This is a genomic window from Rhodococcus sp. Chr-9, assembly GCF_000801125.1.
GTDB classification, from domain to species: Bacteria; Actinomycetota; Actinomycetes; order Mycobacteriales; family Mycobacteriaceae; genus Rhodococcus; species Rhodococcus pyridinivorans.
In genome coordinates this window covers 172,133-222,095 of the sequence record NZ_JTIZ01000073.1, presented here as the reverse complement: position 1 = coordinate 222,095, position 49,963 = coordinate 172,133, and the positions used below count along the sequence as shown (strand labels likewise).

Sequence of the window (49,963 nt, the reverse complement as noted above, 5' to 3'; positions counted from 1 at the left end):
CGACGCGTCCACCGACCACCTGATCGAGGTCTACCGCACCCTGCGCAACGGAGGGAGGTAGGACATGCCCGCGCTGAAGTTGCTCTATCTGCCGCCTCCCGTTACCGAGGAATGGGATTGGCAGATGGACGCGGCTTGTCGCGACGCAGACGGATCGTTGTTCTTCCACCCGGACAACGAGCGGGGCGACGCGAGGGAGAACCGGATAGCTTCGGCCAAGAAGGTCTGCGCTCGTTGTCCGGTGCGGGAGAAGTGCCTGCAGTACGCCCTCGATTCCGGTGAACGCTACGGGATCTGGGGTGGGCTCACAGAGGACGAACGCACCCGGGTGAGGAAGGCCCGCCGGCGCCGCACGAGCCGGTGACGTCCGCTCGCCCTCACCCGCCGGAGACGACTTTCCCGATGACCCGCGCGGCCTCCCGGAAGGCCGCCGGATTCGGTCCTGCGTAGTTGAGCCGGAGGTACTGACCGGTGGGCTCCGCCGGGAACCACTCGTCACCTGCCGCGACGAGCACCCCGGCGGCCTCGCACTCGTGCGCGACGGCCTCGGCGTCGACGTCGTCCGGGAGCCTGCCCCACAGGTTGAGCCCACCGGACGGTAGCCCGTCGACAGCCACATCCGGTGCGAGCTCACGAAGTTCGCTCACGAGAAGGTTGCGGCGCGATTCGAGCTCGCGCCGCACCGCCCGCAGATGGGTCTGCCATGCCGGCTGGGTGACGACGTCGAGCGCGACCGTCTGGAGAACGCCGCTCACATAGACGGATTCGGCCTGCACGTCGGCGAGGATGCGTTCGCGAGCCGGTCCACGCGCGACGATCGCCGCGACCCGCACCGACGGCGCGACACTCTTGGTCAGGGAGCGGACATAGACGACGTGGCCCGAATCGTCGCGGGCGAACAGCGGAACGGACGGGGCCGAGATCGCGAAGTCGTGGGCCCAGTCGTCCTCGATGACGAACGCTCCCGCATCGCGCACGACGTCGAGGACCCGCTCGCCGGTCGACGACGACCATTGCGCCCCGGTGGGATTCGCGAAGTTCGGTTGTGCGTAGAAGGCGCGGGCCCGGGTCCGATCGAAGGCGCGGGCCAATTCGTCGGGATCGGGCCCGTTGGGTCCGCTGGAAACCGGTGCGAGCTGCACGCCGGCCTTCGTGGCCGCGAGGATTGCACCCCAATAGGTCGGTGACTCCACGATGAGGGGATTACCGGCGCCGACGAGTGCGCGGAAGATCGACCCGAGCCCGCTCTGACTGCCGGGGGTGATGATCACGTCGCCCGCGGACGGCGGGGCCGTGCGCGCGTTCGTCGCTTCCGACAGCTCCGCGGCGAACCACTCCTGCAGTTCGGGAAGTCCTGCAGCAGGTGTCCGTCCTACGGCGGCGTCGCTGCGGGCTGCGCGTGAATATGCTCCGCGGACAAGGCGTTCGGGAAGCAGCGTGCGGTCGGGATAGCCGGAGTGGAGTGAGACCACATCGTTGGACACGGTGCGCAGGGCGGCGGAGGCGCGAGGCAACGAGGGAGCCGTTCCGAGCGCTTCCGTCTGCCAGCTGTGATCGATCGTGTTCGACGTGCGGATCCGGCGGACGAAGGTTCCCACACCGGTGCGACTCTCCACGAGACCCCGGGTCTGGAGTGTCTTCAATGCTTTCTGCACCGTGACGGGGCTGACGCCGTACTGCGCGACGAGCGATCTCGTCGACGGCAACCGGGCGCCGGGTGCTGCGGTGGCGATCCACCGGGTCAGTTCCGCGACGAGCTGGGAACTGCTACTGTTCGACATGAGATTGAAGAGTAGCGCTATCGTGTCCGGCAGGCCAGTGCTATCGTCCGATCCTCGCGGGCTCGCCTGGGGTCTGCTCGGCGTCGCAGGCTTCTCCCTGACCGTGCCGCTCACCCGCATCGCCGTCGAGAACGGGGCGATGTCACCGCTGTTCGTCGCCGCCGGCCGCGCGGTCGTCGCGGCGGTTCTCGCCGCTCTGGCGCTCGCGCTCACGGGGCAACGACTCCCGAACACGCATCAGTGGCGCAGGATCGCCGTCGTCACAGGTGGGGTGGTGATCGGATTCCCCATGCTCACCTCGTACGCCCTGACCATGGCACCGGCGAACCACAGCGCGATCGTCATCGCGATCCTTCCGGCTGCGACCGCGGTGGTCGCGGTGTTGCGGGCCCACGAACGGCCGCCCACCCCGTTCTGGGTCGCGGCGGGTGTGGGGACGGTCGCCGTCATGGCCTTCGCGGGCCTGCGTGGCGGAGGTGCCGCGGGATTCGGTCGAGCCGATCTGCTGTTGCTCGGCGCGGTGGTCGCCGCCGCCGTCGGTTACGCAGAAGGCGGGCTGCTGGCGCGGGAGATCGGTGCGTGGCAGACGATCTCGTGGGCACTGGTGCTGGGGTCACCGTTGATGGTGACACTCACCCTGGTCTCGCTCGCCGACGGACCGCCGCAGGGTGGGGTGACGCACTGGGCGTCGTTCGCGTACCTCGGCATCGTCAGCATGTTCCTCGGGTTCTTCGCGTGGTACCGAGGTCTGGCCATCGGGCCGATGGCTCGGGTCGGGCAGGTGCAACTGACCCAGCCGATCATGACGGTCGGCTGGGCCGCCTGGCTGCTGGGAGAACCATTGACATGGGCAGTGTTTGCGGGCGGTGCCGTCGTCGTGCTGTGCGCCGGCACCGCCGTCCGCGTCCGTCGGAATTGAACGTCGGTCCTTGTCGAGGAAGAAGTCCCCAGCGCGGGTTGTCGCCGACGACGGGTTCCGTGTTTTCGCTCGGAGCCACGATCTCCTCCGTAGCCTGGACGTACCACGGGCGCGGTGGGGTGACGATGAAACAGGCAGTCCTTGTGATGGTGTTGCTGCTGGTCGCGGCCTGTTCGAACGCGGGAGAGCAGGAACAGCGGACGAACGTCCCGGCGGTCGAAGCGGACTGCGATGCCGCCGACCACCGCTTCGTCTCGTCCGTCGGCGCCGATGGCCGCCATTTCGAGGATCAATACGGTGATCCCGTCCTCGTCCGCGGCGACTCGCCGTGGTCGGGGATGGTCGACTGGTCGCCCGAGCAGGCCGAGTTGTATTTCACCGACCGCGAGATCAACGGGTTCAATGCCTCGATCATGTCGGCGATCGTCGTGCCGGTGAACGGCGGCCCGAGCTACGAAGGCGCCACCTTCGACGGCATCGAACCGTTCGTCGACGGCGACATCACGCAGTGGAACGAGGTGTACTGGTCGCGTGTCGACGACTACCTCCGGATCGCGTGCCGCCACGGGAACACGGTATTCCTGTATCCGATGGACGGGTGGAACCTCACCCACGTCTTCGCGTCGACCACGCCGGAACAGGCCTTCGAGTACGGACGGCGGTTCGCGCAGCGGTACGCGGAATTCCCGAACATCGTCTGGATGACCGGCGGGGACTACTCACCGGAGGCGGAGGATCTCGCGGCCGGTGCCGAGTCGGATCTCGTGCTGCACGCGATGCTCGACGGGATCCGTGATGCCGGCTCCGACGCACCGTTCACGATCCAACTGGGGTGGGACAAGCTGCTGTCCACGGATCACCCGTTCTGGGAACCGGTCGTGGACTGGAACTTCGTCTACACCTACGCGCCCACCTATCAGGCCGTCCTGCAGGCCTACGAGCGTGCCGACGGAACCCGCGACCCGCGACCCGCACTGTTCTCGGAGGGCAACTACGAAGGTGAGAACAACCAGGAGGACACGGCACCGACCACCGACGAGACACTCCGACGTCAGGCGTTGTGGGCACTGACCTCCGGTTCGCCCGGCGAGTTCCGGGGTTCCGACGACTGGGAGTTCCCGGACGGGTGGGAAACCCGTCTGGATACTCCCGCTGTCGCACAGCTGCGAGCGATACGTGAACTGTGGCAGTCGTGGCCGTGGTGGGAGCTCGTGCCGGATATCGACGAACCGCTCGTCGTCGCAGGTCGCGGCACCCCGTGGACGAGTGACGAGATGATCGACGTTCTCGACGACGAGTACGTCACCGCTGCCCGGACACCCGACGGTTCACTCGCCGTCGTCTACCTTCCGACGCAGCGCACGATCCGGCTCGATCCTGCGTTGGTACCGGAGGAGGCGACCCTCGAGTGGGTCGACCCCGCCGACGCGACCGGGCCTCGGCAGCCGGCGACTTCCGACGAGAACGGCGACATCCCTATACCGGGGCCGAACACGGATGGAGACGGGGATTGGCTTCTCGTGATCACCGAGCGAGAGGGATGAACTTTGCTGTTCGAGAATGCTGCTCTCGTCAGCGGGCGGCGAATCCCTGCGAGCAGAAACTCCATACCTCGTCGGCCGAGATGAGAAGGGTCGTGGTGTCGTCGCCACCGCTCGACTGGGCAATGGACATCACGGTCTGCATTGTCATGGCGGCCATTCGCTTCGCGTTCGTTCCCTCGCGAAGGCTGCCCTCGGCATCGACCTTCTCCATCAGCTCCGTGAACAGCGTGAGCATCGGTGCGTGTGCGACCTTCACCTCGGCAGGATGGGTGAGCACCAGCTGGGGCGCGAGGTCGGTGAATAGGGGTCGCGGGGCCGCCGGATCGGGTCGGGACGACTCGAACAGCAGTTCCACTGCGACGCGCAGCTGATCGAGAGGATCCTTCTCGTCGGCGGCAGCGGCACGGATCTGATCGGCAGAGCGGCTCAGAGCATCCTCGAAAAGTGCCAGCAACAGCTCGTGCTTACCGTCGAATTGTAGGTAGAAGCTGCGAAGCGACTGCTTCGACCGGTCGACAACTTCCTGAACCGTGAAGTCGGTGCTGCCCTTTTCCGCGATGATCGCCTGTGCGGCGTCGAGAAAGCGCTGAACGCGCTGCTCGGCGCGCAGCTTCGCGGTCCGGATGGAACGCTCCACCGCGCGCTGCTTCCAGGCCGGCTCTTCGCTGGCGCCCGTCACTGCCCGGATCGCCCTGTGTCGCGTGGAGTGGACATGGGGACACTGTACCGGAGGGTAGGGAGGCAACGCGGGGCCGTCCTTCCGCTTTCCGTCCGGACTCGAGACTGTTGCTATCAGAAAAAGAAACCTTGTTCTCATCCCGATACGGCTGATTCGGGGCCGGAAAGAGGCAAGTCGGAATGCGCACCCGGGACGGAATCCGCTGCCGTTCTCGCCATCCGCTGCGGCAATTCGCTGGTTGTCAGGATGGCCGTGAGACATCCTGACAACCAACGCGGGGATCGGAGCGCACCCGGCCCCCGTAGACGGGTCATTCCCCGCAAGAGGCTCGGGAGGTGGATTCTCTGCTGGAGAATGGAAGGCCGGACGCCGGACCCGTCGAAGAACGGCGCGCTCTGATCTCAGTCGAGCCGGATCGCCCTTTCGGGGCAACCCCCTGCGGCCTCCCGCACGGAGTCCTGGTGTTCGGCCGGGACCTCGGACATCAGGGTGACGGCGTATCCGCCGTCGCTCAGGTCGAAGACCTCCGGGCAGGCCGCGAGGCAGACGCCGTGTCCGCGGCAGGCGTCGTCGTCGACGACGACCTTCACTTCGACTCACCTTCCGCCGGCGTGTACTCGAGGTGCAGGGCGAGCAGGCCGCGCAGGATGAAGGTCGGCAGGTAACCGAACTTCCGGTCGTCCTCGGGGCCGTGCACTTTCTCGGAGATCCGGATCTCGCTGGTGCGCTCGAGCAGGCGCGCGATGCCCACGCGTCCTTCGGTTCGGGCGAGCGGGGCGCCAGGACACGAGTGCACGCCGCGACCGAACGCGATGTGGGTGCGTGCGTTGCGGCGATCGATGTCGAACTCGTTCGGGTCGGAGAACTGGCGCGGGTCGCGGTTGGCGGCGCCGTTGACCAGCATCATGATCGTGCCGGCCGAGACGTCGACCCCGCCGACGGTGGTGGGGGTCTTCGCGAGCCGGAAGTCGCCCTTGATCGGGCTCTCGAAACGCAGCGTCTCCTCGATGAAGTTCGGGATGCGATCGGGCTCGCTGCGCAGGGTCTTCTGGAGTTCGGGCTGCTCGGCGATGATCCGCAACGCGGAACTCAGCAGACGCACGGTGGTCTCCTGGCCGGCGGAGAACACGTTCGCGGCGATACGCAGGACGTCGTCGACGGGCGGCAGGGTGCCGTCGGGGAAGGTTGCGGTGGCGAGGCCCGTCAGCACGTCGTCGGTGGGGTTCGCGCGGCGGTCCTCGATGTACTGGCCGAACTTCTTGTACAGGAACTCGAGTGGGTTGAGCTTCAGCGTCTCACCCTCGGTGCTGCCGAGCGAGAAGCCTTTCTCCACTTGGATCTTCAGGCCCTCGATGAATTCTTGATGGTCACTCTCCGGCACGCCCAGCAGGTCGGCGATGACGAGCATCGCGAACGGAGCGGCGAAGCCGGTGATGTAGTCGCCCTCGCCTCGGGCGAGCAGATCGTCGAGGAGGCGGTCGGCGATGCGCTCGATGAAGGCCTCGTTCTCCTTGAGCCGCTTGGGCGTGATGAGCCGCATCAGCAGGCCGCGATGGTCGGTGTGCTGCGGGGGATCCATGGTGGGGAGCTGGTCGTTCATCGGCAGCGAGGGGCGGTGCTCCTCGATGAAGTCGGTGATGTCGTCGCTCTCGGGGCAGGCCGGAAGGCCGGAGAACGGACCGGTCACCGAGATACACGACGAGAAGGTCTGCTCGTCGCTCAGGACCTGGATCGCCTCTTCGTAGCCGGTGACCATCATGACGTTGTGGTGGGGTTCGCGCGTGACCGGGCATCCCTCGCGCAGGGCGTCGTAGTAGGGGTACGGGTCCTCGACGAGTTCCGGATCGGTGAAGAAGTTCTTCGTCTCGATGTCGGTCATGGTTCCTCCCGGGGCAGGCGGTGGCTGTGATGGAGTTCGGCTTCGCCACGCGGCGTCGCGCGCTCGAGTCCGTATCTCGACCGCACATCCAACCACGGGTTCGAAAGTTGGGCGCGAGAGGATCTTTCGTGCATTTCGGACTTGTGATGGATAACGTGACGACGATCGATGTGCTGTGTTCGATCTTGAAATGTGTGTAACCGCAGAAGCGACAACATGCCCGTACTCGAGCCTCGGAAAGTTCGGGTACGGGCACGGGATGTGTTCATCGTCGGAATGTCCGATGGGTGACTTCACGCCGACGGTGGGTCGGTGGAGTCGACGGGAGGAAGAGCGACGCGACGACCTTTGCATCACGTTGTATCCGCGGATTAGCACCTCGCTGTCGCCGTCGATGATCACTTCCACACCGTCGCAGGGTTTTCCGACGGTCGTGGCGATCTGTTCGATGCGCACTGGGAAGCGGCCGACAAGGTGCTCTCGCGGCAAGCAGGCGCGCGGAAAATAGGGCGCAGGGGAAATCGGGACGGGTAGTTGTCACTGCAGCGCCGACCGTTTGCGCGCCTTGAAGACAGTTGCATGCCGTCCGAAGGCGTGCTTCTGTCCGCGGACCGTGCAAGCCTGCTCGTTCCGGGGTTGCGGTGATCTCCCTCTGCGGGTCCGGACGGACGTTTGGATGTGCTCCCGACGGGAAGCCTTCACAAGTCCTGCCCCTCCGACGCCGGGAGCACCTGTGCCTGCAACGACCGCGACCGTTTCGCCCACCGACGCCGCTCGGCTCCTCGGGCAGGTGGCCGTGCCGTTCGTGGCGGTGGGACCGATCGCTCGTCGGCGTTGGGCGATGAAGCTGCTCGAGAAGAACCAATCCGATGCCGGCGTCGTCCGCCTGGTCGCCGATCTACGGAAGCGGCACGGTGACGGACCGGTGGTCGTGCCGATCCCCGGCCGCACCCTCGCGATCGTCCTGACGCCCGAGGATGTGGACCGGATCCTGCGCACCGACACGGCATCGTTCACTGCGGCCAACAAGGAGAAGGTGGCCGCACTCAGCCCGTTCCAGCCCAACGGTGTGCTCATCTCCCGAGGGAACATCCGCGCCCAGCGACGCGCGTTCAACGAGTCGGTCCTCGAACCGGAACACGCCCTGCACCGTCTCGCGGCCGAATGGGTTCCCGTGATCGAGCAGGAGGCGCAGGATCTGCTCGAGCATGCGAGGTCGCGCGGTGAACTCGACGCCCCGGATTTCGTGAAGACCTGGTGGCGCCTCGTTCGGCGACTCGCGTTCGGCGACGCCGCCCGCGACGACGAGAGCATCACCGACCAGTTGTGGACGCTGCGCTCGAACGGGAACTGGTCGTTCGCGCATCCGCTCCGGCACCGCCTGCGCGATCGGTTCACCCAGAACCTGCACCGTCATGTCACGGCGGCTCCGTCCCAGAGTCTGGCCGGGGTGGTCCGGGACCTCGCAGCGCCGGCGTCCGTCGACCCGATCGGGCAGATGCCGCACTGGTTGTTCGCGTTCGACGCCGCAGGCATGGTCAGCGCCCGAACCCTGGCGGTGTTGTCGACCCATTCCGAGCAGCGTCTGCGCGTCGAGTCGGAATTGTCGGGAACCGAAGCCGGGACACCGCAGGTCTACGAGTACCTGCGGGCCTCCGTGCTGGACACGACCCGGCTGTGGCCGACCACTCCGGTGATCCTCCGGGACTCCGTGGAAGAGACCACGTGGAGCGACGGTGCGGGTGGTACCTCCACGATTCCCGCCGGTACGGGCTTCGTGATCCTGTCCTCGGCCTTCCACCGCTCCGACGACCTGCCGTTCGCCGACACCTTCGAACCCGAGATCTGGCTCGACGGCCGCGCCGAGCGCTATCCCGCGCTCGTGCCGTTCAGCGCCGGACCGACGGTGTGCCCCGGGCGCAGCATCGTGCTGTTCGCGGCGAGCACCTTCCTTGCGACTCTGCTCCGGTCCGCCGAGTTCACCGTGGTGTCGGATATGAAGCCGGATCCGGCGCGTCCGCTGCCCGCGACGTTCGACAATTTCGGTCTGCGTTTCGCGGTGCGGTAGGGCTCTCTCGGCTGGGGCCGCAATACCGCCTCGATACCCCCTCGGAGATTGTTCCCCGTTATCCGATGGCGTGACGTCACTCACGGTTCACCCCGGTTTTGCGACCAACGCGTGAGGTCGATGGTGTCGATGTGAATCGAGTAGGGCAAATCGGGCGCTTTTTGTCCGATACCGGTCGGTTTGGAGTCAAGGCGACACGCTGAGTTCGTCAAAGGTCGAAGTACTCTGTGATGGAATCGTGACCCTTTCGTTACCGAGGGTCTGTCCCAGAGGAAACTGCTGTGATCCGAAATCCTGAATCCACCCACACCCGAGAAGCCACCGATCTGCGACGGCGCGCAACCCGCGCCGGCAGGTGGATGGCAGTCGCGGTCCTCGCGAGCGCCGTCACCGTCGGCGGAACGACGGTCGCGAACGCCGCAGGCGACCGGGTCCGCGTCGAGTCCGCCACCGCATGGACGGGCGCCGGGGAGAACCTCTCGACCGCACCGCAGGTGCTGAAGGTCACCGGTGTCGACGCATCGCACTACACCGAGAAGCTGAACCGCGCCGCCGAGAGGGAAGCACAGCGTGTCGCCGAGGCGATCGCTGCCCAGGAGGCAGCACAGCGTGCCGAGGCCGAGCGGATCGCCCGCGAGGCCGCCGAGCAGGCCGCTCGTGAGGAGGCCGCGCGTCGCCCCGCGCTCGCCTTCCCCGCTGCAGGAACGCTGACCTCGGGCTACGGTCCGCGCTGGGGGACCAACCACAACGGTATCGACGTCGCCAACTCGATCGGCACGCCCATCGTCTCCGTCACCGACGGCGTCGTGATCGAATCCGGTCCGGCCTCGGGCTTCGGCCTGTGGGTGCGCATCGCGCAGGACGACGGCACGACCGGTGTCTACGGCCACATCGATCAGTCCCTCGTCTCGGTCGGCCAGCACGTCCGCGCCGGTGAGCAGATCGCCACGATGGGCAACCGCGGCCAGTCCACCGGCCCGCACCTGCACTACGAGGTGTGGCAGCCGGGCGGCGCCAAGGTCGACCCCATCCCGTGGTTCCACGCGCGCGGCGTTCCGGTGCCGAGCTCGCACCTCGGCTGATCCGGTAGGCGACAGCCCGAGAACGGCCCCCGAAACGAACGCCCCCGAAACTTCCACTGCCCCGACGCTGTCCGCGTCGGGGCAGTGTCGTGCGTGGAGTTACCAGATGCGCACGCGCTCCGAAGGATCGAGATACAGCCTGTCGCCCTCGTCGACGCCGAACGCGTCGTAGAAAGCGTCGATGTTGCGGATCACGCCGTTGCAGCGGAACTCCGGCGGCGAGTGCGGGTCGACGGCGAGGCGTCGTGACGCCTCTTCGTCGCGAACCTTCGTACGCCACACCTGCGCCCATCCGAAGAACACGCGCTGCAGGCCGGTCAGGCCGTCGATGACCGGCGCGGGCTTGCCGTCGAGCGCGATCTCGTAGGCCTTCAACGCGATCGACAGGCCACCGAGATCACCGATGTTCTCGCCGATCGTGAAGCTGCCGTTGACACGCTGTCCGGGAAGGGCCTTCGGCTCGAACTCGTCGTACTGCGCGATGAGGGCCGCGGTGCGCTTACCGAACTCCTCGCGGTCCGAATCGGTCCACCAGTTCTCCAGATTACCGTCGCCGTCGTACTTCGCGCCCTGATCGTCGAATCCGTGGCCGATCTCGTGCCCGATGACCGCGCCGATACCGCCGTAGTTCGCGGCGTCGTCGGCATGCAGGTCGAAGAACGGGGGCTGGAGAATCGCGGCGGGGAAGACGATCTCGTTCATCCCCGGGTTGTAGTAGGCGTTGACCGTCTGCGGGGTCATGAACCACTCGCCGCGATCGACCGGACCACCGAGCTTGCCGAGATCGCGGTCGTATTCCGCGGCGTACCCGCTGCGGTAGTTGCCCACCACGTCGTCCGGGGTGATCGTCACAGCGGAGTAGTCGCGCCAGGTGTCGGGATAGCCGACCTTGGGGGTGAACTTCTCGAGCTTGCGCAGCGCGGCCTCGCGCGTGGCCGGGCTCATCCATTCGAGGTCGGTGATGGACTGCCGGTACGCCTCGGTGAGATTGTCGACGAGCACCTGCATGCGCGTCTTCGCCTCGGCGGGGAAGTGCCGTTCGACGTAGAGCTTGCCGACGGCCTCGCCGAGCAGGTCCTGCACGAGCGACACGCCGCGCTTCCAGCGGTCGCGGATCTCCTGCGTACCGGTGAGCGTGCGGCCGTAGAACGCGAAGTTCTCGTCGACGAACGCCTCGGACAGGTACGGAGCCCGCGCGCGCAGCACCCGCCACACCGCCCAGGCCTTCCAGTCGTCGAGGTCCTCGTCGGCCCACAACGTCGCGAACGTCTCGAGGAAGCTCGGCTGACGAACGACGATCTCGGCCCACTGTTCGGTGGTCGCGCCGGTCGCGGTGATCCATCCCGTCCAGTCGAACTGCGGAAGATCGGTGCGCAGCGAGTCGAGGGTGAGCAGGTTGTAACTCAGGTCGGCGTCGCGACGCTTGACGACGTCCCAGTGCCCAGCGGCCAGCCTCGTCTCGAGCGCGACCACCTTCGCCGCGTCGTAGGGCAGGTCGGCGAGGGCGAACATCCGGCCGATGTGGGCGGTGTACTGGTCACGGATCTCGGCGTAGCGGTCCTCGCGGTAGTACGACTCGTCGGGCAGCCCGAGCCCGCCCTGCGAAACGTGCATCAGGTACCGCTCGGAGTTCTTCGAATCGGTGTCGACGTAGTGTGCGAGCGCACCCGTCACGCCGGCGCGCTGCAACCCGCCCAGTACTGCCGCGAGCGCGGCGCGGTCGGCAGCGCCGGAGACCGCCCGGAGTTCCCCGCGGATCGGATCGAGACCGGCTGCCTCGATCGTCGCGGTGTCCATGAACGAGGTGTACAGGTCGCCGATCTTCTGGGCGTCGGTGCCCGGCTCGGCGCCGGACGCCGCGGCCTCTTCGATGATGGTCCGCACGTCGACCTCGGCCTTGTCGGCGAGCGTGCGGAAGGCTCCGTCGAGCGCGCGGTCGGCGGGGATCTCGTGTTCGGCGAGCCATCGGCCGTTCACGTGTTCGAAGAGGTCGTCCTGGGGGCGGACCCGTTCGTCGACGTGTCCGAGATCGATGCCGGAGCGAATCTCCGAGTTCTGCGCGAGGGTCATGCTCCCATCCTTACACCGGAAGGACAGGTCGTGCAGTCACCCTGCGGACCGGACCGCCGCGGAAGTGGGAGAACACCCTCGGGAGCGTTTACATACTCCTACCATCGCCCTCATGACCGAAGGTTCCACGACGGAGCCGCCCGTGGCGACCCCGTCCACACAGATGCTGGTCGATCCGCGCTTCATGCCTGTCGCGGATCTCTTCTTCCGGATGTTCTACAAGCCGAGCCAGGGCGGCGGCGCTCTCGCCTGCTATCTCCACGGCGAACCCGTCCTCGACATCTGGGCGGGCTGGGCCGCACGCGACAAGCGGTGGACCCGCGACACCGTGGTGCTGTCGTTCTCCACCGGCAAGGGGGTGGCCAGCACGGTGGTGCACCGCCTCGCCGAGCGTGGCCTGCTCGACTACGACGCAGCCGTGGCCGAGTACTGGCCGGAGTTCGCCGCGGCCGGCAAGGAGACGATCACCCTGCGACAGCTCATGTCGCATCGCGCCGGACTGCACAGGTCCCGCGGTCTCGTGCCCGGCAGGGAAGGACTGCTCGATTCAGAGGCGGTGGCCGCCGCGCTCGCCGCCTCCCCACCCGATCCACGACGTTTCCACGGGCCGGGTTATCACGCCGTCACCTACGGCAACCTCGTCGCCGAGATCGCATCGCGCGTGACCGGGGTGTCCTTCCAGGAACTCGTGCGCACCGAGATCGCCGAGCCGCTCGGCACGGACGAGTTCTGGTACCACGTGCCCGAGGACCAACGGCACCGCATCGCCCGGGTGTTCCCCAAGGTCAACTTCCTGCCGGCACCGTGGACGACGGCGTCGGCGGTGCTGTCGCACGCGCCGGGCGTGCGGGGTCTCGCCGAGGCAGGCATGGCGGAGGGCTTCGACGAGTTGATGCGCAGTCCGTCCGCGCACGACGCCGTCATGCCGGGATGGAACGGTGTGTTCACCGCCCGGGCCCTGGCCCGCATGTACGCGGCGATCGCGAACGGCGGAGCGATCGACGGTGCCCGCCTGTTGAAGGAGGACACCGTCGGCCAGTTGCTCGAAGTGCAGACCCGGCGACGCGACTACGTCCTCGGCATCCGGCCCAACTGGCGGCTGGGTTACCACCCCGGATGGGTCGCCCTGAGGCAGCAGCCGCTGCGGTCGGTCGGCCACTACGGCTTCGGCGGCTCGGGAGCGTTCGCCGACCCGGAGACCGGACTGTCGGTCGCGTTCGTCACCAACCGCATGGGCAACACCTTCACCACGATCTCCGACGGCCGGTTCCCGAGGCTCGGCGCCGCGGCGGTGACGGCCGCGCGCAGAGCAGCGTGATCAGACGTCGACACCCACGTTGACCGCGGCGAGGACCCGGTCACCCTCACGTGCGGTCCTCGTTCATGATCTCTCCTCCGTGCGTCCTCGTTCCGACCATCGTGCGTCCGGACGCTCGAGGCACGGTGCGAGAGAGCTGGGAGATTCCCGCGAATCCGTTACGCGCGGGGGAACAGCTGGACGTTGGCGTGTGCGCGCACGTAGACGGTGCCGTCGGCGGCGCACAGCGTCGTCTCGAAGGACGCGAGTCGCCGTCCGGCCCGCACCGCTTCGGATCGCAGTTCGATGACCGGCCCGGGGACGGCGGGCGAGCGGAGGTAGTCGAGGCCGATCTCCAGCACGCGATAGTCCTGATCGATGCCGGTCAGCGTCTGTGCGGCCAGGCCGGTGACGGCCTCCGCCATCGACACGAGCACACCGCCCTGCACCGAACCGATCACGTTGGCCATCCACTCGCGCGGCGACAGCCGGGCCTGCACGACGCCGCGCTCGGCGGCTGTCACCTCGAGTCCGAGCAGCCCGGCGAGCGGTCCGCGCGGAAGAGTCCCGGTGGAGATGCCCGTGACGATGTCGAGGCCGGGCAGTTCGGCCAGGATCGCCACATCGGACCACGGTTCCGGCTCGTCCCGCTCCGGCACGGCCTCCGACGCCTCGGCGCCGAGTTCCATCGGCGTGCGCCCGACGACGATGGAGCGGCCGACCAGGTGCGCGACGAGAGCACCCTGCTCGTCGCGCACGTCGGTGCCCGACACGGCGGTGGACTCGTCGAAGAACAGGCTGCTGCCGTGACCGACGAGGGCCCCCGAGGCGGGGAAGGGGTGGGCGAGCGTCGCCGTCACGTGCGACAGCACGCTCTGCGGTCGCTCACCGGTCTCCGCGAATCGCGCGATACCGGCGGGTGCGCCCGCGGCGACGTCGGTGAAGACGCCGATGGAGGCGAGCGTGGTCTGCCCGCGGTGGTCGAACAGGTGCGATCCGACGGACTGGGTGACCGAGACCGACGCGTCGTCGGCGACCTCGATGCCGACGCCCATGAAACGACCCGGACGATCGACGGTGAACTGTGCGGTCTCGATTGCCATTCCTTGCTTCTACCAGGAACAGCGCAATAAAGAGCAATCGGGGAGTGGTTCGTCCCGGTCCGCGATCACCGGTCGACCCCGCTCTGCGGTCACCCCTCGGCTCAGCTCCGTGACTGTCGGTCGCTTCAGCTCCGTGACTGTCGGTCGCTTCAGCTCCGTGGCGTCTCCGGACCGCGACGACCCTCGAGTTCCCGGATCCGCTTCGACGCCTCCTCGAGCCGCTTCTTCCGTTCGGCGGCCTCCGACTTCTTGAGCTCTTCGTAGACCTTCTCGTCGTCGTCGCTGTACTTCAGGATCAACCGCGGAACGCTGAGCGTGACGATCAGCGACGGCCACACGATCCACGCGTAGCTCCAGTCGAGAGCGATCTGCAGGACGAGGAAGGTCACGAGCGTGACGCCGATGATGATCCAGTCCAGCGTCTCGACCATGCTGCCCCGTTCGCGGAGCGAGGCCAGTTCGTCCTCCGGGGACTGGGGTGCCGTCGCAGAGGAGCTGTCGTGGCTGACCGCCGGCGCGGAGGAGTCGTGGGTCATCCGGATGTGACCGTCGACCTGTTCGAGGGGAACACCGCCGGGTAGCCCCCGGAAGGAGGGGAGCAACGCCGAAAACGTTCGCGCCGAAGATATCTCTCCGGATCGTTCGTAGAACTCGGCGCTGTCGAGCCGGCCCGCGGCGTAGTGTTCGCCGAGTGCGTTCAACGCGTGCATGCGTTCGGCGTCGCTGAGCAGCAGGTCGTCGTGATCGGAAGTGCCGGTCATTGTTTTTCCCGCGCTTTCGGAGTCGGTTGTCGAATCCTGGTGCATCCCCGATCCTAGAGCTGATGGTCGGGCATGTCCCGGGCGAGGATGGCCGCCTGGATCCGCGATTGCAGCCCGAGTTTGTGGAGCACCCGGGCGACGTGTGTCTTCGCCGTGTTCTCACCGATGCCGAGGCGGGTGGCGATCTGGCGGTTGGACAATCCCTCGCCCAGGCACGCGAAGACCTCCTGTTCGCGTGCGGTGAGGGCGTCGATATCCGGACCGTCCGGAACATCCTCCCGCCGAGTCGATTTCGAGACGAACGCGTCGATGACGGTTCGCGTGATCTGCGGTGAGAGCACGGACTCCCCGGAGTGCACCGCCCGGATCGCGTCGAGCATGGCATCCGCGGAGGCGGTCTTGAGGAGGTATCCGGCCGCTCCGGCCCGAAGACTCTCGAAGACGTACTCGTCGATCTCGAAACTCGTCAGCACCAGCACCCGGGCACTCGTCTCCTCGGTGATGGTGCGGGTCGCGGCGATCCCGTCGACGTGCGGCATGCGGATGTCCATGAGGACGACATCCGGGGCGAGGGCGCGCGTCTGCGACACCGCGACGGCACCGTCGGCGGCTTCGCCCACCACCTCGATGTCCTCGCTCGTGTGGAGCAGGAGCCGCAGGCCCGCGCGGATGGCGCTGTGGTCGTCGGCGAGCAACACCCTGATCGTCACGTCGTACTCCTGTTCGCGATCGGCAGTTGCACGTATGTCCTCCATTCGTTCCCGTCGCGACCGGAGCGGGCGTGCCCGCCCACCGCGGCGGCGCGTTCGGCGATGTTGCGCAGGCCGTGCCCGGCGCCGCGGGCCGGTGACGGGTCCGGGGTGTCCGGGTCGCCGATCGGGTTCACCACCTCGATCCCGAGGCGGCCGTCGGCGTCGTCGAAACGAAGGGTCACCGGCCGTCCGGGTGCATGCTTGACCGCGTTCGTCAGGGTCTCCTGGACGATGCGGTAGGCCGTGAGATCGACCTCCGCGTCGAGGTCTGCGGGTGGACGACCGTCGATCCGGACGGAGGTGCCGGCGGCGCGTGCGGAGGCGGTGAGCGGTTCGAGGTCGGCGAGGCGACCCGCGGTGGTGATCTCGTCGGTGTCGTCGCTGCGCAGCAGACGCACCATCGACTGCATCTCCTGCAGGGCGGCCACGCTGCCGGAGCGCACGGACTCGAGCACGGTCAGCGCTCGGTCGGGATCGGAATCGCGGAGGCGGAGCGCGGCCTCGCTCTGGATCGCGATCGACGACAGGTGCCCAGCCACGACATCGTGCAGGTCGCGGGCCAGACGCTGCCGCTCGGTGGTGATGGCGGCGCGACGGTCCAGTTCCGCGACCCGCGAGAGAGCCTCGGCGCGTGCCCGTTCGATCTCGGCGGCGTCCCGATGTGTGCGGACGGATCGGGCCCACCAGATCGGGACGACGATCACGAGCGCGGCGATCGACACGGCCCATACGGCGATGCGCAGTTCTCCGAAGTACACACCGAGCGCGACGGCGCCGACGACGATCGGGACCAACGGGGCGCGTTCGAGGAAGCGGCTGGTGCGCGCCGAGCCGAAGAGCGTTGCGGTGTACAGCAGGTCGCCGTATGCGATCCAGACCGGCAGCGAAGGGCCGACGACGAGGTCGACCAGTACTGGAACCGTGCCCAGCAGGAGTGCGAGAAGCGGTCGCGTGCGGCGCATCGTCATCGGTGCACACACGCACGCGAGCAGAACCAGCCACACCCACAGCGGCTGCGGCGGCCGATCCTCGACGAGCACACCGAGATCCAGGGCGTACAACAGCGAGCCACCCGCGAAGTACGCGAGGGCGACGAGCAGGGAGTTGTAGCGCGGGTTCACGAATCCCACTCGAATCTCGGATTCACGGTTGTCCACGGCAACGATTCGACCACAACCGGGGGAGGATCAGGGTCGGCGTCACCCGAAGTGATGAGGCATTTGCCGCCCATCGGGCGACGCGCGCGGGGGGATGTGCGCGCGATTCTGAGGTCATGTTCAGCCACATCGCCGCTTTCATCGTCGGGTGCGAGATCGCGTTCTGGGTCGTGCTCGCGGCCGGCCTCGTGTGCCGGTATCTGCTCCGGCTCCGGAGGACGGGCACGGTGCTGCTCGCCCTGATCCCGCTGATCGACGTCGTTCTGCTCGCGGCCGTCGCGGTGGATCTGCACAACGGGGCGGAGGTCGGCTGGGTCCACCGCGCCGCGGGTATCTATCTCGGTGCGAGTGTCGCCTTCGGGCCGAGCGTCGTCCGGTGGGCCGACCGGCGGTTCGCCTATCACCTCGCGGGTGGTCCGAAACCGGAACGCGCTCCGAAGGAGGGCCCGGAGGCCTTCCGCAAGGAATGTGTGGACTTCGGGCGATGGCTGCTCGCGGCCGGGATCAGTGCGGCAGCCGTGCTCGGGCTCGGATCGACCGTCGCGAACGGCGAACAGGCCTCGGCGCTGTACGGAATCTTCCCCACCCTCGCCACGATCACGGTGATCTGGCTGATCACGGGCCCGGTCTGGGTGCTCGGTAAACAGTGACGACCACACCGCGCCGAGAAATCTCGGGGTGCGCGATGAGTTCTCACGGGGCGGCCGGTCTGTATCGGTGACACCCGCACCGCGTCCCGCACAGGACGGGCCGACCACAGGAGAAACCATGTCGCGCATGCTGTTCGTCAATCTCGCCGTCGAGAACATCACCGCCACCCGCGCATTCTTCGACACGCTCGGATTCACGTTCGACGAGTCGTTCTGCGACGAGAACGCCGCCTGCCTGAAGATCAACGATCAGACCTACGTGATGCTGCTCGAGAAGCAGATGTTCCGGATGTTCACCAACGACGACATCTGCGACACCACGAAGGCCCGTGAGGTGCTGATGTGCGTGTCGGCCGACAGTCGCGAAGGTGTCGACGCGCTCGTCGACGGCGCGATCGCGGCCGGTGGCAGCGAATGGGTGACGACCGGCGCGCAGAAGGCGCAGGAGGAGATGGGGGACTACGCGTACCAGCGGGCGTTCCGCGACCTCGACAACCACGTCTGGGAGGTCATGTGGATGGACATGGCCGCCGCTCAGCAGGCCGATGCTACGGAAGCTGCGCCTGCCGAGGNTGCCGGGTCCTCCGGCAGCCCGAACCTGGCGAACAACCCGGCGGTGTCGTCGGAGAAGAAGACGGTGGCGTGCGCGACCCTACCGTCGACGATGTCGAGCACCTGCAGTTGGAAAGGGTGGTGGCGGTCGTCCTCCCCTCGCATGTACAGCCCGAATGCCGGCTGGCCGTTGGCCACGGTGGGAAGCAGCACCTGGTCGCCGGGGCCCTTCGCGGGGCACTGGTGCTTGATGAGGGTGACGATCGCGTCGGGGCCCTGGTACCAGCCCTCGAAGGGCGGCATCTCCCAGACGGCGTCCTGGGTGAGCATCTCGACGAGCGAATCGATGTCGTACTTCTCGAAGCCGTCGACCCAGCGCTGCAGCAACGCCTTGGTCTCGGTGCTGTCGGGTTCGGCGAGGTCGTCGTCGCGGACCTGGGCGTCTTTCAGCTGCGCACGTGCCCGTTGCAGAAGGCTGTTGACCGCCGCCGTCGACGTGTCGAGCGCGGCTGCGACCTCGGTGGCGCGCCACTGCAGGACCTCGCGGAGCAGCAGGACCGCGCGCTGACGAGCGGAGAGATGCTGCAGGGCCGCGACGAAGGCGAGGCGGACGGAATCGCGGGAGGCAGCGATGGTGGCGGGATCCGACGGATCGTCGGTGNCCCCACGGGGAACGGCTCGAGCCACGGCACCTCGGGGCGGGTGACCAGATCGTCGGTGGGATCGGAGCTGGGCGCGCCGAGCCCGGTGGGCAACGGCCGGCGACTGCGGCCTTCGAGCGCCGTCAGGCACACGTTGGTGGCGATCCGGTGCAGCCACGTGCGCAGTGAGGAGCGGCCGCCGAAGTTCTCGTAACCGCGCCAGGCGCGCAGGTAAGTCTCCTGGACCAGGTCTTCCGCATCGTGCAGCGACCCGCTCATGCGATAACAGTGGGCGAGCAATTCGCGACGGAACGGCTCGGCGAGTTCCATGAAATCGGTCGACGTCGATGTCGAACCGGCAGATTCTTCGAGCAGTTGTTCGGTCATGAGCGCGATACCCCCGGCTGGTCGGACCCGAATCCGCTACCCGTCAGAGAGTAGTCGGGGGCACCGACAGAAGACAGATGATCGCCGGGTCTCGATCGGGGGGCCGGATACAGGTACCGTGCACGAAGTCGCGCCGAGGTGAGCGCGTGGTGGACGGAGTGGGGACAGGTCGTGCACGAGTACACGCTGCGCGAAGGCGTATCCGGAGCGCGGGGTCACAGCAGGCCCGAGCGCAACGGGCCCGTCGGCCCCTTCGCCGACGTCCTTCCACCCGGGGCACTGGACGTCGAGCGGCCTCCGCTCGACCGGTTCGGGCCGGCCGAGCTCGGACGGGCCGTGGTCGTCGCCGCCGTCCTGATCGCCTTCGTGGTGTGGGCGGTGTTGCGGTGGACCGTCCGGCCCCGGCAGCACAGCGTCGTCGAAGCGGCCGCGCACGGCACCGTCGACGCCTTCGAACATCTCGGGCCGACCTTCGTGAAGCTGGGCCAGCTCATCGCGTCGTCACCCGGACTGTTCCCCGCGGCCCTCGCCGACGCGTGCCTGCGCATGCTCGACGACGTGCCGACCTTCCCTTCCGAGCAGGCCCGCGCGGTGATCGAGGAGGATCTCGGACACCGCATCGACGAGATGTTCGAGTCGTTCGACGATGTGCCGCTCGCCGCGGCGTCTGTGGCCCAGGTGCACGGGTGCGTGCTGCGCGACGGCCGACGGGCCGTGGTGAAGGTGCAGCGACCGGGGATCGCGCACCGCATGCTCGTCGATCTGCGCGCCGCCTACATGGGCGCGAAGCTGCTGCAGCTCTTCGAGTTCTTCCGTATCGCGAACACTCCGGGGATCATCCGCGATCTCTACAACGCGACGATGACCGAGCTCAACGCGGCGGTCGAAGCGGATCGTCAGGATCGTTTCCGTCGCAACATCTCCGCGTTCGGCGACAACGTCTACGTCACGGTGCCCGAGGTGTACTGGCAGTGGTGCGGTCCGCGGGTGATCTGCATGGAGCGCCTGCAGGGCAAGCCCGTCGACCGGGTGGTGCCGGGCCAGGACGATCTCGACACCTCCCTGCTCGTGCGCCGCGGAGTGAAGGTGTGGATGGAGGCGGTGCTCTGTCACGGCCCGTTCCACGGCGACGTGCACGCGGGCAATCTCTGGCTGCTCGACGACGGACGTGTCGCGCTGCTCGACTTCGGCATCGTCGGCGAACTGCCCGAGAAGTGGCGCGCGCTGCTGCGGGCGTTGTTCCGCGCGGCCCTGCTCGACGGGGACTTCACGGCGGTCGCGCAGAGTGTGCGGGCGCTCGGTGTCGCCGCCGATCTCGACGTCGACGACGCGGCGGTCGGCCGGCAGGTTGCCGAGATCTTCGGTCCGCTGCTCGGTCAGGACGTGGGGGAGTTGCGGCTCAGCGAACTGATCGGTGCGCTCGTCTCGCTCGGCCGCAAGTGGAACACGTCGACGCCCGAGGAACTCGTGTTGTTCGGGAAGCAGCTCGGATATTTCGAGCGCTACGCGACCGCGCTGGCGCCGGGCTGGGTGCTCGGCCGCGATCCCTTCGTCTTCCGGAACATCTTCCCGGACGAGGTAGCCATAAGAATCGCCGAATCGAACGTGAGCCTGCCCGACTGAGCCACGAGCCCGTTCGGTCTTTACAGGATCCGACCGGCCCCGTAATTTGAACGATCGTTCGACCAAATTATGGTGCGAGCCACACACTGGCTACCGGAAGGACCGCGACCGCAATGGCAACTTCGCAGGACGTCGTACTGAGCATGCGCGACGGAAACGTCGTGACCTGGACGATCAACCTTCCGGAGGCGCGCAACCCGATCTCGGGTGACGACGTCGTCGACCGTCTCGTCGAGCTCGTCGAGGAGGCAAACCGCGACATCGACACCCGCGTCGTCATTCTCACCGGCGCCGGATCGGCCTTCTCCGCCGGCGGCAACGTCAAGGACATGGACGAACGTCGCGGCATGTTCGGCGGCAGCCCCCACGCCCTGCGCGAGGGCTACCGTTACGGCATCCAGCGCCTGCCCCGCGCCATCTACCACTGCGAGGTCCCGATCATCGCCGCGGTCAACGGACCGGCCGTAGGCGCCGGCTGCGACCTCGCGATGATGTGCGACATGCGGATCGCCTCGTCGAAGGCGTTTTTCGCGGAGAGCTTCGTCAAGCTCGGCATCATCCCCGGCGACGGCGGCGCCTGGCTGCTTCCGCGCGCGGTCGGTGCGGCGCGCGCCGCCGAGATGGCCTTCACCGGCGACCGCGTCGACGCCGCGACGGCATTCGACTGGGGCATGGTCTCGCAGGTCGTCGAACCCGAGCAGCTCCTCGACGCCGCGAATGCGCTCGCCGCCCGCGTCGCCGTCAACCCCCCGAGCGCACTGCGCATGACGAAGAAGTTGCTGCGCGAAGGTCAGCGCGTCGATCTCGACACGCTGCTCGAACTGTCGGCCTCCTTCCAGGCGCTCTCGCACCACACCGAGGACCACCGCGAAGCCCTCTCGGCGTTCCTCGAACGACGCACCGGCGACTTCACCGGCAACTGACCTTCCCCTCTCCTTGCCCCCACACCCCGGAGGACAAGCCATGCAGCGGACGATCTTCACCGAAGAACACGAGCAGTTCCGGAAGATGGTGCGCGACTTCATCGAACGTGAGGTCGCGCCGCATCGCGAGGAATGGGACGAGATGGGTCGCCCGCCCCGCGAATTCTTCCGCCGGCTGGGCGAACTCGGCATCCTGGGGATCCAGGTCCCCGAGGAGTTCGGCGGAGGGGGCGAGTCCGGCTTCAAGTTCAACACGATCGTCTTCGAAGAGGTTGCGCGCGCCGGAGTCTCGTTCGGCTCCTACACCGTGCACGCCTGCCTGATCCTGCCCTACCTGCTCGAGTACGCGACCGAGGAGCAGAAGCAGCGCTGGCTGCCCGGCTTCGCCGACGGCTCGATCATGACCGCGATCGCGATGACCGAGCCCGGCACCGGCTCCGACCTCGCCAACATCGCGACCTCGGCGAAGCTGTCCGAGGACGGCAAGCACTACATCATCAACGGCGCGAAGACCTTCATCACCGGCGGCGTCACCGCCGACCTCATCCTCACGGTCTGCCGTACGAGTCCGTTCGATCCTGAGAACCGCCGCGGCGGCCTGTCGATCATCGCGGTGCCCACCGACACCGAGGGCTTCGCGGTAGGCCGCAAGCTCGACAAGATCGGCCTGCACCAGCAGGACACCGCCGAGCTCTCGTACACCGACGTGAAGGTGCCGGTCGAGAACCTCCTCGGTGAGGAAGGCGCGGGGTTCGGCTACCTCACCCACAACCTGCCGCAGGAGCGTCTGAGCATCGCTCTGAACCAGGTCGGCTTCGCCGAGGCCGCCATCGCCCACGCGATCGCATACACCAAGGAACGCAAGGTCTTCGGCAAGCCCGTCGCCTCGTTCCAGAACACCAAGTTCGTGCTCGCCGAGTGCTCGGCCGAGACCCAGGCCGCGCGTGTCTACGTCGACCACTGCCTCGAACTGCTCGACCGCAAGGAACTGACGGTCGCCGATGCGGCCCGCGCGAAGCTGTTCTGCACCGAGGTCTCCGGTCGCGTCATCGACAAGTGCCTGCAACTGCACGGCGGCTACGGCTACATCACCGAGTATCCGATCGCCCGGCTGTACGCCGACACCCGCGTGACCCGGATCTACGGTGGCACCAGCGAGGTCATGAAGACGATCATCTCCAAGGATCTGGGGCTGTAGGCATGTACCCGGGCCGTTACGCCGCCGTCGCCCCGGATCGGCCCGCCGTGCACGAGGCCGCGACCGGCCGGACGCTCACCTATCGGGAGCTCGAGGGCGCGTCCGTCCGGTTCGCGCACTGGCTGCGCGCACACGACGTCGGGAAGGGCGACCACATCGCGGTCGTCACCGTCAACGACGTCACTGCGTTCGAACTATACTGGGGGGCAGTTCGTTCGGGCGTCTACGTCACCTTCGTCAACACGCATCTCGCTCCCGTCGAGGCGGCCTACCTCGTCGACGACTGCGACGCGAAGGTGCTCGTCGTCTCGGCGCCGCTCGCCGATCTCGCCGAGGCGATCGTGCCGCTCACCCCGAAGGTGACGCACCGTGTCGCCTTCGACGAGAACACCGTCTACCTGTCGCCGGCACCGATCTACCACGCCGCGCTCTTGCGGTACGGCGTGTCGACGCAGGCGCTCGGTGGCCCGGGCACACTCGGCCTGGCGCGCATCTGCGACGAGAACGGCAATCGGCTACCCACCGGCGAGATCGGCACCGTCTACTTCGAGCGGGACGACTTCTCGTTCGAGTACCACAAGGATCCGGACAAGACGGCGTCCACCAGGCACCCTTTCGAGAAGAACTGGTTCACCACAGGCGACGTCGGATATCTCGACGAGGACGACTATCTGTTCCTCACCGGAAGGGACAAGTTCACGATCATCTCGGGCGGGGTGAACATCTACCCGCAGGAGATCGAGAACGTCCTCGCGCTGCACCCGTCGATCGCGGATGTCGCGGTGGTCGGCGTGCCGGATGCGGACCGCGGTGAACGTGTCGAAGCGTTCGTGCAGCTCGTCCCCGAGGCAGAGGGATCCGACGACGCCGAGGACGACATCATCGGGTTCTGCCGGGAGCGCCTCTCGCGTTTCAAGTGCCCCCGGCACGTGCGGTTCGTCGACGAACTGCCGCGCACGCCGACGGGCAAGATGGTCAGGGGCAGGCTCGGCGAGCTGATCGCGCAGTACGCCGATACCGGAGCGTTGTCGTGAGAGTGCTGTCGCCGAAGCAGCGCGTCTTCATCGAGGCGGGCCGGAAAGAGTTCGTGCGCAACGGATACGGCTCGTCGTCGATCCGGACCATCGCGCAGGAGGCAGGCGTGAGCCTGTCCGCCCTGTACTACCACTACAAGAACAAACAGGATCTGCTGCTGGCGATCCTGCTCGACGGCGTCGACACCTACGACGCGGTCTGTGACGCCGAACTCGCCCGCGTCGGCGACGATCCGGTCGAGCAGATCCGCGCGTTCGTCAAGGGGAACGTCATCTTCCGCACGCAGTTCCCCGAGCAGGGACGCATGATCGCGACGGAGGTGCGCAATCTCGAACCCGAGGGTGCGCTGCTGTACGAGGAAGGCCGGCGTGCCGGCCGAAGGCGGATCCGCGACATCATCGATCGCGGTGTCGCACAAGGTGTCTTCACCACGAAGTATCCCGACGACTGCCGCCGATCGATTTTGGCGATGGTCTCGGCGATCGCCAACTGGTACGACCCCGAGGGCCCGGACGGTCCGGACGAGATCGCGGAACGCTACGCGGACCTGTCGCTGGCGCTGTTGTGTCCCACCATCACCGGTGGAGAAGGAGATCAACGATGAGTGCACGACTCGTGCCGAGGGCGGGTACCCCCGACCCGGCACTGACGGAACTCCGTGCCGAGGTACGGGCGTTCCTGAAGGAACAGATCGACGCGGGCGTGTTCACCCCAGGCATCGACACCTGGCTGACGCGATGGAACCCCGAGTTCACGCGCGCACTCGCCGCTCGCGGTTGGGTCGGCATGACGATCCCCGTCGAGTACGGCGGACACGGACGAACCTTCATGGAGCGCTTCGTCGTCACCGAGGAGCTGCTCGCGGTGGGCGCGCCGGTCGCCGCCCAGTGGGTCGCCGACCGCCAGGCCGCACCGTCGCTGCTGAAGTACGGCACCGAAGAGCAGAAGCAGCGGTTCCTGCCGGGCATCGCGGCCGGTGAGATCTGCTGGGCCATCGGAATGTCCGAGCCCGACTCCGGATCCGACCTCGCGAGCGTCAAGACGAAGGCCACGCAGGTGGACGGTGGGTGGCGGATCTCCGGCACCAAGTTGTGGACGTCCGGGGCGCACCACGCCGACGCCTTCTTCGGCCTCGCGCGGTCCGCCCCGCTCGATCCCGCGCACCGCCACGACGGGCTGAGCCAGTTCATCGTGCTGCTCGACTCCCCGGGCGTGACCATCCGCCCGATCCTGTCGATGTCCGGCGACCACCACTTCAACGAGGTGCTGCTCGACGACGTCTTCGTCCCGGACGACCTGGTGCTCGGACAGATCGGCGCCGGCTGGGAACAGGTGACGAGCGAGCTCGGTTACGAGCGCAGCGGTCCCGAACGTTTCCTGTCGACCTTCGGGGTGCTCGAATCCCTCGTACACGGTGTGGCCGACGGCAGCGTCGAAGCGGACACCCGCATCGGAGCGACCATCGGGCGCATCGCGGGTCTGCACCGCATGTCCACCGCGGTCTCCGAGTCCCTCGAACGTGGCGAGAACGCCGAACTCGCGGCGTCGGTAGTGAAGGTGCTCGGCACGAAGACCGAAGGGGACCTGGCGGATCTCGCCGACGAGGTCGCGGGATACACCGCGGCCGACGCACATCTGGCCGAGCTCGTCCGGGCAGGAGTCATGCAACGACCGGGCTTCACACTGCGCGGCGGCACGAGCGAGATCCTCCGCGGGGTCATCGCACGAGGATTGGGGATGAGATGAGCGGGCAGGACGCACTGCAGTCGACGGAACTGCGCGACTTCGCACAGATGTTGTCCGAGGTGTTCACCTCGGGCGACGACCACCGCATCGGTGACGTCGTCGAACTCGATCGTGCCCTGTGGAGCACCCTCACCGAGCTCGGCCTCGATCGGCTCACCGGTTCGGAGGACAGTGGTGGAAGCGGCGCGGGATGGCTCGAAGCCGCCCTGCTGCTCGAAGCTGCCGGCAGTGCTGCTGCTGCCGTGCCGGTGGCCGAGAACGATCTGCTCGCGGGTTGGCTCCTCGAGCAGGCAGGCCTCGAGGCGGTGCCGGCCGTGCGTACCGCCGCGGTGCTCGACGCCGACGGCCGCGCACGCCACGTGCCGTGGGCCCGGTTCGCGGACTCGATCGTCGTGTTGTGGGAGTCACCGCAGGGATGGCAGGTCGCCGAGGTCGCTCGCGGCGATGTCGAGATCGTCGAGGCCGTGAACCTGGCGGCGGAGCCCCGCGACCACGTGTGCGTCGACCTGTCGGCACTGTCGGGACGTGACGTTCCGGCGGGCACCGCCGACGAGTTCCGTTACCGGGGCGCGCTCGTCCGTGCGCTGGCCACCGCGGGTGCGATGGATCGGGTTCTCGAGCTCGTCGTCGATCACACCACTGCCCGCGTGCAGTTCGGTCGTCCGCTGGCCAAGTTCCAGGCGGTGCAGGCGCTCGTCGCCGACATCGCCACCGAGGCCTCGCTCGTGCACGCCGCCGCGGATGGTGCGGTCGATGCCGTTCTCGCCGGTGGTTTCGATGACGCGTCGACCCGCTTCGCGATCGCGGCGGCCGCGTCGTGTGCCGGACATGCGGCGTCGGTCGTCGCCCGCAACGCGCATCAGGCGCTCGGTGCGATCGGCTTCACGATGGAACACGAGCTGCATCGGCACGCCAACCGGATCCTGTCGTGGCGCAGCGAATTCGGCACGGTCGCGTCGTGGGATTCCGAACTGCTCGCCGCGGCCGGTGAAGCCGGGGACGTGTGGGCGTTGATCACGGGTGGCCCGGCACGCTGACGAGCACGAGACATGTCGGTGCATGCTTCAACGCGGTCTTATCGATGTCGTTCACAGGGGCGAGGACTGCACACCACGCGTCCCGGGATCTTCGAACCAGTAGCAGTGACAGTTCACGCCACCGGGGATCTCCCCGGCATCTCCGCAGCGTGGGACGGGGGCGAACCACTGCTGGTACCGGCCGGATTCGGATCGGATTTCGCCCGCGCAGCACCGACCCGTCGACGCAGAGCAAGGGTGACCGTCACGGCTTGCCAGAAGAGAATGCCGACCAGAATCGACAGGGCGAACGCCAACCAGGGATGGTCCTCTCGCAGCGGCAGATACACCTGGAAGTGCGTCAGGTAGATGTAGAGCGACGCGCTCGCCAGCACCCCTGCGATCCGGCTCAGCACAGGTGGGCAGGGAACGGACTCGAGCCACACCAGCAGGCCCAGCCCACCGATGACGAGAAGTTCTCGCTGGAGATCGCCCGAGAAGTATCCGGGCACCGTGGCTGCGATCACCGCCGTGACGATCATTCGGTGCCACACGGTCGTCGACGTAGCGGCAGCCCAGCCCAGGGCGAACAACCAGAAGACCATCGACGCGCTCAGAATCAGATTGTTGCCGTCCCCGAGCTCGATCACGCGGTAGCGGGGGAGCAGACCCACACCCACCAAGGCCATCGCGAACCAGAACGAGTGCCTGCGCTCAACACGGTCGATGAGCGGGATGGACAACACCGCGATGACTACGAGCAGGATGTACACGATCGCTTCGATGAACCAGTACCGCCATTCGGGCGTCCACCCGTCGGGGCCGAGAATGCCGTTGAGCAACAACGCACTGGTCACGAGATAGTCCCCGGTCAGTGCGATCACGACGCCGAGCCACACCATGCTGGGTACGGCAATTCGGGCGACGCTGCCCAGGACATGTCGCACCCGTTCGGTACGGGGAGTGGCGAGATGAAAGCGTGCGAAGTTGTATCCGGCGACCCCCAGCAGCACATGCGCGCCGCCGAGAACCCCGAACAACCGGATGTGCGAACCGACGATCAGCACGATCGCAACAGCGCGGAGCAGCACGTTGGTCTCGACCGCCCGCCACCATCGTCGCCGGGGCGTAGGCACGAAATCCTTGATCGCGGTGGTGTGCCAGTTCTGGGGTAGATAGCCGAGCATGCGCTCGAGCCGCAGAGACATCTGCACATAGGACAGCGAGTCGCCGCCCAGGCTCACGAACGAGCTGTCGTCGGTGACCTGTCCACTGTGCAGCACCTCGGCATACAGGGTCCGCAGGGCGGCCGTGTCCACGACGGTGCTCTCTGCCTCGGGTGAATCGGGCGTCGCGTGGTGCACGAGCTCGGCCACTGCCCGAAGGTCGGGTTTGCCCGTGCCGGTCCGCGGAAGCTCGTCGACGAGACACACACGCACGGCCGCGACGGGAAGACCACAGGCCCGTGCGCTCGCGGACCGGATCGCCTCGAGATCGCTCGCACCCTCGACCGCCACGATCATGTCGTCCGTCCCGCCGACACAGCATGCCGTCAGTCCCTGTTCGGCGAGGGTCGACTCGACCTGCTGCAGGTCGATCCGTAGCCCGAAGATCTTGACGAAACGGCTGCGTCGGCCCACCACCTCGTACACGCCGCCGTCGATCTGCCGCGCGAGGTCGCCGGTCCGCAGTTCACCCTCGAGGACGTCCCCGAGACCCAGATCCTCGGGCGTGTGCGCGTAGCCGAGCATCACGTTCGGCCCCGTGTAGATCAGTTCACCGGTGCCGTCCGGAGCGTCCGGTATCGGCTCGAGCCGGAAGGATCCACCGGGAACAGCTCGTCCGATCGACTGCGGATAGTCGGAGGCGAGTTCCGGAGGCAGGTACGCCATCCGTGCGGTCGCCTCCGTCTGCCCGTACATGACGAAGAAATCCCAGCCCCGCTCACGGCCCGACTGCGTATAGGCGCGGACCCGATCCGGTGAGAGTCGACCGCCGGCCTGGGTGATGTAGCGCAGGTCGGGTAGGTCCAGTTCGTCGAATCCGAACCGATCGAGCAGATCGAACGTGTAGGGCACGCCGGCGAAGCTGGTGCCGCGGTGGTCTCGGAACAGCTCCCAGAACGCCGGGTCGGTCACCGAGCGGCTCGTGAGGATCACTGCGGCTCCGCGCAGTAGGTGGCTGTGGATGACAGAGAGCCCGTAACAGTAATGCATCGGCAGCGTCGTCACTGCCCGGTCGGTACTACGGATGTCGAGGTACTCCGCGATCGACTCTGCATTGGACTGCACGTTGCGATGGGACAGGCGGACGAGTTTCGGGGAGCCCGTCGAGCCGGAGGTGCTCAGCAGCAGCGCCAGGTCGGGGTGCAGTACATGCGCAGAACCGTCACCCCGTTCCTCGATCGTCACGGTCCCGTCGATACTGCGCACCACCACGTCGGGTCGGTATGCGGCGATCAGGCCTTCGAAGGCTGCGGGGTGGTCGCCCGGCGCCAGCAGAACCGGATGTCCGGCGAGTAGGGCTGCAAGGTAGACGACAAGAACATCGATCTCGTTGGCACCTGCGATCAACACCAGTCGGCGGGTGTTGCCCAGCCGGGCAGTTGCCCGATGGACTCGGTCGGCCAGGTCGCTGTAGGTGACGGTTTCCTGCTGGGTGATCAAGGCTGGGGCGTCACCGAAGTCTTCCAGATGGAGGACGAAACGCACGCGACGATGTTCCTTGCGGAAGAACGGGCTGAGCACCGATAGAGTGTAAGGGCTGCCAAACCTGACAACCGAGGGCTTGAATTGGCCTTTACCACCACCTTATGGGGTTCGCCCCCCCACACACACATGTCGCCGCGGTCGTGGGTGGATCCGATGCTGCAGTCGTGTCCGAGGTGTTGCGACGCGCGCACGTGGCGGGCGCACTGCTACAGCAGTCGGTTGCACGCCGGCCGGACGCCGTCACGCGCCCCTTGCTGTGATCAGGCAGCGGGTGCTGTGCCCGCGTCGCAGGGTGCGGCATCGGCTGTGACGTCGAGGTCGGGAGCGAGGATGTCGAGCAGCATGCGCACCTGGCGTGTGGGTGCGACGACGTGGAAACGGCCGGGCCGGATGTGAACGGCATCGGCGAGCATCGAGGCGACCTCGGAGTACATGAAGGTCACCTCGGACAGGTCGACGACGACGTGGTCGCCCGAGAGTGCGAGGTCGCCGAGAGTGGAGGCGAACTCCGCTCGGGCGGTCATGTCGAGATCTCCCTTCGCCCGCAGGACGCTGCAGCGACGGGAGGGCGAGTGGACGTCGAGACGGTAGCGCGGTGCTCGGGCGACCGTCTCTGCACCGACTCGTGAGAGTGCGCCGCTGTGGGTGACGATCCTGCGGGTGGTGCTCGTACGTGTGCTCATTGCGGTCTCCTGTCGGCGTGGATTTCGTGCCGTCCGGTGCGGGCTGGATCATGAGCAGACGGTCGGCCTGCTGGGGTCGTGGTGAGAACGTCGGGGTCCGGTGAGAACTCGCCTCGGGCTTGCACAGAGCCTGTCCGACGGATGTCGCTTCGCCACCACCCGTTCCATAACGGAACGATAACGAAACATCACGGTTCTGTAACGTAGGCGTTCGGAGCTGCGAAAATATCCTATGTTCCTGGCTCCGTCGGCCCGAGCGGACGATCGGTGGCCGGAGATGGGATGCTGGATCCATGAGCGCTGTTCCTGCCGACGCTGCCGCCGACGCGGAGGCCGCGTTCGGCGGCCTCGTCGTGGAGACGGAGCTCGCCCCCATCCATCGGCTCGGCAGCGGTGCGCTGTCCGCCGTCGAACTGCAACTGCGTGGTCCGGGAGGATCATCGTTGCACGATGCGACCGCTCTGAGCGAGGCCGCCCGGGCGATGCATCAGAAGTCGGAACTGGACCGGATCAAGTGGCGCAGGGCCGGACGGCAAGCCGAGTCGGCGGTTCCGCATCTGGTGACCGTCGATCTCGATTCGCTCGACGAACTCGGCGCGCTCGGGGATCGAGGGGGCCCGACCACGGTCGCTCTCATCACCGAGCAGGCGCTGATCGCCGCCCCTGCCAGGACGCTGCGCACCATTGCGGCGGCGCGCACCGCCGGCATGCTCGTCGCGGTGGACGGTGTGGGAGCGCGTGCTCAGGCCCTCGCGCTGCTGCCGCTCGTCGAACCGGATGTGATCATCACGTCGCCGGCCCTGATCGCGCGTGCGGCCGACGCCTCGACGGCGAGGATTGCCCACGCCGTCGCCGCGTACATCGAATCCAGCAGCGCGGTCGTCATCGCGCAGGGCGTCGATTCGGAACTGCATCGCCGCCGCGCTCTGGGATTGGCCGCCGAATACGGAATGGGCGCGCTGTATCCGACAGTCGGATCGACCGGGGATGCCGCGCAAGCGGATTCGGATGTCGAACCGATATCGCTGCGTCCGCGACGGGCCGTTCCCGGCGGCCCCGAACTCACTCCCTTCGCTCTGGCGTCCGAAGGACGCAGACGCACAAGTAGTTTCAAGCGACTTCTGGTGTCGATGAGCAAGCTGCTCGAGACCAACGCGGTGGGAGCCGGACCGGAGACGATCGTGCTCGGCACCTTCCAGCGCGCCGAGCACTTCACCCCGACCTCCCGGGTTCGATGGGCGCAGCTCGCCGAGCAGGTCGCCTACACCGGGGTCTACGGCGTCGGAATCGATCCCTACGTCGACTCCGCGGTACACCACGCGCCGTTGGACCCGAACGATCCGATCGTCGACGAATGGAACGTCGTCGTCCTCGGTCCGCACTTCGCGTGCGTACTCGCCGCGCTCGACATGCACACCGACGCAGCGGATCTCGACCGAGAGTTCCGCTACGTGCTGTCCTACGACCGCGGCACCGTGATCCGGTGCGCCCACAGCATCCTGGCGCGTTTCGAGGGGTGACCCGAGGGAGAGCGGCTCAGGACGAGGGTGGGACCTCCAAGGGGACCGGTCGGGGACGGGACAGGGTCGCGCGCGCCGCGCGGGCGACGGCCTCCCGGTCGTAGGAGACGACGTACTCGAACTCCCGCTCGCCGCCGGCCGTTCGACGGTGCAGGTCGAGGGCAGAGAGCGCGCACGCGAACGACTCTCCCAGGAGGATGACGTTCCACTCGTCGACGAGGGGATCGTGCGGCTCGATCGGGACGAGGTCCGGGCCCGAGGTGCTCGTGCCGAACCCGACCGCGAAGACCGCGACGTGCGCGAGGGTGTCGGCCATCGACAGCCATCGTCTGCGTGCGGCCCCGGTGAAGTGGTCGTGGTGCTGGAAGGTGCCGAGGGCGATCGTGTCGGGTCCGGCCTCCCCGGCTCGCGCCTCGAGGTCGGCGCTCATGGACACGAGCAGACCCTTGCCGCTCCGCACGCGTTCCCGACCGGCAGACAGGATGCGGAAGGGCGCGGCGGTCGCGTCGTCGAGCGGCGCACTCCAGGTGGGTTCACGGAACAACCCGCCGCGCGGCGACGAAGGGCCGGCTTCACCCTCCGCAACGTGTAGTGCTGTACCGCAACCGAAATCGATACCGTGGGCGAGGGCCGCCTCGCGATGAAGGTCGGAGTCGACGCCCTCGGCGAGAACGACGGAGTTCGTGCGCTCGCAGTGGGCCCGCAACGACAGCAGGGTAGTGGCGGCCCGCAGGTCGGATGCGACGAGCGCCTCGGCCGGTACGACGACCACCTCCGGCTCGACCAGAGCCAGGACGACCGTGGCGCGGGACGCCGATTCCGCGATGCGTACCGCCACGGCGAATCCGCGCTCGCGCACAGCGGCGATCCGGTGCAGGACCGTCGGGGGATCGGCGAACACCTCGTGCTCGTCGACCAGTGCGACGGCATCGCGTCCGGCCACCGGCCTGTGCGCGAGGTCGGTCAACGGCATCACAGCCGCGACGACCGTGCCGTCCACAAGGTCGTGGATCGTGCTCGCGTGCATGACGTGCCGCCTTCCCGCATCACGCGGCGGTCCGTCCGCCGAGCATCACGCCGGACGCGCGCAGGCTCGCAGGATCCGGGGCGTCGTCCGTTGCGGACATCCTGCCAGCCGACACGTCGGTCACGTCGACGGGATCACCGCAGATACAGGCGGACCTTGTCGATCTCGTTGCGCAGCAGGTCGATCTCCTCGGCGGTGGGATCCTCGGTCAGCGTCAGCTCGTCGGAGACCTTCAGATCCCAGCCGGTGGCGGCGCGGACCTGGTCGACGGTGACACCGCGGTGGATGCTGGTCAGTTCGAGTTCGTCGAAGGAATCTTGCCGCGACAGCACGCCCAGACTGGTGAACACCTTCGTCACCCCGCGGCCGCGGGGCATGATGCCGACGCCCGCCTCACGGGCGCGCACCGGGCTCGGGGTCGTGCAGAAGTCCAGTTCGGCGGGGAAGGCACTCGGATCGTGGCGTCGCATGATCACGAACACCTCGCCGGCGTTGGGCATGATCTCAACGGCTCCGCCGCCGCCGGGCAGGCGCACGGTGGGCTTGTCCCAGTCGCCGATGATGCTGGTGTTGAGGCTGCCGTCGCGGTCGATCTGCGCCGCCCCGAGGAACCCGACGTCGACGTTGCCGCCTTGGAGCACGTACCCGAACAGCGACGCCATGGACACCACGGATTCGGCGCCGGAGACCACGACGGAGTCGGCGATGCCCTCGGCCATCGCCTCGGGGTGCGCACCGCAGACCCCGGATTCGTAGATCAGCTCGACGTCGGGGTTCGACGTGCGGGCGGCGAGGTCGACGGCGAGGGTGGGCAGACCCACCCCGGCGAAGACCCGGGCCTTGCCGGCCAGGGCCCGCGCGGCGACGGAGACGATCAGTTCGGTGGTGGAGAAGGTTTCGGTGGTGGTCACTTTCGGCTCCCGTAGTCGACGGTCCCGGAGGGGCGCGGCGCGACCTCGAGGTCGGCCCAGTACTCTTCGCCCAGTTTCTCGAGGTATTCGGCGTGATCGGCGGTGGTGAGGACCCATTCCTTCAACCAGGTGCGCAGTTGCTGGGGGTCCTTGCTGATCGCGGTCCATCGGCGGTAGAACGCGCAGTCGCGGTCGTAGTAACCCTGCGCGTAGGAGGGGTGCGCTCCGCGCGGGCTCAGCACCACCGCGTCCACCGCGTGCGAAGGGACGAGGGTGCGGCTGGGATCGGAGCGGATCACGTCGTCGTCGACGATCTCTTCGACCACCACGATGGCCTTCTTCGCAGCGTAGACCGCTTCCTGCTGCACACCGGCGATGCCCCAGATCTGGACGTTGCCGGAGCGGTCGGCGCGCTGCGCGTGGATGATCGTCACGTCCGGGTTCAGCGGAGGCACAACGTAGACGCTGCCGCCGCTGAAGGGATCCTCGACGAGCCGGATGTTCGGGTTGATCCTCGGCAGGTCGCTGCCGGCATACGAGCGCAGCGGGAAGAAGGGCAGCCCGGCCGCGCCGGCCTGATAGCGGCAGACCATGCCGTAGTGGCTGTACTCCTCGACCTCGAGTGCGACGGGGTCGTGGCTCTCGATGCGCCGGCGGATCTCGTACAGCGACCCGGCCGAGCCGCTGGCGAAAAACGAGGCGACGAGCTTCGACACGCAGTCGGCGGCGATGAGCTGATCGGAGATGATGTCGGGGGTCATGCGGCACAACGTCAGGTCGCGCCTGCCCTGCCGGATGATCTCGTGCGCCGCGGCGAACGGGATGAGGTGCGAGAAACCCTCGAGGGCAACGGTCATGCCGTCCTCGACATAGGTGGCGATCGCCTCGCGCAGGGTCATGAGTTTGTCCGGCATACCCGGTCGTCCTCCGTGTGGTCGGTAATTCGGTGTCGGATATCAGGCGCCCGCAGGCGCAATAATCGACGGGTGGAGATCCAGCAGGTGAAGGCGTTCCTGGCGGTGGCGGAGGAACTGCATTTCGGTCGCGCGGCGCAACGGCTGCACATGGCCCAGCCGCCGCTCAGCCGCACGATCCGCAGGCTCGAGAAAGAACTCGGAGCCGAACTCTTCGAACGCAACACCCGCAGCGTGCGGTTGACGGAGAGCGGTCGCGCGCTCGTGGAGCCGGCCCGGAACATCCTCGACGCCTGCCGGCTCGCCGAGATGGCGGTGACCGCCGCGGGGTCGGGTCAGACCGGCAGGGTCCGTATCGGTTTCGCCGGTTCGTCCTCGCACTATCTCGTGGGCCGGTGGGCGAAGCTCGTGCGGCGCACTCATCCCGGTATCGAATTCGTGCTCGACAGTTCGGCGTACGCGAGCGAGGCGCTCAACAAGCTGGCCGCGGGCAAGCTCGACATCGGCATCGTGCGCCTGTTGTTCTTCCCACCGGGGATCGCGTCGCGCGTCGTGGCCCGAGAGAACCTCGTCGTGGCGCTGCCCAAGGAGCACCCGCTCGCCGACCGTGAGCAGGTCCGGCTCGAGGACCTCGCGCACGAGGCGTGGGTGATGCTGCCCGCCGAACCCGGATCGATGCTGCGCGAGCTGTTGCTCCGTATCGCCCACGATGTCGGATTCACGCCCAGAATCGTTCAGAGCGCCCCGGATTCGCTGTCGCTGATCGCCCTGGTCTCGGCCGGGGTGGGATGTTCGATGACGGTCTCGTCGGTCGCGGCGAACGTCATCAACCCCGAGGTCGTGTTCGTTCCTCTCGCAGATCATCCCGAGCCGCTCGACGTGCGGCTCGTGTGGCGGGAGGACGACGACAGTGCCGCGCTGCGGGAGGTTCTCCGCCTCTCCGAGGAAGCGCTGCCGACTCCGGATTGACCGGGGCCGGCCGGCGACTGCGCCGGCCGGCCCCGAGTGCGAGCGATCCGTCCTAGGCATGGACGCGATCTCGTGGGGTGTCGTCGGTTCCCGGAGTACGGCGGTCGTGCTCGGCCGCCTCCGACTGCTCGAGGGCGAGTTCGTCGGCGTCGGACTTCTCGGCGACCGAGGGTGCCTTCGGGTCGTATCCGGTGCGCTCGAGCAGTGCCAGGGTGCACACGAGGGAAACCGCTGCGTAGCAGGCCGCCGCGATGGCCACGCCGGTGACGTCACCGGACGAGTTGAGCAGGTACTGGGCGAGAACCGGGGTGCCACCACCGACGATCAGCGAGCACAGCTGGTAGGCGAGCGACAGGCCCGAGTACCGGATGTTTGCAGGGAAGGCGCGGGCCAGGATGCCGGCGATCGCGCCGTAGAACATCGAGTGCGGAATTGTCGCGAGGCACATACCGATCACGGCGACCGCGAAGGTCTCGGTGCGGATCGCGAAGAACATCGCCGGCATGAGGAACAGCTCCGGGACGATCATCAGGAGCATGGCCCTGCGCATGTCGATTTTCGACACCAGCACGGCACCGAACGGCTGCACGATGAACTGCACGACGAGGGCGATGGCGATGATCGCGAGGAAGGTGCCGCGCTCGTAACCGAGTTCGCTCGTCGCCCACGACAGCGCGAAGGTGTTCTTGAAATAGGTCACCTGGGCGAGGGGCAGTGCACCGGCGCCGAGCAGGACCAGGACCCAGTGCTTGCGCAGCACTTCCTTGATCGGGAGCTTGACGGTCTTCTTGCGTGCCAGAACGGCTTTCATCGCGTCCGATTCCTCGAGCTCGAGGCGGATCACCATGCCTATGACGACCAGCACGCCCGACAGCAGGAACGGGATGCGCCAGCCCCACATCATGAACTGCGGGGTGGGCAGCGCTGCGAGGAAGAAGAAGGCCATCGTCGACAGCAGGTTGCCGGCGGGCGAACCCTGCTGCGCGAACGCCGAATACAGGATTCCCTTGCCCTTCGGGGCGTTCTCGCTGGCGATGAGGACGGCGCCGCCCCATTCGCCGCCGACCGCGACGCCCTGCACGATGCGCAGGAAGACCAGCAGGACCGGCGCCCACATTCCGATCTGCGCGTAGGTGGGGAGCAAACCGATGCCCACCGTCGCGATGCCCATCATGACGAGCGTGATGACGAGGGTGTTCTTGCGTCCGAGGCGGTCTCCGAGATGGCCGAAGATGACGCCACCGAGTGGGCGGGCAAGGAAGCCGGCCCAGAGGGTGACGAACGCGAGGAGGGTCGCGACACCGCTCGAGAGTTCGTCCGAGAAGAAGACCTGGCCGAACACCAGCGCGGCGGCCGTGCCGTAGATGTAGAAGTCGTACCACTCGATGGTGGTGCCGATGAAGGAGGCGATACCGGCCTTGCGGGCCTTCCTCGCGATCTCCTGATCGGTGGGTGTGGACGAACTCATGCGCCCTCCGTCTGCTACGCCCCCGGACGAAGCGGGTGGAATGTGGTCTGCGTCTCAACAGAGAGTGGCAGGGCTCGGATTTCCAGTCCAATACCCAATAGGACTCGAATCGATACCGCAGAGGTATTACTGAGGAGTCCGTGTTCGTCCTGGTAGACATGCAGCGACGCCGGATGGGGGAACCGCGAACGCGAAAGGACATCAGGTGACGAGCGACCGAACCGATCGGACCGAGGTGGAGGTTTCCGCCGGCCTGCCGCTGGAGGGCATCACTGTGGTGAGCCTCGAACAGGCGGTCGCCGCGCCCCTCGCGACGCGCCATCTCGCAGACCTCGGAGCCCGTGTCGTCAAGGTCGAACGCGTCGGCGACGGCGACTTCGCGCGCGCCTACGACGGTGCCGTGCACGGCCTGGCCGCACACTTCGTCTGGCTCAACCGCGGCAAGGAATCGTTCGCGGTGGATCTCAAGGCTCCCGAGGGCATCGATGCGGTGAAGGCGCTGATCCGCGGTGCGGACGTCTTCTTGCAGAATCTCGCTCCCGGCGCGGTGGAGCGTCTCGGACTCGGTGCCGACGACCTGCGTGCCGACCACCCGGAACTGGTGGTGGTCAACATGTCCGGTTACGGCACCGACGGACCGATGCGCGACCGCAAGGCCTACGACATGCTCGTGCAGTCCGAGACCGGCCTGTGCTCGATCACCGGCACGCCCGAGACTGCGGTGAAGACGGGCATCCCCACCTCGGACATCGCCGCGGGCATGTATGCGCTCACCTCCATCCAGGCGGCGCTGTTGCGCCGGCACCGCACGGGCGTCGGCGCGACGATCGACGTGTCGATGTTCGACGCGACCGCCGAATGGCTCGGTTATCCGATGTACCTGCAGATGTATCAGGGGCGGCAGGTGCCGCGGATGGGTTTGTCGCACACGTCGATCGCGCCGTACGACAAATACCCCACCTCGGACGGCGAGATCCTCATCGGCGTGCAGAACGACCGGGGCTGGCGCACGCTCACCGATGTGCTCGGCATGCCCGAACTGGGCGATGATCCGCGCTACGCCACCAATCTCGAGCGGGTGCGTCGCCGCGAGGACGTCGATGCGCTGGTCGGGCAGGCCACCAAGCAATTCACCAGTGCGGAGCTCGACGGCAAGCTCGCCGACGCCGGTGTGCCGGCGGCGCAGCTGCGGGATCTGCGCGGGCTCATCGAGCACCCCCAGCTCTCGACGCGCGATCGCTGGCGTGAGGTGCAGACCGAGGCGGGGACGGTGCGTGGCATCCTGCCGCCGATGAACTTCCGCGACGTCGAACTGCCGATGGGCGCGGTGCCGGGGCTCGGTCAGCACACCGACACGGTGCTCGCCGCTCTCGGGCTCACCGACGAGCAGATCGCGGGCCTGAAGAAGGCCGGCATCGTCGGCTGATCCGCCCTGTCTCGTCCGCTCATCAAATGTGCGGCCATAGCGTCCGGTGCTTATAGGTATCCGAAGCGACTGGCATCGTCGATTCTGATGGATCCGCGCTGCTCAAGGATTGACGATCCCCGCCGGGTACCGAAAAATGGCCGTACAAACACTCGTTCGACGAGTGCGGGTCCGCGATGACCCGATGGGCAAGGAGGCGGCGATGTACGGATCCGGCGACCGTGACTGGGTGGTCGCGGCGCGGTGCCGCGGGGTGGACACGTCGATGTTCTTCCCTCAGCCCGAGGACGGCCGTGGTGCGGTGCTCCGGGCCGAGCGGCAGGCGAAGGAGGTCTGTCGCTCCTGTCCGGTGATCGACGCGTGCCGAGTGCACGCCGTGCGCACCGGAGAGACGCACGGCGTGTGGGGCGGCATGAACTACGCCGAACGGCGAGCGTTCGAACGTGCGATGAAACTCGGTCGCCTCCAGTCGGTCTGACGCTGTCAGCCGACATTGGTGACGGGGATCAGACCACCGGTGACGGAGGCGCCCGCATCGGAGATCAGGAACTCGATGACCTTCGCGATGTCGGCCGGCTTCGACCAGCGGCTCGTGTCGGCGTCGGGCATCGCGGCGCGGTTGGCCGGGGTGTCGATGACGACGGGCAGCAGCGCGTTGACGCGGATGTGGTCGTCGCGGTACTCGAGCGCCATCGTCTCGACCAGCGCCGACACCGCAGCCTTGGAAGCGATGTAGGGGGCGCCGCCCGGGAAGGGGTTGAGCGTCGCGGCGGTGGAGATGCAGACGATCGATCCACCGCCGCGGCGGATCAGGTGGGGCAGCGCCGCCTGGCTGACGGAATAGGCGGTGCGCAGGTTGAGATCGAGCTGGGAGTCGAGGACCTCGATCGGAGTCTCGTGCACCCGAGGTCCGGAGGTGAAGCCGCCGACAAGATTGACGACGCCGAAGAGGGGAGCGTCGGGGTCGTCGCACGCCAGGTTCAGGGCGTCCTCGAGCTGTTGCTCGTCGGAGACGTCGGCCTGGACGAGTTGGAGGTTCGGATGCGTGCCCACGCGCTCGAGCTCGTCACGGACCAGCCACGGCACCACGACCCGCCATCCGGTGTCGAGGAGATGTTTCGTCACGGCGCTGCCGAGGCCGCCGGTGCCACCACTGACCAATACGGTGCGAGCCATCTGCCGGTATCCCTTTCGAGCGAGCCGTCTGCCGTGCTCCAACCGTACGTCGGTGCGCGAGAGGAACGATACCGCAGATCGGAAATGATGTTCTTTTCTGGTGGGTGGGACGGACGGCCCCTGAGCTGCAGTGACGGGTGGATGTGCTGCCCGCTGAACGACTTCGTACGAAGATCATGACGAACAAACGACGCAAAGTGGAAGGACGGTCGATGACCGACATCGAGGCAGAATTCGTTCACATCGGAGGTCTGCGCGCCTATCTGGCCAGGCCGCTCGGCGGTGCCACCGGAGGAATGCTGCTGCTGCTGCCCATGATCACCGGCATCGACGCCCAGGTCCGCGAGTACGCGCACGACATCGCCGGAACCGGTGTGACCGCGCTCGTCTGGGATCCCTGGCACGGACCGAGCGCCGACGACACCTCGCGCGAGGAACTCGTGGAGTTGATGCGGGGCCTCGACGACGAGAAGTGCCTCGCGGAGATGGCGACCCTGCTCGACCATGCCTTCGGTGAGCTGCGCCTGGAGAAGGTCGGCGTGATCGGATGGTGCCTCGGCGGACGCCTCGCCCTGATCCTCGGCGCCCGCGACACGCGGGTCGCGAACGTCGTGGCCTACCACCCGTCGATCGCGGTGCCGCCCGCCCCGAACCACACGATCGACGCCGTCGAACAGGCAGGTCGCGTCGCTGCACCCGTCATGGTGCTGCACGCCGGCGCCGACACGATCATGAGCGCCGAGACCTTCGCGAACCTGCAGGCGACGCTGCAACAGCGCGAGACCGGCGCGACCATCACCCACGTCTACCCGGGCGCCGAACACGGTTTCTCCTCCCGCGACCGGCACGGCAATCCCGTCAACGCCGACGCCTACGCTGTGTCGTGGCCCCAGGCGTTGAGCTTCATCGGCGACACCGTCCGCTCCTGACGCGTTCGCTAGAAAGTTGGCTTTCCGCTGCGGTGATTGCCGGCAATTGCTGTAGCAGAAAGCCGGTCTTGTAGCGGATGAGCAGAATTTTTCGGGAGAAACGGTTGCACATGCGCACGTGAGGGCCACGATGGAGCGCATGGCGTCGAGCGCGAAACTCGAACAGGTCGTCATCCGCATCGCCGGCGACTCCGGCGACGGCATGCAACTCGCCGGTGACAGGTTCACCGCCGAGGCGGCGGCCTTCGGCAACGACCTTGCCACACAACCCAACTTCCCCGCCGAGATCCGCGCACCTCAGGGCACTCTTCCCGGGGTCTCGAGCTTCCAGATCCAGATCGCCGACCACGACATCCTCACCGCCGGCGACCGGCCCGACGTGCTGGTCGCGATGAACCCGGCGGCCTTCAAGGCCAACGTCGGCGACCTGCCCCGAGGCGGCACCGTCATCGTGAACAGCGACGAGTTCACCAAACGGAACCTGAGCAAAGCGGGCTACGACGCCGATCCGCTCGGTACCGACGCCGTGCAGCATCTGACCGTCCACGCCCTGCCGATGAGCACCCTCACCGCCGGAGCCGTCGAACCCGCCGGTGTGGGCAAGAAGGACGCGCAGCGCTCGAAGAACATGTTCGCGCTCGGTCTCCTGTCGTGGATGTACGGGCGGCCGATCGCGCCGGTCGAGACGTTCCTCGAGCGCAAGTTCACGTCAAAACCCGACATCGCGCACGCGAACGTCCTCGCCCTGCGCGCCGGCTGGAACTACGGGGAGACCACCGAGACGTTCGCCACGACCTACGAGGTGGCCCGCGCGTCGCTGCCACCCGGCACGTACCGGCAGATCACCGGCAACACCGCCCTCGCCTACGGTCTCCTCGCGGCGGGTCGCGCGGCGGGGATGGACGTCTTCCTCGGCACCTACCCGATCACGCCGGCCTCCGACATCCTCCACGAACTGAGCAGACTCGGACGCTTCGGAGTGCACACCTTCCAAGCCGAGGACGAGATCGCGGGTATCGGCGCCGCGATCGGCGCGTCCTACGGTGGCGCGCTCGGGGTCACGAGCACGTCGGGTCCGGGAATCGCCCTGCAATCCGAGGCCATCGGTCTGGCGGTGATGACCGAACTGCCGCTGATCGTCGTCGACGTCCAGCGTGGTGGACCGTCCACGGGCCTTCCGACGAAGACCGAACAGGCCGACCTGATGCAGGCGATGTTCGGCCGCAACGGCGAATCGCCCGTCGCGATCGTCGCTCCGCAGTCACCCGCCGACTGCTTCGACGCCGCACTCGAAGCCGCGCGCATCGCCATCACCTACCGCACCCCGGTCATGCTGTTGTCCGACGGTGCGATCGCCAACGGATCCGAACCGTGGCGGATCCCCGACATCGACGACCTGCCCCGCATCGATCCGCGCTTCGCCGCGTCGCCGGGTGACGACGATCCCGGCTACCTGCCCTACGCCCGCCACGCCGACACCCTCGCGCGCGACTGGGCGATACCCGGCACCGCAGGTCGCGAGCATCGGATCGGCGGACTCGAGAAGGCCGACGGCACCGGCGACATCTCGTACCACCACACCAACCACGAGCTGATGACCCGACTGCGGGTCGCGCGGGTGGCCGGCATCGACGTCCCGGATCTCGACGTCGACGACCCCACCGGCGACGCCGAGGTGCTCGTGCTCGGCTGGGGTTCGTCGTACGGGCCGATCGGGGAGGCCGTGCGTCGCGCCCGGCGAGCGGGGCATGTCGTCGCCCGCGCGCACCTCCGGCACCTGGCGCCGATGCCGAAGAATCTCGGCGACGTGCTCGGCCGCTACCGGCGCGTGCTGGTCCCGGAGATGAACCTCGGTCAGCTGTCCTTCCTGCTGCGGTCGCGGTTCGATGCCGACATCCAGCCGGTGACGAAGGTATCCGGCATGGCGTTCCGCGCCGACGAACTCCACGACGCCATCGAAGCCGAGTTCGCCGGAACACTCGCCGACACCGAACGATCCCGGACGCCGGCCGCGGTCGCCTCGTCGACGAAACTCGACCCGACAGCAGAGAGGGCACGAGCATGACCGGACTCCTCGGCCACGATCTCGGACTCCGCCCGCACACCGACGCACTCGACGGTGTGCCCCGGACGGACGACCCGCAGAAGGCGAAGGACTTCACGTCCGACCAGGAAGTGCGGTGGTGTCCGGGTTGCGGCGACTACGTCATCCTCGCGACGGTCCGCAGCCTGCTGCCCGAATTGGGTGTCCGGCGTGAGAATCTCGTGTTCGTCTCCGGTATCGGATGCTCGTCGCGCTTCCCCTACTATCTCGACACCTACGGTGTGCACTCGATCCACGGACGCGCCCCGACACTCGCGACCGGTCTGGCGGTGACGCGTCCGGATCTGTCGGTGTGGGTCGTGACCGGCGACGGCGACGCCCTGTCGATCGGCGGCAACCATCTCGTCCACGCCCTGCGTCGCAACGTGAACATGCGGATCCTGTTGTTCAACAACCGGATCTACGGCCTGACCAAGGGGCAGTACTCGCCGACCTCGGAGGTCGGCAAGGTCACCAAGTCCTCACCCGGTGGGTCGGTCGACGCGCCGTTCAACACCCTGTCGCTCGCGCTCGGCGCCGAGGCGTCCTTCGTCGCACGTGCTCTCGACTCCGATCGCGCCGGACTGACGGAGGTCCTGCGCGCGGCGGCACACCATCGCGGTGCGGCCTTCGTCGAGATCCTGCAGGACTGCCCGATCTTCAACGACGGCTCGTTCGACGTGTTGCGCAAGGACGAAGCGCTGTCGCACCTGATCCCGCTGCGGCACGGCGAACCGATCATCTTCGGCGTCGACGACGAGCGGTGCGTCGTCCGAAAGGGTTTCGGTCTGCGGGTGGCGCAACGCTCCGAGGTGGACGCCGCCGACATCGTCGTGCACGACGCGCACACCGACGACCCCGAATACGCGTACGCGCTGTCGCGGCTGTCGGACCAGGACCTTCGTTACGTCGTCACGGGGATCGTGCGGCAGGTCGGGCGGACGACCTACGACGACGCGGAGCGCGCTCGGGTGCGGACCGCGCGGGAGTCCGGCACCGCCGACCTGCAGCAGTTGCTGCGGGGCGACAACACGTGGACCGTGCCCTGATGCCCGTAGCCGCTACCGTCCTGGCTATTCGCCGCCGCAATTGCTGTGGCGGATGGTCGAAGTCGTTGCGGATCGGGCATGTGTGAACAATTTGTTGACAACAACTTGCTCACGCGCCGTCCTGGGATCATGTCCGAGGAAGGTTTCACCCCACCCGATCCGCGTCGCGAACGCGCCCATCGTGAGTACGCGGGGCTGTTCCGGATCGCCGAACGGCACGGCAGCACTCCCGAACAACGGGCCAGGCAGTCGCACCCCGAGATGCTCGACCCGCTCGGCGCCATCCGTCTCGTCAAACGAGTCGACGCATAACGACGAAACCGACATTGTTCGCGATTTCCCAAACGATTTCGCGCACAACGTCGGTTTCGGCAGGGGCTGTCAGGCCATGAGTGCGGTGAACCGCCAATCCAGCACGGGCGCCGGCTCGGCACCGCCGCGGTTGCCGTTCGCGGCACCGCCGCGGTTGCCATTCGCGGCACCGCCGCGGTGCGCGTAGACGACCGACCGCAGGTTCAGCACGCCACCGCCCTCGGCGAGGGGCTCGGCGGATTCGACGTGCAGGTCGCTGGTGAGGGTGTCGCCCTCCTGCACCGGACCGGTGTGGTCGCACGACTTCCAACCCAGCACCGTCACGAGATTCGGCAGCGCGCGCGTCGCCTGCGAGAAGGCCAGGCCGATGGTGTGGCCGCCGTACACGAGACGACCCGACGCGCCGACCCGCTCGTCGTGGTGCGTCGCCGCGATGTTGAGGCTCAGGCGCGCGAGTTCCGGTGCGCTCGAGACGACATCGCCGCTGGACTGCAGCACGGCACCGGCGAGGGACTTGTCGAAGTGCTCGCCCGGCACCTTCGACCGGTAGACATCCAGATCCCAGTCGGCGGGCGCGGACCACTGCGGTTCGTCCTGCGGTCCGATGGCCGAGAGGTCGTCGGAGTGCACGACGCGGTCGGGGTCGGGGTTCTCGCTCAGCGGCAGCATCGCGCAGCGGTAGAAGTCGAGGACGGTGTTGCCGTCCTGGTCGACGGTATTCATGCGCAGCGCCGCGAGTCCGGTGGGCCTGCGTCTGGGTTTGACCGAATTCTCCTTCAGCCCCACGACTTCGGTGGTGGTGTAGAGAGTGTCGCCGATGTGCGGAAAGCGGCGGAAACGCAGGCCGCGGTAGAAGAGGTTGGCCTTGACGTGGTGCGTGACGAGCGTGGACTGCCCGATCGCGATGTCGGTGACGAAACCGGCGTGCGCGACCGGCCCACCCGCGACGGCGGCCGAGAGGTGCTTGTCGAGCGGAAGGCGCAGGCGGTCACCGAGAATGCTCTGGTGCGCGGCGGCGAGGCCGTCGGTGAGCGTCACGGCGGGGGCGGTGTCGAAGACCTGACCGACGGTCAGTTCGTCGAAATAGGGTCCGCCGACGTACGAGGTGGTCATGGCTTTCAGGCTCCGATCTTCGACAGGGTGCGGCGGGCGGCGACGGCGACGGCCTCGTCGAGCATCTGCCCGTCGAGCTGGGCGGCTCCGGCGCCGCGGTTCTCGGCTTCCTCGAGCGCGGCGAGAACCTTGCGGGCGGCGTCGACCTGATCGTCGGTGGGCGTGAAGGCCGCTGCAGCAGAGGTGATCTGCGCAGGGTGGATGACCCACTTGCCGTCGAATCCGAGATCGGACACCCACTGCACCGAGTGACGGAAGGCGTCGTCGTCGGCGATGCCGAGGAACGGGCCGTCGATCGCCTGGACACCCGCGGCGCGGGCGGCGTGCAGCACGCGGTCCTGCACGTAGAGCCAGTGCTCGGGCGCGGCGGTGCGAGCGCGGCCCAGGGAGGCGCCGAGGTCGGCGTAGCCGATGATCACGCCGGCAACCCGGGGCCCGGCGACGATCTCGTCGATGCGCTGCACGCCGGCGGGGGTCTCGATGAGGGCCTGCACCGGGACGGTCGAATCGCCGAGGATGCGGTCGGCCTCGACGAGGTCGTCGGCGCTCTCGACCTTGGGGATCACGATCGAGGCGAGGGCGTCGCCGAGTGCGGCGCACGTGCGCAGGTCGTCCTCGAACCAGGGCGTGCCGCGTCCGTTGATGCGCACGGAGACGGTGCGTGCGGCGCCGTGTTCGCGGACCAGGGGAGCCACGAGTTCGCGGGCGGCGTCCTTCTGGTCGGCGGTGACGGCGTCCTCGAGGTCGAGGACGACCTCGTCGGCGGCGGAGGCGAGGGCCTTACCGGCTTTGCGTTCGTCGGAGCCGGGGGCGACGAGAACGGCGCGCCGGCGGAGGTGTTGCTCGGAAGACACGGGGACCTCGGGGAGTTCGGTCGGCAATGACGGCGCTAAATGTACGGCCATTGTTGGCGGTATGCCACCCCACGGAGAGGTGTGCTCATAGGAAGGTGCAGTCGTTCGTATCGTCGAAAACTCTGCAATCACGACGTCGAATGACGGTCCTTGCGTTGACAACGTCCGAGCTCGGTCCACAAAATGGCCGTACAAAGTTTGCCGGGTCCGTGTGGCCCGTCCCCAACGAAGGATGCCCCGTGACCTACCTGAACGACGAAGAGACTTTTCTGGTCGAGACCGTCCGCGACTTCATCGATCGGGAGGTCAAGCCGTCGGTGCAGGAGGTCGAGCACGCCAACGAGTACCCCGAGAAGTGGATCGAGCAGATGAAGCAGATCGGCATCTACGGGCTCGCCGTGCCCGAGGAGTACGGCGGCTCGCCGGTGTCGATGCCCTGCTACGTCCAGGTCACCGAGGAACTCGCCCGCGGATGGATGTCGCTGTCGGGTGCGATGGGCGGGCACACCGTCGTCGCCAAGCTGCTGACCCTGTTCGGCACCGAGGAGCAGAAGAGCAAGTATCTGCCCAAGCTCGCCACCGGTGAGATCCGGGCGACGATGGCGCTGACCGAGCCCGGCGGCGGCTCCGACCTGCAAGCGATGACGACGACCGCCAAGCGTGACGGCGACGAGCTGGTCATCAACGGTGCCAAGACGTGGATCACCAACGCGCGTCGCTCGGGGCTGATCGCGCTGCTGTGCAAGACCGACCCCACCGCGCAGCCGCGCCACAAGGGCATCTCCGTCGTGCTCGTCGAGCACGGCCCGGGTCTGACCGTCTCACGCGACCTGCCCAAGCTGGGTTACAAGGGCGTCGAGTCGTGCGAGCTGAGCTTCGATGGCTACCGCATCTCCGCCGACGCGATCCTCGGCGGCGAGCCCGGCAAGGGCTTCGCCCACATGATGAAGGGCCTCGAGACCGGCCGTCTGCAGGTCGCCTCCCGCGCCCTCGGTGTCGCGACCGCTGCACTCGAGGATTCCCTCGCCTACGCGCAGCAGCGCGAGAGCTTCGGTCAGCCGATCTGGAAGCACCAGTCCATCGGCAACTACCTGGCGGAGATGGCCACCAAGCTCACCGCGGCCCGGCAGCTGGCGCGCTACGCGGCGGAGAAGTACGACAGCGGCGAGCGCTGCGACATGGAAGCCGGTATGGCCAAGCTGTACTGCTCGGAGATCGCGATGGAGATCGCCCTGAACGCGGTGCGCATCCACGGCGGCTACGGCTACTCCACCGAGTACGACGTCGAGCGCTACTTCCGCGACGCGCCGCTGATGATCGTCGGCGAGGGCACCAACGAGATCCAGCGCAACGTCATCGCGAGCCAGCTCGTAGCACGCGGCGGACTGTGACGACCGGCCGCTAGGATCGGTCCGTCATGGACTACAAGGTGCGGGAAACGGAACCGGCCTACGCGCAACTCGCGCGCCAGCTCCGGGAGGCCGTCGAGGCGGGACGGTACAGCGACGGCACGCGGCTGCCCACCGAGGCCGAACTCGCCGAGGAACACGGCGTGAGCCGGCAGACGGTGCGTCGCGCCTTCCAGGATCTCGTGGCCGACGGCATCGTCTACCGTGTTCCCGGCCGCGGCACCTTCGCGAACGAGTCGGGCCGGCGTTATCGGCGCCAGCTCGGCTCGATCGAGGATCTGCTCGCTCTGTCGGCCGACACGGTCATGCAGATCGTCTCGCCGTTGCGGCGCGGGGTCGACATCGATGCGGCGAGCCGGCTCCGCCTCGACACCGACGTGCTGTACACCGCGGTCTTCAAGCGTCTGCACGACGGAATCCCCTTCGTACTCACCACCGTTCATCTGCCCGAACCCGTCGCCGCGCACGTACTCGACTCGCCGGAGCTCCAAGCGGGTGCGTCCAGCCGGAACACGATGATCGGCCTGCTCGAACCCCATCTCGACAGTCCCATCGTCGAAGCCGCACAGTCCATCACGGTCGCGCTCGCCACCGAACAGGTGGCGACCGAACTGAATTGTGAAGTAGGACATCCCTTGCTGCGCGTCGACCGGTTGTACTCGAACGACGATGGCGTGCCCACCGAGTTGTCGGTGAGTTACTTTCTGCCCGAGCACTACACCTATCGCGTCACCCTCAGGCGAGCCGGTCTCTGACCGTCGCCGCACATCGACAGGAGCAACAATGCGGGTTCTCAACGGAATCGACGAGGTCGAGAAGGCCGTCGGCGAGCACCTCGGCTACAGCGATTGGCTCGAGATCGACCAGAAGCGCATCGACCTGTTCGCCGAGGCCACCGGTGATCACCAGTGGATCCACGTCGACCCCGAGCGTGCGAAGGACGGCCCGTACGGCAAGACCATCGCCCACGGTTACCTGACCCTGTCGCTGCTGCCGGTGCTCGGCACCCAGATCTTCTCCCTCGAGGGCCTGAAGATGAAGGTCAACTACGGCAGCAACAAGGTTCGCTATCCCGCGCCGGTCCCCGTCGGCTCGCGGATCCGTGCCGGCGCCGAGTTCACATCGCTCGAGCGCACCGCCAAGGGTGCGAACCTCGTCGTCGGATACACCATCGAGATCGAGGGTGGAGCGCGTCCGGCACTGGTCGCCGAGACGGTGGTCGTTCTCGTCCCCTGATCGTCAGGAGATCTCGATCCGGAGGATGCGGTCGTCGTCGTCGGTCGGGCTGCCGCGACCGTCCCGATTGGACGTCGTCAGCCACAGTGAGCCGTCCGGCGCGGCGACGACGGTCCGCAATCGTCCGTACTCGCCGACGAAGAAGTCGGTCGCGGTGACTGCGGTGTCCTGCACATCAGTATCCGGGATATCGATGCGCCAGAGGCGTTCTCCGCGCAGGCCTGCCATCCACAGGCTGCCGTCGAACCATGCCAGGCCCGACGGCGACGCCTGCGAGACCGGCCAGGTGAGGACCGGATCGACGAATTCGCCGGAGCCCCCTGCCCCTTCGGTCACGGGCCAGCCGTAGTTCGCACCGGCCGTCACGAGATTCAGCTCGTCGACGTCGTTCTGCCCGAACTCCGACGCCCACAACCGTCCCCGGTCGTCGAATGCGAGTCCCTGCACGTTGCGGTGACCGAGCGAGTACACCGGCGACGCCGGATCTGGGTTGTCGGGCGCGGGTTCGCCGTCGCCGGTGATGCGAAGAATCTTGCCGCCGAGTGATTCCGGATCCTGGGCGAGTTCGCGCTCGCCCGCCTCGCCGGTCGCGACGTACAGCATCCCGTCGGGACCGAAGATCATCCGCCCGCCGTCGTGGATCCGTCCGGCCGGGATACCGTCGAGGATCACCTCCGGTTCGGCGAGCGTGGTGCCGTCGAAAACGGCTCGGAGTACCCGGTTGTCGCTGCCGGTTGTCACGTACAGGTACACGAAGCGGTCGGTGTCGAAGGTCGGCGACACCGCGATTCCCAGCAGTCCCGATTCGCCCTGCGCGAGGGTCTCTCCGACGCGACCGACCTCGCGGACCTCGCCGTCGGTGATCTCGACGATCCGGCCGGTGTTGCGCTCGGTCACCAGTGCAGAACCACCGGGAAGAAAAGCAACTCCCCACGGAGTGTCGAGACCGGACGCGACGGTGCCGGTCACGCGCGGAGTACCTGTCCCGGGCGTCGAGGGCTCGGTGACGGTACGGCTCACCCCGGCGGGACCCTCCTCGACGGACGGACTCGACGGGGACGCACATGCCCCGAGGTACACGGCTGTTGCTGCGGCGGCCAAGCCGGCGAGAAGTGTCCGCGACATGGGTCGATCCTCTCTTACCGAGGTCCGTTCCGTCGGCGAATTCCCGGCGCTCGGAGTCAGGACGAGAACGCGAGCCGGACCTGGGTCTTGCCGAGCACCCGCCGGTCGTCGACGGATACGGTGATATCGATCCGTGCGGTGCGCTCCGCCTCGTCGAGGTGGCCGACCTTCGCAGACACCGACAG

The 49,963-nt window shown here is 67.4% G+C and carries 45 protein-coding genes and 3 pseudogenes (1 of these 48 only partly in view); 26 read left to right on the top strand and 22 right to left on the bottom strand.

Annotation, left to right across the window (positions count from 1 at the left end; genetic code table 11):
• Nucleotides 1-64 precede the first annotated feature (64 nt).
• Entirely contained in the window at nt 65-364 is a 300-nt protein-coding gene (locus QR64_RS09950) for a WhiB family transcriptional regulator (protein WP_039585051.1), read from the top strand.
• Nucleotides 365-377: 13 nt separating this feature from the next.
• Here the strand turns inward: QR64_RS09950 and QR64_RS09945 are convergent, their stop codons facing one another.
• Complete coding sequence (locus QR64_RS09945; protein WP_039585050.1) at nt 378-1,781, bottom strand: PLP-dependent aminotransferase family protein; 1,404 nt, start codon at nt 1,779-1,781, stop codon at nt 378-380.
• A gap of 37 nt (nt 1,782-1,818) precedes the next feature.
• Here QR64_RS09945 and QR64_RS09940 point away from each other — a divergent pair, with 37 nt between their 5' ends.
• Both QR64_RS09940 and QR64_RS09935 read left to right on the top strand, forming a co-directional pair.
• Entirely contained in the window at nt 1,819-2,700 is an 882-nt protein-coding gene (locus QR64_RS09940; protein WP_039585048.1) for a DMT family transporter, read from the top strand.
• 125 nt (nt 2,701-2,825) lie between these two features.
• A complete protein-coding gene (locus tag QR64_RS09935; RefSeq protein WP_039585096.1) occupies nt 2,826-4,244 on the top strand; it encodes a DUF4038 domain-containing protein in 1,419 nt (472 codons plus the stop codon).
• A 28-nt stretch (nt 4,245-4,272) separates the two neighbouring features.
• Here QR64_RS09935 and QR64_RS09930 read toward each other — a convergent pair whose 3' ends face one another.
• The 3 genes from QR64_RS09930 to QR64_RS09920 form a co-directional block, all read right to left on the bottom strand.
• Nucleotides 4,273-4,923, bottom strand: coding sequence for a TetR/AcrR family transcriptional regulator (locus tag QR64_RS09930; RefSeq protein WP_019290814.1), 651 nt, complete (start codon nt 4,921-4,923; stop codon nt 4,273-4,275).
• 401 nt (nt 4,924-5,324) lie between these two features.
• Entirely contained in the window at nt 5,325-5,513 is a 189-nt protein-coding gene (locus QR64_RS09925) for a ferredoxin (RefSeq protein ID WP_006553751.1), read from the bottom strand.
• A complete protein-coding gene (locus QR64_RS09920) occupies nt 5,510-6,802 on the bottom strand; it encodes a cytochrome P450 (RefSeq protein ID WP_006553750.1) in 1,293 nt (430 codons plus the stop codon). Before QR64_RS09920 ends, QR64_RS09925 begins: the two co-directional genes overlap by 4 nt.
• 733 nt (nt 6,803-7,535) lie before the next feature.
• On the opposite strand from QR64_RS09920, the gene QR64_RS09915 reads away from it, so the two are divergent.
• The gene (locus tag QR64_RS09915) at nt 7,536-8,870 is read left to right on the top strand and encodes a cytochrome P450 (RefSeq protein ID WP_039585047.1); all 1,335 of its coding nucleotides are present in this window, start codon (nt 7,536-7,538) and stop codon (nt 8,868-8,870) included.
• Between the two features lie 359 nt (nt 8,871-9,229).
• The gene (locus tag QR64_RS09910) at nt 9,230-9,952 is read left to right on the top strand and encodes a M23 family metallopeptidase (protein ID WP_039585045.1); all 723 of its coding nucleotides are present in this window, start codon (nt 9,230-9,232) and stop codon (nt 9,950-9,952) included.
• A 99-nt stretch (nt 9,953-10,051) separates the two neighbouring features.
• On the opposite strand, the gene QR64_RS09905 is transcribed toward QR64_RS09910, so the two are convergent.
• Nucleotides 10,052-12,022, bottom strand: a complete 1,971-nt coding sequence (locus QR64_RS09905) for a M13 family metallopeptidase (RefSeq protein WP_033096342.1) — start codon at nt 12,020-12,022, stop codon at nt 10,052-10,054.
• A gap of 112 nt (nt 12,023-12,134) precedes the next feature.
• Here QR64_RS09905 and QR64_RS09900 point away from each other — a divergent pair, with 112 nt between their 5' ends.
• On the top strand, nt 12,135-13,340 hold the full coding sequence (locus tag QR64_RS09900) for a serine hydrolase domain-containing protein (protein ID WP_019290817.1): 1,206 nt from the start codon (nt 12,135-12,137) through the stop codon (nt 13,338-13,340).
• Nucleotides 13,341-13,498: 158 nt separating this feature from the next.
• Here the strand turns inward: QR64_RS09900 and QR64_RS09895 are convergent, their stop codons facing one another.
• From QR64_RS09895 to QR64_RS09880, 4 genes are all read right to left on the bottom strand, one after another.
• A complete protein-coding gene (locus QR64_RS09895) occupies nt 13,499-14,422 on the bottom strand; it encodes a PaaI family thioesterase (protein ID WP_019290818.1) in 924 nt (307 codons plus the stop codon).
• Between the two features lie 149 nt (nt 14,423-14,571).
• Nucleotides 14,572-15,183, bottom strand: coding sequence for a DUF1707 domain-containing protein (locus QR64_RS09890; protein ID WP_006553741.1), 612 nt, complete (start codon nt 15,181-15,183; stop codon nt 14,572-14,574).
• Nucleotides 15,184-15,236: 53 nt separating this feature from the next.
• The gene (locus QR64_RS09885) at nt 15,237-15,893 is read right to left on the bottom strand and encodes a response regulator (RefSeq protein ID WP_033096339.1); all 657 of its coding nucleotides are present in this window, start codon (nt 15,891-15,893) and stop codon (nt 15,237-15,239) included.
• Complete coding sequence (locus QR64_RS09880; protein WP_019290821.1) at nt 15,890-17,092, bottom strand: sensor histidine kinase; 1,203 nt, start codon at nt 17,090-17,092, stop codon at nt 15,890-15,892. Before QR64_RS09880 ends, QR64_RS09885 begins: the two co-directional genes overlap by 4 nt.
• Nucleotides 17,093-17,208: 116 nt before the next feature.
• Between QR64_RS09880 and QR64_RS09875 the strand changes: the two genes are divergently transcribed.
• Together QR64_RS09875 and QR64_RS27735 are read left to right on the top strand one after the other, a co-directional pair.
• The gene (locus tag QR64_RS09875; RefSeq protein ID WP_039585044.1) at nt 17,209-17,742 is read left to right on the top strand and encodes a hypothetical protein; all 534 of its coding nucleotides are present in this window, start codon (nt 17,209-17,211) and stop codon (nt 17,740-17,742) included.
• A 118-nt stretch (nt 17,743-17,860) separates the two neighbouring features.
• A pseudogene (locus QR64_RS27735) lies at nt 17,861-18,314 on the top strand (VOC family protein); the annotation flags it as partial.
• A 1-nt stretch (nt 18,315) separates the two neighbouring features.
• Here QR64_RS27735 and QR64_RS27730 read toward each other — a convergent pair.
• Nucleotides 18,316-18,955, bottom strand: a pseudogene (locus QR64_RS27730) (RNA polymerase subunit sigma-70); the annotation flags it as partial.
• Nucleotide 18,956: 1 nt separating this feature from the next.
• On the bottom strand, nt 18,957-19,322 hold a 366-nt coding region (locus tag QR64_RS27725), incomplete at its 3' end, for a sigma factor (protein WP_268814371.1).
• Nucleotides 19,323-19,508: 186 nt separating this feature from the next.
• Here QR64_RS27725 and QR64_RS09860 point away from each other — a divergent pair.
• From QR64_RS09860 to QR64_RS09830, 7 genes are all read left to right on the top strand, one after another.
• Nucleotides 19,509-20,945 (top strand): ABC1 kinase family protein, encoded by a 1,437-nt coding sequence (locus QR64_RS09860; protein ID WP_051121662.1) that lies wholly within the window; start codon nt 19,509-19,511, stop codon nt 20,943-20,945.
• Nucleotides 20,946-21,058: 113 nt separating this feature from the next.
• Entirely contained in the window at nt 21,059-21,868 is an 810-nt protein-coding gene (locus tag QR64_RS09855) for a crotonase/enoyl-CoA hydratase family protein (protein WP_039585042.1), read from the top strand.
• Nucleotides 21,869-21,908: 40 nt separating this feature from the next.
• Nucleotides 21,909-23,066, top strand: a complete 1,158-nt coding sequence (locus QR64_RS09850; protein ID WP_006553733.1) for an acyl-CoA dehydrogenase family protein — start codon at nt 21,909-21,911, stop codon at nt 23,064-23,066.
• A 2-nt stretch (nt 23,067-23,068) separates the two neighbouring features.
• The gene (locus tag QR64_RS09845) at nt 23,069-24,100 is read left to right on the top strand and encodes an AMP-binding enzyme (protein WP_039585040.1); all 1,032 of its coding nucleotides are present in this window, start codon (nt 23,069-23,071) and stop codon (nt 24,098-24,100) included.
• Nucleotides 24,097-24,705, top strand: coding sequence for a TetR/AcrR family transcriptional regulator (locus tag QR64_RS09840; protein ID WP_231781561.1), 609 nt, complete (start codon nt 24,097-24,099; stop codon nt 24,703-24,705). The genes QR64_RS09845 and QR64_RS09840 overlap by 4 nt, the downstream gene beginning before the upstream one ends.
• Entirely contained in the window at nt 24,702-25,847 is a 1,146-nt protein-coding gene (locus tag QR64_RS09835) for an acyl-CoA dehydrogenase family protein (protein WP_006553729.1), read from the top strand. Before QR64_RS09840 ends, QR64_RS09835 begins: the two co-directional genes overlap by 4 nt.
• Nucleotides 25,844-26,884, top strand: a complete 1,041-nt coding sequence (locus tag QR64_RS09830; protein WP_019290827.1) for an acyl-CoA dehydrogenase family protein — start codon at nt 25,844-25,846, stop codon at nt 26,882-26,884. Before QR64_RS09835 ends, QR64_RS09830 begins: the two co-directional genes overlap by 4 nt.
• A gap of 113 nt (nt 26,885-26,997) precedes the next feature.
• On the opposite strand, the gene QR64_RS09825 is transcribed toward QR64_RS09830, so the two are convergent.
• A complete protein-coding gene (locus QR64_RS09825) occupies nt 26,998-29,610 on the bottom strand; it encodes an AMP-binding protein (RefSeq protein ID WP_374214086.1) in 2,613 nt (870 codons plus the stop codon).
• A 224-nt stretch (nt 29,611-29,834) separates the two neighbouring features.
• Nucleotides 29,835-30,257 (bottom strand): STAS domain-containing protein, encoded by a 423-nt coding sequence (locus tag QR64_RS09820; RefSeq protein WP_052227261.1) that lies wholly within the window; start codon nt 30,255-30,257, stop codon nt 29,835-29,837.
• Between the two features lie 293 nt (nt 30,258-30,550).
• On the opposite strand from QR64_RS09820, the gene QR64_RS09815 reads away from it, so the two are divergent.
• Nucleotides 30,551-31,777, top strand: a complete 1,227-nt coding sequence (locus tag QR64_RS09815; protein ID WP_006553725.1) for an EAL domain-containing protein — start codon at nt 30,551-30,553, stop codon at nt 31,775-31,777.
• 16 nt (nt 31,778-31,793) lie between these two features.
• Here QR64_RS09815 and QR64_RS09810 read toward each other — a convergent pair whose 3' ends face one another.
• The 3 genes from QR64_RS09810 to QR64_RS09800 all read right to left on the bottom strand — a co-directional run bounded on the left by QR64_RS09810 (nt 31,794) and on the right by QR64_RS09800 (nt 34,629).
• On the bottom strand, nt 31,794-32,804 hold the full coding sequence (locus tag QR64_RS09810; RefSeq protein WP_006553724.1) for a DICT sensory domain-containing protein: 1,011 nt from the start codon (nt 32,802-32,804) through the stop codon (nt 31,794-31,796).
• A 134-nt stretch (nt 32,805-32,938) separates the two neighbouring features.
• Nucleotides 32,939-33,715, bottom strand: a complete 777-nt coding sequence (locus tag QR64_RS09805; RefSeq protein WP_006553723.1) for a 3-oxoadipate--succinyl-CoA transferase subunit B — start codon at nt 33,713-33,715, stop codon at nt 32,939-32,941.
• A complete protein-coding gene (locus QR64_RS09800) occupies nt 33,712-34,629 on the bottom strand; it encodes a CoA transferase subunit A (protein WP_039585039.1) in 918 nt (305 codons plus the stop codon). Before QR64_RS09800 ends, QR64_RS09805 begins: the two co-directional genes overlap by 4 nt.
• 72 nt (nt 34,630-34,701) lie before the next feature.
• Here QR64_RS09800 and QR64_RS09795 point away from each other — a divergent pair, with 72 nt between their 5' ends.
• Nucleotides 34,702-35,598, top strand: coding sequence for a LysR family transcriptional regulator (locus QR64_RS09795; protein ID WP_024102093.1), 897 nt, complete (start codon nt 34,702-34,704; stop codon nt 35,596-35,598).
• A 52-nt stretch (nt 35,599-35,650) separates the two neighbouring features.
• Here the strand turns inward: QR64_RS09795 and QR64_RS09790 are convergent, their stop codons facing one another.
• Nucleotides 35,651-37,066 (bottom strand): MFS transporter, encoded by a 1,416-nt coding sequence (locus tag QR64_RS09790; RefSeq protein WP_039585038.1) that lies wholly within the window; start codon nt 37,064-37,066, stop codon nt 35,651-35,653.
• Nucleotides 37,067-37,271: 205 nt separating this feature from the next.
• Here QR64_RS09790 and QR64_RS09785 point away from each other — a divergent pair, with 205 nt between their 5' ends.
• Nucleotides 37,272-38,492 (top strand): CaiB/BaiF CoA transferase family protein, encoded by a 1,221-nt coding sequence (locus tag QR64_RS09785; RefSeq protein WP_019290835.1) that lies wholly within the window; start codon nt 37,272-37,274, stop codon nt 38,490-38,492.
• A gap of 163 nt (nt 38,493-38,655) precedes the next feature.
• Complete coding sequence (locus QR64_RS09780) at nt 38,656-38,970, top strand: WhiB family transcriptional regulator (RefSeq protein WP_371683083.1); 315 nt, start codon at nt 38,656-38,658, stop codon at nt 38,968-38,970.
• A gap of 5 nt (nt 38,971-38,975) precedes the next feature.
• On the opposite strand, the gene QR64_RS09775 is transcribed toward QR64_RS09780, so the two are convergent.
• Complete coding sequence (locus tag QR64_RS09775; protein ID WP_039585036.1) at nt 38,976-39,668, bottom strand: SDR family NAD(P)-dependent oxidoreductase; 693 nt, start codon at nt 39,666-39,668, stop codon at nt 38,976-38,978.
• Nucleotides 39,669-39,880: 212 nt separating this feature from the next.
• Here QR64_RS09775 and QR64_RS09770 point away from each other — a divergent pair, with 212 nt between their 5' ends.
• From QR64_RS09770 to QR64_RS09755, 4 genes are all read left to right on the top strand, one after another.
• Nucleotides 39,881-40,597 (top strand): dienelactone hydrolase family protein, encoded by a 717-nt coding sequence (locus QR64_RS09770; RefSeq protein ID WP_039585092.1) that lies wholly within the window; start codon nt 39,881-39,883, stop codon nt 40,595-40,597.
• A gap of 130 nt (nt 40,598-40,727) precedes the next feature.
• Complete coding sequence (locus tag QR64_RS09765) at nt 40,728-42,662, top strand: 2-oxoacid:acceptor oxidoreductase subunit alpha (RefSeq protein WP_039585035.1); 1,935 nt, start codon at nt 40,728-40,730, stop codon at nt 42,660-42,662.
• Nucleotides 42,659-43,729 carry a 2-oxoacid:ferredoxin oxidoreductase subunit beta gene (locus QR64_RS09760; protein WP_039585034.1) on the top strand — a complete coding sequence of 357 codons (1,071 nt, stop codon included), beginning with the start codon at nt 42,659-42,661 and terminating at the stop codon, nt 43,727-43,729. Before QR64_RS09765 ends, QR64_RS09760 begins: the two co-directional genes overlap by 4 nt.
• A 129-nt stretch (nt 43,730-43,858) precedes the next feature.
• A complete protein-coding gene (locus QR64_RS09755; RefSeq protein WP_019290838.1) occupies nt 43,859-44,041 on the top strand; it encodes a hypothetical protein in 183 nt (60 codons plus the stop codon).
• Nucleotides 44,042-44,110: 69 nt separating this feature from the next.
• Here QR64_RS09755 and QR64_RS09750 read toward each other — a convergent pair whose 3' ends face one another.
• Together QR64_RS09750 and QR64_RS09745 are read right to left on the bottom strand one after the other, a co-directional pair.
• Complete coding sequence (locus QR64_RS09750) at nt 44,111-45,154, bottom strand: MaoC family dehydratase (RefSeq protein WP_039585032.1); 1,044 nt, start codon at nt 45,152-45,154, stop codon at nt 44,111-44,113.
• A gap of 5 nt (nt 45,155-45,159) precedes the next feature.
• On the bottom strand, nt 45,160-46,035 hold the full coding sequence (locus QR64_RS09745; protein ID WP_052227260.1) for an HpcH/HpaI aldolase/citrate lyase family protein: 876 nt from the start codon (nt 46,033-46,035) through the stop codon (nt 45,160-45,162).
• A 212-nt stretch (nt 46,036-46,247) separates the two neighbouring features.
• On the opposite strand from QR64_RS09745, the gene QR64_RS09740 reads away from it, so the two are divergent.
• Genes QR64_RS09740 through QR64_RS09730 form a run of 3 tightly spaced genes read left to right on the top strand, consistent with a single transcriptional unit; the run spans nt 46,248 to nt 48,653 of the window.
• Complete coding sequence (locus tag QR64_RS09740) at nt 46,248-47,399, top strand: acyl-CoA dehydrogenase family protein (RefSeq protein WP_019290840.1); 1,152 nt, start codon at nt 46,248-46,250, stop codon at nt 47,397-47,399.
• Nucleotides 47,400-47,425: 26 nt separating this feature from the next.
• Nucleotides 47,426-48,172 carry a GntR family transcriptional regulator gene (locus QR64_RS09735; RefSeq protein ID WP_019290841.1) on the top strand — a complete coding sequence of 249 codons (747 nt, stop codon included), beginning with the start codon at nt 47,426-47,428 and terminating at the stop codon, nt 48,170-48,172.
• A gap of 28 nt (nt 48,173-48,200) precedes the next feature.
• Nucleotides 48,201-48,653 (top strand): MaoC family dehydratase, encoded by a 453-nt coding sequence (locus tag QR64_RS09730; RefSeq protein WP_019290842.1) that lies wholly within the window; start codon nt 48,201-48,203, stop codon nt 48,651-48,653.
• Nucleotides 48,654-48,656: 3 nt separating this feature from the next.
• On the opposite strand, the gene QR64_RS09725 is transcribed toward QR64_RS09730, so the two are convergent.
• Entirely contained in the window at nt 48,657-49,778 is a 1,122-nt protein-coding gene (locus tag QR64_RS09725) for a PQQ-dependent sugar dehydrogenase (protein ID WP_033096327.1), read from the bottom strand.
• Nucleotides 49,779-49,834: 56 nt separating this feature from the next.
• Nucleotides 49,835-49,963: pseudogene (locus QR64_RS09720) on the bottom strand (MaoC/PaaZ C-terminal domain-containing protein); it runs 307 nt beyond the window's last position.

Bases quoted from the DNA above. Each gene is read 5' to 3' on its own strand.
- QR64_RS09800 (WP_039585039.1), bottom strand. From the start codon at position 34,629: ATGCCGGACAAACTCATGACCCTGCGCGAGGCGATCGCCACCTATGTC.
- QR64_RS09775 (WP_039585036.1), bottom strand. From the start codon at position 39,668: ATGGCTCGCACCGTATTGGTCAGTGGTGGCACCGGCGGCCTCGGCAGC.
- QR64_RS09950 (WP_039585051.1), top strand. From the start codon at position 65: ATGCCCGCGCTGAAGTTGCTCTATCTGCCGCCTCCCGTTACCGAGGAA.
- QR64_RS09755 (WP_019290838.1), top strand. From the start codon at position 43,859: ATGTCCGAGGAAGGTTTCACCCCACCCGATCCGCGTCGCGAACGCGCC.
- QR64_RS09830 (WP_019290827.1), top strand. From the start codon at position 25,844: ATGAGCGGGCAGGACGCACTGCAGTCGACGGAACTGCGCGACTTCGCA.
- QR64_RS09820 (WP_052227261.1), bottom strand. From the start codon at position 30,257: ATGAGCACACGTACGAGCACCACCCGCAGGATCGTCACCCACAGCGGC.
- QR64_RS09895 (WP_019290818.1), bottom strand. From the start codon at position 14,422: ATGGCAATCGAGACCGCACAGTTCACCGTCGATCGTCCGGGTCGTTTC.
- QR64_RS09910 (WP_039585045.1), top strand. From the start codon at position 9,230: ATGGCAGTCGCGGTCCTCGCGAGCGCCGTCACCGTCGGCGGAACGACG.
- QR64_RS09850 (WP_006553733.1), top strand. From the start codon at position 21,909: ATGCAGCGGACGATCTTCACCGAAGAACACGAGCAGTTCCGGAAGATG.
- QR64_RS09935 (WP_039585096.1), top strand. From the start codon at position 2,826: ATGAAACAGGCAGTCCTTGTGATGGTGTTGCTGCTGGTCGCGGCCTGT.
- QR64_RS09815 (WP_006553725.1), top strand. From the start codon at position 30,551: ATGAGCGCTGTTCCTGCCGACGCTGCCGCCGACGCGGAGGCCGCGTTC.
- QR64_RS09855 (WP_039585042.1), top strand. From the start codon at position 21,059: ATGGCAACTTCGCAGGACGTCGTACTGAGCATGCGCGACGGAAACGTC.
- QR64_RS09945 (WP_039585050.1), bottom strand. From the start codon at position 1,781: ATGTCGAACAGTAGCAGTTCCCAGCTCGTCGCGGAACTGACCCGGTGG.
- QR64_RS09845 (WP_039585040.1), top strand. From the start codon at position 23,069: ATGTACCCGGGCCGTTACGCCGCCGTCGCCCCGGATCGGCCCGCCGTG.
- QR64_RS09810 (WP_006553724.1), bottom strand. From the start codon at position 32,804: ATGCACGCGAGCACGATCCACGACCTTGTGGACGGCACGGTCGTCGCG.
- QR64_RS09890 (WP_006553741.1), bottom strand. From the start codon at position 15,183: ATGACCGGCACTTCCGATCACGACGACCTGCTGCTCAGCGACGCCGAA.
- QR64_RS09835 (WP_006553729.1), top strand. From the start codon at position 24,702: ATGAGTGCACGACTCGTGCCGAGGGCGGGTACCCCCGACCCGGCACTG.
- QR64_RS09765 (WP_039585035.1), top strand. From the start codon at position 40,728: ATGGAGCGCATGGCGTCGAGCGCGAAACTCGAACAGGTCGTCATCCGC.
- QR64_RS09905 (WP_033096342.1), bottom strand. From the start codon at position 12,022: ATGACCCTCGCGCAGAACTCGGAGATTCGCTCCGGCATCGATCTCGGA.
- QR64_RS09725 (WP_033096327.1), bottom strand. From the start codon at position 49,778: ATGTCGCGGACACTTCTCGCCGGCTTGGCCGCCGCAGCAACAGCCGTG.
- QR64_RS09730 (WP_019290842.1), top strand. From the start codon at position 48,201: ATGCGGGTTCTCAACGGAATCGACGAGGTCGAGAAGGCCGTCGGCGAG.
- QR64_RS09900 (WP_019290817.1), top strand. From the start codon at position 12,135: ATGACCGAAGGTTCCACGACGGAGCCGCCCGTGGCGACCCCGTCCACA.
- QR64_RS09790 (WP_039585038.1), bottom strand. From the start codon at position 37,066: ATGAGTTCGTCCACACCCACCGATCAGGAGATCGCGAGGAAGGCCCGC.
- QR64_RS09770 (WP_039585092.1), top strand. From the start codon at position 39,881: ATGACCGACATCGAGGCAGAATTCGTTCACATCGGAGGTCTGCGCGCC.
- QR64_RS09735 (WP_019290841.1), top strand. From the start codon at position 47,426: ATGGACTACAAGGTGCGGGAAACGGAACCGGCCTACGCGCAACTCGCG.
- QR64_RS09750 (WP_039585032.1), bottom strand. From the start codon at position 45,154: ATGACCACCTCGTACGTCGGCGGACCCTATTTCGACGAACTGACCGTC.
- QR64_RS09760 (WP_039585034.1), top strand. From the start codon at position 42,659: ATGACCGGACTCCTCGGCCACGATCTCGGACTCCGCCCGCACACCGAC.
- QR64_RS09920 (WP_006553750.1), bottom strand. From the start codon at position 6,802: ATGACCGACATCGAGACGAAGAACTTCTTCACCGATCCGGAACTCGTC.
- QR64_RS09875 (WP_039585044.1), top strand. From the start codon at position 17,209: ATGTTCAGCCACATCGCCGCTTTCATCGTCGGGTGCGAGATCGCGTTC.